The organism is Roseobacter sinensis (genome assembly GCF_025755255.1).
GTDB lineage: Bacteria > Pseudomonadota > Alphaproteobacteria > Rhodobacterales > Rhodobacteraceae > Roseobacter > Roseobacter sinensis.
Window position 1 is genome coordinate 1 of sequence record NZ_JALIEB010000021.1, and the last position, 57,671, is coordinate 57,671.

At 62.9% G+C, this 57,671-nt stretch carries 48 protein-coding genes and 2 pseudogenes; 35 read left to right on the forward strand and 15 right to left on the reverse strand.

Annotation, left to right across the window (positions count from 1 at the left end; all coding sequences use genetic code 11):
- Nucleotides 1-158 (reverse strand): annotated as a pseudogene (locus tag MUB52_RS20565) (S-(hydroxymethyl)glutathione dehydrogenase); the annotation flags it as partial.
- A gap of 222 nt (nucleotides 159-380) precedes the next feature.
- Between MUB52_RS20565 and MUB52_RS20570 the strand changes: the two are divergent.
- Complete coding sequence (locus MUB52_RS20570; protein ID WP_263846029.1) at nucleotides 381-3,779, forward strand: indolepyruvate ferredoxin oxidoreductase family protein; 3,399 nt, start codon at nucleotides 381-383, stop codon at nucleotides 3,777-3,779.
- Here MUB52_RS20570 and MUB52_RS20575 read toward each other — a convergent pair.
- On the reverse strand, nucleotides 3,742-4,761 hold the full coding sequence (locus tag MUB52_RS20575) for a LacI family DNA-binding transcriptional regulator (RefSeq protein WP_263846030.1): 1,020 nt from the start codon (nucleotides 4,759-4,761) through the stop codon (nucleotides 3,742-3,744). The two genes, MUB52_RS20570 and MUB52_RS20575, sit on opposite strands and share 38 nt — an antisense overlap.
- A gap of 260 nt (nucleotides 4,762-5,021) precedes the next feature.
- On the opposite strand from MUB52_RS20575, the gene hisD reads away from it, so the two are divergent.
- From hisD to MUB52_RS20610, 7 genes are read left to right on the forward strand one after another with little or no spacing between them, the layout of a single operon-like run.
- Entirely contained in the window at nucleotides 5,022-6,329 is a 1,308-nt protein-coding gene (gene hisD, locus MUB52_RS20580; protein WP_263846031.1) for a histidinol dehydrogenase, read from the forward strand.
- A 6-nt stretch (nucleotides 6,330-6,335) separates the two neighbouring features.
- Entirely contained in the window at nucleotides 6,336-7,088 is a 753-nt protein-coding gene (locus MUB52_RS20585; RefSeq protein ID WP_263846032.1) for an SDR family NAD(P)-dependent oxidoreductase, read from the forward strand.
- Nucleotides 7,085-8,101: an alcohol dehydrogenase catalytic domain-containing protein gene (locus tag MUB52_RS20590; protein ID WP_263846033.1), complete on the forward strand. Its 1,017-nt coding sequence runs from the start codon at nucleotides 7,085-7,087 to the stop codon at nucleotides 8,099-8,101. Before MUB52_RS20585 ends, MUB52_RS20590 begins: the two co-directional genes overlap by 4 nt.
- A gap of 33 nt (nucleotides 8,102-8,134) precedes the next feature.
- Nucleotides 8,135-8,539, forward strand: a complete 405-nt coding sequence (locus tag MUB52_RS20595) for a universal stress protein (protein WP_263846034.1) — start codon at nucleotides 8,135-8,137, stop codon at nucleotides 8,537-8,539.
- 53 nt (nucleotides 8,540-8,592) lie between these two features.
- On the forward strand, nucleotides 8,593-9,099 hold the full coding sequence (locus MUB52_RS20600; RefSeq protein WP_263846035.1) for a sulfopyruvate decarboxylase subunit alpha: 507 nt from the start codon (nucleotides 8,593-8,595) through the stop codon (nucleotides 9,097-9,099).
- Nucleotides 9,096-9,650, forward strand: coding sequence for a sulfopyruvate decarboxylase subunit beta (comE, locus tag MUB52_RS20605; RefSeq protein WP_263846036.1), 555 nt, complete (start codon nucleotides 9,096-9,098; stop codon nucleotides 9,648-9,650). The genes MUB52_RS20600 and comE overlap by 4 nt, the downstream gene beginning before the upstream one ends.
- Before the next feature lie 5 nt (nucleotides 9,651-9,655).
- Complete coding sequence (locus MUB52_RS20610; RefSeq protein WP_263846037.1) at nucleotides 9,656-10,780, forward strand: alpha-hydroxy acid oxidase; 1,125 nt, start codon at nucleotides 9,656-9,658, stop codon at nucleotides 10,778-10,780.
- A gap of 92 nt (nucleotides 10,781-10,872) precedes the next feature.
- Here MUB52_RS20610 and MUB52_RS20615 read toward each other — a convergent pair whose 3' ends face one another.
- Together MUB52_RS20615 and MUB52_RS20620 are read right to left on the reverse strand one after the other, a co-directional pair.
- On the reverse strand, nucleotides 10,873-11,553 hold the full coding sequence (locus MUB52_RS20615; protein WP_263846038.1) for an SGNH/GDSL hydrolase family protein: 681 nt from the start codon (nucleotides 11,551-11,553) through the stop codon (nucleotides 10,873-10,875).
- Nucleotides 11,554-11,706: 153 nt separating this feature from the next.
- A complete protein-coding gene (locus MUB52_RS20620; protein WP_263846039.1) occupies nucleotides 11,707-12,732 on the reverse strand; it encodes a LacI family DNA-binding transcriptional regulator in 1,026 nt (341 codons plus the stop codon).
- Between the two features lie 248 nt (nucleotides 12,733-12,980).
- Between MUB52_RS20620 and MUB52_RS20625 the strand changes: the two genes are divergently transcribed.
- From MUB52_RS20625 to MUB52_RS20675, 11 genes are all read left to right on the forward strand, one after another.
- Nucleotides 12,981-14,279 (forward strand): extracellular solute-binding protein, encoded by a 1,299-nt coding sequence (locus MUB52_RS20625; RefSeq protein WP_263846040.1) that lies wholly within the window; start codon nucleotides 12,981-12,983, stop codon nucleotides 14,277-14,279.
- Nucleotides 14,280-14,354: 75 nt separating this feature from the next.
- Nucleotides 14,355-15,236 (forward strand): ABC transporter permease subunit, encoded by an 882-nt coding sequence (locus MUB52_RS20630; protein WP_263846041.1) that lies wholly within the window; start codon nucleotides 14,355-14,357, stop codon nucleotides 15,234-15,236.
- A gap of 12 nt (nucleotides 15,237-15,248) precedes the next feature.
- On the forward strand, nucleotides 15,249-16,154 hold the full coding sequence (locus tag MUB52_RS20635) for an ABC transporter permease subunit (RefSeq protein WP_263846042.1): 906 nt from the start codon (nucleotides 15,249-15,251) through the stop codon (nucleotides 16,152-16,154).
- Between the two features lie 12 nt (nucleotides 16,155-16,166).
- Nucleotides 16,167-17,216 (forward strand): sn-glycerol-3-phosphate ABC transporter ATP-binding protein UgpC, encoded by a 1,050-nt coding sequence (gene ugpC, locus MUB52_RS20640; RefSeq protein WP_263846043.1) that lies wholly within the window; start codon nucleotides 16,167-16,169, stop codon nucleotides 17,214-17,216.
- The gene (locus tag MUB52_RS20645; protein WP_263846044.1) at nucleotides 17,213-18,214 is read left to right on the forward strand and encodes an endonuclease/exonuclease/phosphatase family protein; all 1,002 of its coding nucleotides are present in this window, start codon (nucleotides 17,213-17,215) and stop codon (nucleotides 18,212-18,214) included. The genes ugpC and MUB52_RS20645 overlap by 4 nt, the downstream gene beginning before the upstream one ends.
- Nucleotides 18,215-18,321: 107 nt before the next feature.
- Nucleotides 18,322-18,834 (forward strand): SRPBCC family protein, encoded by a 513-nt coding sequence (locus MUB52_RS20650; RefSeq protein ID WP_263846045.1) that lies wholly within the window; start codon nucleotides 18,322-18,324, stop codon nucleotides 18,832-18,834.
- Nucleotides 18,835-18,859: 25 nt separating this feature from the next.
- Nucleotides 18,860-19,213: a YciI family protein gene (locus MUB52_RS20655; RefSeq protein WP_263846046.1), complete on the forward strand. Its 354-nt coding sequence runs from the start codon at nucleotides 18,860-18,862 to the stop codon at nucleotides 19,211-19,213.
- Nucleotides 19,210-20,418, forward strand: a complete 1,209-nt coding sequence (locus MUB52_RS20660; protein WP_263846047.1) for an RNA polymerase sigma factor — start codon at nucleotides 19,210-19,212, stop codon at nucleotides 20,416-20,418. Before MUB52_RS20655 ends, MUB52_RS20660 begins: the two co-directional genes overlap by 4 nt.
- A 206-nt stretch (nucleotides 20,419-20,624) precedes the next feature.
- Complete coding sequence (locus MUB52_RS20665; protein ID WP_263846048.1) at nucleotides 20,625-20,882, forward strand: YjhX family toxin; 258 nt, start codon at nucleotides 20,625-20,627, stop codon at nucleotides 20,880-20,882.
- An 11-nt stretch (nucleotides 20,883-20,893) separates the two neighbouring features.
- Nucleotides 20,894-21,358, forward strand: coding sequence for a GNAT family N-acetyltransferase (locus MUB52_RS20670; RefSeq protein ID WP_263846049.1), 465 nt, complete (start codon nucleotides 20,894-20,896; stop codon nucleotides 21,356-21,358).
- Between the two features lie 312 nt (nucleotides 21,359-21,670).
- The gene (locus MUB52_RS20675) at nucleotides 21,671-25,213 is read left to right on the forward strand and encodes an Ig-like domain-containing protein (RefSeq protein WP_263846050.1); all 3,543 of its coding nucleotides are present in this window, start codon (nucleotides 21,671-21,673) and stop codon (nucleotides 25,211-25,213) included.
- Between the two features lie 33 nt (nucleotides 25,214-25,246).
- Here the strand turns inward: MUB52_RS20675 and MUB52_RS20680 are convergent, their stop codons facing one another.
- The gene (locus MUB52_RS20680; protein WP_263846051.1) at nucleotides 25,247-25,696 is read right to left on the reverse strand and encodes a MarR family winged helix-turn-helix transcriptional regulator; all 450 of its coding nucleotides are present in this window, start codon (nucleotides 25,694-25,696) and stop codon (nucleotides 25,247-25,249) included.
- Nucleotides 25,697-25,763: 67 nt separating this feature from the next.
- On the opposite strand from MUB52_RS20680, the gene hmgA reads away from it, so the two are divergent.
- The 6 genes from hmgA to MUB52_RS20710 are packed head-to-tail and all read left to right on the forward strand — an operon-like array spanning nucleotide 25,764 to nucleotide 31,756.
- Nucleotides 25,764-27,119 (forward strand): homogentisate 1,2-dioxygenase, encoded by a 1,356-nt coding sequence (hmgA, locus tag MUB52_RS20685; RefSeq protein ID WP_263846052.1) that lies wholly within the window; start codon nucleotides 25,764-25,766, stop codon nucleotides 27,117-27,119.
- A gap of 1 nt (nucleotide 27,120) precedes the next feature.
- Nucleotides 27,121-28,374: a fumarylacetoacetase gene (gene fahA / locus MUB52_RS20690; protein ID WP_263846053.1), complete on the forward strand. Its 1,254-nt coding sequence runs from the start codon at nucleotides 27,121-27,123 to the stop codon at nucleotides 28,372-28,374.
- A complete protein-coding gene (locus MUB52_RS20695) occupies nucleotides 28,367-29,317 on the forward strand; it encodes an MBL fold metallo-hydrolase (RefSeq protein WP_263846054.1) in 951 nt (316 codons plus the stop codon). Before fahA ends, MUB52_RS20695 begins: the two co-directional genes overlap by 8 nt.
- On the forward strand, nucleotides 29,314-30,930 hold the full coding sequence (locus tag MUB52_RS20700; RefSeq protein WP_263846055.1) for an FAD-dependent oxidoreductase: 1,617 nt from the start codon (nucleotides 29,314-29,316) through the stop codon (nucleotides 30,928-30,930). Before MUB52_RS20695 ends, MUB52_RS20700 begins: the two co-directional genes overlap by 4 nt.
- Before the next feature lie 3 nt (nucleotides 30,931-30,933).
- Nucleotides 30,934-31,122 carry a DUF2783 domain-containing protein gene (locus tag MUB52_RS20705; RefSeq protein ID WP_263846056.1) on the forward strand — a complete coding sequence of 63 codons (189 nt, stop codon included), beginning with the start codon at nucleotides 30,934-30,936 and terminating at the stop codon, nucleotides 31,120-31,122.
- A gap of 4 nt (nucleotides 31,123-31,126) precedes the next feature.
- Entirely contained in the window at nucleotides 31,127-31,756 is a 630-nt protein-coding gene (locus MUB52_RS20710; RefSeq protein WP_263846057.1) for a LysE family translocator, read from the forward strand.
- Nucleotides 31,757-31,797: 41 nt separating this feature from the next.
- Here the strand turns inward: MUB52_RS20710 and MUB52_RS20715 are convergent, their stop codons facing one another.
- Together MUB52_RS20715 and MUB52_RS20720 are read right to left on the reverse strand one after the other, a co-directional pair.
- Nucleotides 31,798-33,978: a xanthine dehydrogenase family protein molybdopterin-binding subunit gene (locus tag MUB52_RS20715; protein WP_263846058.1), complete on the reverse strand. Its 2,181-nt coding sequence runs from the start codon at nucleotides 33,976-33,978 to the stop codon at nucleotides 31,798-31,800.
- A 1-nt stretch (nucleotide 33,979) separates the two neighbouring features.
- Nucleotides 33,980-34,444: a (2Fe-2S)-binding protein gene (locus MUB52_RS20720; RefSeq protein WP_263846059.1), complete on the reverse strand. Its 465-nt coding sequence runs from the start codon at nucleotides 34,442-34,444 to the stop codon at nucleotides 33,980-33,982.
- A gap of 150 nt (nucleotides 34,445-34,594) precedes the next feature.
- On the opposite strand from MUB52_RS20720, the gene MUB52_RS20725 reads away from it, so the two are divergent.
- Together MUB52_RS20725 and MUB52_RS20730 are read left to right on the forward strand one after the other, a co-directional pair.
- Nucleotides 34,595-35,206, forward strand: a complete 612-nt coding sequence (locus MUB52_RS20725; protein WP_263846060.1) for a TetR/AcrR family transcriptional regulator — start codon at nucleotides 34,595-34,597, stop codon at nucleotides 35,204-35,206.
- A 147-nt stretch (nucleotides 35,207-35,353) separates the two neighbouring features.
- On the forward strand, nucleotides 35,354-36,547 hold the full coding sequence (locus MUB52_RS20730; RefSeq protein WP_263846061.1) for an MFS transporter: 1,194 nt from the start codon (nucleotides 35,354-35,356) through the stop codon (nucleotides 36,545-36,547).
- Between the two features lie 40 nt (nucleotides 36,548-36,587).
- Here MUB52_RS20730 and MUB52_RS20735 read toward each other — a convergent pair whose 3' ends face one another.
- On the reverse strand, nucleotides 36,588-38,048 hold the full coding sequence (locus MUB52_RS20735; RefSeq protein ID WP_263846062.1) for a hypothetical protein: 1,461 nt from the start codon (nucleotides 38,046-38,048) through the stop codon (nucleotides 36,588-36,590).
- A gap of 128 nt (nucleotides 38,049-38,176) precedes the next feature.
- Here MUB52_RS20735 and MUB52_RS20740 point away from each other — a divergent pair, with 128 nt between their 5' ends.
- Together MUB52_RS20740 and MUB52_RS20745 are read left to right on the forward strand one after the other, a co-directional pair.
- Nucleotides 38,177-39,412 (forward strand): glycosyltransferase, encoded by a 1,236-nt coding sequence (locus MUB52_RS20740; protein WP_263846063.1) that lies wholly within the window; start codon nucleotides 38,177-38,179, stop codon nucleotides 39,410-39,412.
- Nucleotides 39,413-39,461: 49 nt separating this feature from the next.
- Complete coding sequence (locus tag MUB52_RS20745; protein ID WP_263846064.1) at nucleotides 39,462-40,898, forward strand: lipopolysaccharide biosynthesis protein; 1,437 nt, start codon at nucleotides 39,462-39,464, stop codon at nucleotides 40,896-40,898.
- A 3-nt stretch (nucleotides 40,899-40,901) separates the two neighbouring features.
- Here MUB52_RS20745 and MUB52_RS20750 read toward each other — a convergent pair whose 3' ends face one another.
- Genes MUB52_RS20750 through MUB52_RS20765 form a run of 4 tightly spaced genes read right to left on the reverse strand, consistent with a single transcriptional unit; the run spans nucleotide 40,902 to nucleotide 45,104 of the window.
- A complete protein-coding gene (locus tag MUB52_RS20750; protein ID WP_263846065.1) occupies nucleotides 40,902-41,843 on the reverse strand; it encodes a sulfotransferase in 942 nt (313 codons plus the stop codon).
- Nucleotides 41,843-42,841 carry a hypothetical protein gene (locus tag MUB52_RS20755; protein WP_263846066.1) on the reverse strand — a complete coding sequence of 333 codons (999 nt, stop codon included), beginning with the start codon at nucleotides 42,839-42,841 and terminating at the stop codon, nucleotides 41,843-41,845. The genes MUB52_RS20750 and MUB52_RS20755 overlap by 1 nt, the downstream gene beginning before the upstream one ends.
- A gap of 17 nt (nucleotides 42,842-42,858) precedes the next feature.
- Nucleotides 42,859-43,878: a Gfo/Idh/MocA family protein gene (locus tag MUB52_RS20760; protein WP_263846067.1), complete on the reverse strand. Its 1,020-nt coding sequence runs from the start codon at nucleotides 43,876-43,878 to the stop codon at nucleotides 42,859-42,861.
- Nucleotides 43,875-45,104, reverse strand: a complete 1,230-nt coding sequence (locus MUB52_RS20765) for a glycosyltransferase family 4 protein (RefSeq protein WP_263846068.1) — start codon at nucleotides 45,102-45,104, stop codon at nucleotides 43,875-43,877. The genes MUB52_RS20760 and MUB52_RS20765 overlap by 4 nt, the downstream gene beginning before the upstream one ends.
- Nucleotides 45,105-45,400: 296 nt before the next feature.
- On the opposite strand from MUB52_RS20765, the gene MUB52_RS20770 reads away from it, so the two are divergent.
- Nucleotides 45,401-46,861 (forward strand): NAD(P)/FAD-dependent oxidoreductase, encoded by a 1,461-nt coding sequence (locus MUB52_RS20770; RefSeq protein ID WP_263846069.1) that lies wholly within the window; start codon nucleotides 45,401-45,403, stop codon nucleotides 46,859-46,861.
- A 9-nt stretch (nucleotides 46,862-46,870) separates the two neighbouring features.
- On the opposite strand, the gene MUB52_RS20775 is transcribed toward MUB52_RS20770, so the two are convergent.
- Nucleotides 46,871-47,857, reverse strand: a complete 987-nt coding sequence (locus tag MUB52_RS20775) for a glycosyltransferase (protein WP_263846070.1) — start codon at nucleotides 47,855-47,857, stop codon at nucleotides 46,871-46,873.
- Nucleotides 47,858-48,074: 217 nt separating this feature from the next.
- On the opposite strand from MUB52_RS20775, the pseudogene MUB52_RS20780 reads away from it, so the two are divergent.
- Nucleotides 48,075-48,481 (forward strand): annotated as a pseudogene (locus tag MUB52_RS20780) (IS3 family transposase); the annotation flags it as partial.
- 141 nt (nucleotides 48,482-48,622) lie between these two features.
- Nucleotides 48,623-48,844: a hypothetical protein gene (locus MUB52_RS20785; RefSeq protein WP_263846082.1), complete on the forward strand. Its 222-nt coding sequence runs from the start codon at nucleotides 48,623-48,625 to the stop codon at nucleotides 48,842-48,844.
- An 810-nt stretch (nucleotides 48,845-49,654) separates the two neighbouring features.
- On the opposite strand, the gene MUB52_RS20790 is transcribed toward MUB52_RS20785, so the two are convergent.
- Nucleotides 49,655-51,052, reverse strand: a complete 1,398-nt coding sequence (locus tag MUB52_RS20790) for a tannase/feruloyl esterase family alpha/beta hydrolase (protein WP_263846071.1) — start codon at nucleotides 51,050-51,052, stop codon at nucleotides 49,655-49,657.
- Between the two features lie 397 nt (nucleotides 51,053-51,449).
- On the opposite strand from MUB52_RS20790, the gene MUB52_RS20795 reads away from it, so the two are divergent.
- From MUB52_RS20795 to MUB52_RS20805, 3 genes are all read left to right on the forward strand, one after another.
- Nucleotides 51,450-52,661 carry an MFS transporter gene (locus MUB52_RS20795; protein WP_263846072.1) on the forward strand — a complete coding sequence of 404 codons (1,212 nt, stop codon included), beginning with the start codon at nucleotides 51,450-51,452 and terminating at the stop codon, nucleotides 52,659-52,661.
- Nucleotides 52,662-52,879: 218 nt separating this feature from the next.
- Nucleotides 52,880-53,326 carry a PAS domain-containing protein gene (locus MUB52_RS20800; RefSeq protein ID WP_263846073.1) on the forward strand — a complete coding sequence of 149 codons (447 nt, stop codon included), beginning with the start codon at nucleotides 52,880-52,882 and terminating at the stop codon, nucleotides 53,324-53,326.
- Between the two features lie 3 nt (nucleotides 53,327-53,329).
- Nucleotides 53,330-54,622: a putative bifunctional diguanylate cyclase/phosphodiesterase gene (locus tag MUB52_RS20805; protein WP_263846074.1), complete on the forward strand. Its 1,293-nt coding sequence runs from the start codon at nucleotides 53,330-53,332 to the stop codon at nucleotides 54,620-54,622.
- A 247-nt stretch (nucleotides 54,623-54,869) separates the two neighbouring features.
- Here the strand turns inward: MUB52_RS20805 and MUB52_RS20810 are convergent, their stop codons facing one another.
- Nucleotides 54,870-57,341, reverse strand: a complete 2,472-nt coding sequence (locus MUB52_RS20810) for a putative bifunctional diguanylate cyclase/phosphodiesterase (RefSeq protein WP_263846075.1) — start codon at nucleotides 57,339-57,341, stop codon at nucleotides 54,870-54,872.
- Nucleotides 57,342-57,671: the final 330 nt, after the last annotated feature.

Genomic DNA, 57,671 nt, shown 5'->3' on the forward strand with positions numbered 1-57,671 from the left:
GGGTCGTCGCCCGAGCGCGTGAACTCATCCGTATGACAGAGCCCGGTGGCCTTGATCTCCACCAGAACCTCGCCCGCGCGCGGCCCCTCAAGGTTCACATCCATCACCTCAAGCGGCTTACCCGCCTCAACCGCAACAGCAGCGCGAGTCCGTAGCATGGGCCTTCTCCTTACCGTGAATTGTCGCGACCAGAGAAAAGTGTGAGCCGCCGTTGTCAAGGGAAGGTTTGCGAGAGCGCCTGATCTGACCGTGATTGGATTTCTCACTCAACGGCATACTTGCGAAAAATTCTGCTTATAAATGCTGCTCTCGGCCACAGTTCGGCAGCGGTTTTCAGCGTCGACGGCTACAATGCCGACGAAGCCAGCCGGAGACATGTCATGAGCCAGCATCCGCGGATCGACAAGAGTTATGCGCTGCAGGACCGGTACACCACGACCGAGGGCCGGGTCTTTCTCACCGGGACGCAGGCGCTGGTGCGCATCATGCTGGATCAGGCCCGGCGCGACCGGATGGCGGGGAGGCGCACGGCGGGGCTGGTCTCGGGCTATCGCGGCTCTCCGCTGGGCGGGGTCGATCAGGAGATGTGGCGCAACGGCGATCTGCTGCGCACCGAAGGCATCCGGTTTCTTCCGGCGGTGAACGAGGATCTGGCGGCGACAGCGATTTTGGGCGCGCAACAGGCGAGCCTTGATCCGGGCTGCGAGGTCGAGGGCGTGTTTTCAATGTGGTACGGCAAGGGGCCTGGTGTCGACCGATCTGGGGATGCGCTGAAGCATGGCAATGCCTACGGATCTTCACCCAAGGGTGGTGTGCTGGTGGTGGCCGGGGACGATCACGGCTGTGTTTCATCGTCCATGCCGCACCAGTCGGACGTGGCCTTCATGGCGTGGTTCATGCCGACGCTGAACCCCGCCAGCGTAGCGGAATACCAGGCGTTCGGCGAATACGGCTTTGCACTCTCGCGCTTCTCGGGCACCTGGGTCGGTTTCAAGGCGATCTCGGAAACGGTGGAGAGCGGACAATCGGTGGAACTCGCCCCGGACCGGGTGTTCCGGCAGCCCGACTTCACGGCGCCGCCCGGCGGGCTGCATGTGCGGCTCGCCGATCTGCCCTCGCCGGGGATCGAAACCCGCATCCGCGCCAAACTCGACGCTGTGCAGGCCTTTGCCGAGGCGAACCCGATCGATCGTGCGCTCTATGGCATCGCCGACGCCCGCTTTGGTTTTGTGACCACCGGCAAAGGGCATCTGGATCTGATGGAGGCGCTGCGATTGCTGGGCGTCGATGAGGCGCGCTGCCGGACCTTGGGAATCGACATCTACAAGGTGGGCATGGTCTGGCCCCTCGCACATCACGCCGCACTCGATTTCGTGACGGGCAAGCGCGAGGTCATGGTGATCGAGGAAAAGCGCGGGATCATCGAGAGCCAGTTCAAGGAGCACTTCTATGACTGGCCCGGCCGCAAGCCGGAGCGCATGGTGGGCAAATACGACGAGGAGATGCGCCCGCTGGTGCCCTGGACGGGCGAGCTGTCTCCCCGGCTGCTGTTGCCATTGATCTCCGGACGCCTGGCCCGGTTTTTCCCGGATGAAGGTTTTGTGGAACTGGCGCATGCGCTGACACAGAAGGCTCCGCCTGTGCTGCGCGTCGAAGGTGCGTCACGGACGCCATACTTCTGCTCGGGTTGCCCACACAACACCTCGACGAAGGTCCCGGAGGGCTCGCAGGCCGCGAGCGGCATCGGCTGCCACGTGATGGCCTCCTGGATGGATCGCGAGACGGTGGGCTATGCGCAGATGGGTGGCGAGGGGGTGCCGTGGATCACCCAGTCGATGTTCAACGGCGGCAAACATATCTTCCAGAACCTCGGCGAAGGCACGTGGTATCACTCGGGGTCCTTGGCGATCCGGCAGGCGGTCGCAGCGGGTGCGAACATCACCTACAAGATCCTCTACAACGACGCGGTTGCGATGACAGGAGGCCAGCCCGTGGACGGGCCGGTTTCGGTCTCGGGCATTGCGCAGAGCTGCCGTGCGGAAGGCGTGGACAGGATCGTCCTGGTGTCGGACGATATTCAAAAGTTTCAAATGAATGATTTCCCGGCCGGAACCACCTTTCATGACCGGTCGGAGATGGATGGGCTGCAACGGGAGCTGCGCGAGATCCCGGGCGTCTCGGTGCTGATTTACGAGCAGATGTGCGCCACCGAAAAACGCCGCAAACGCAAGCGCGGTGCCTTGCCCGCCGCCGAGCGGGTCGTGGTGATCAACGAGTTGGTCTGCGAAGGCTGCGGCGACTGTTCGGTGGAAAGCAACTGCCTGAGCGTGGAGCCGATCGAGACGGAGTTCGGGCGCAAGCGCCGGATCAACCAGTCGAGTTGCAACAGCGATCTCAGCTGCCTCAACGGATTCTGCCCGAGCTTTGTGACGTTGGAGGGCGCGCGGCGACGCAACGCGCGGCCCGGCGGACCGGATCTGGACGCCTTGAGCGCGACCTTGCCCCTGCCCGATCAGCCGCCGCTCGATCAGCCCTATAACCTGCTGGTGACCGGCGTCGGCGGCACCGGCGTCATCACCGTCGGTGCGCTCATCTCCATGGCGGCCCATCTTGAAGGCAAGGGCGCCAGCGTGCTGGACTTTACCGGCTTTGCGCAGAAGTTCGGCACCGTGCTGGGTTATGTGCGTCTGGCGAATGACCCCAAGATGCTGCACCAGCCGCGTATCGACGCAGGTGCCGCGGATGCGGTGATCGGGTGCGATGCGGTGGTGTGTTCGTCTCCGAAGGCTTCTGTGCACTACAGTCCCGGCACCCGTGTCGTTCTGAACCGCGCCGAGATGCCCACGGGCGATCTGGTGCTGAACCGGGATGCGTCGCTCCGGATCGATGCGCGTGAGGCGGCGATCCGCGACGCCGTCGGGGCCGCGCATGTGCAGGCCTTCGACGCGGGCGCACTCGCCGAGCGGCTGATGGGGGATGCGGTCTATGCCAATGTGATCCTGCTGGGGTTCGCCTGGCAGCGCGGCCTGGTGCCTGTGGGGCTGGAGGCGCTGCTGCAGGCGATGACGCTCAACGGTGTGAAACCCGAAGAGAACGCGCGCGCCTTTGCCTGCGGGCGCGTGATGGCCGATGCGCCCGATAAGCTGGCCCTCGACCCGCCCGCACCGGCGGAGACGTTGGCGCAGGTGACGGCACGCCGCCGGCACTTCCTGACGCAGTATCAGGACGCCTCCTACGCCGCACGGTTCGAGGCAACACTCGAGCCCTTGTCTGCCTTGCCCGAAGAGCTTCGGATCGCGGCGGCGAAATCCCTCTTCAAGCTGATGGCCTACAAGGATGAATATGAGGTCGCGCGGCTTCACCGCGACCCCGCGTTCCTGGCAAGGCTGGACGACGCGTTCGAGGGGCCCGTTACGCCGCGCTATCACTTGGCACCGCCGGCGCTGTCGCGGCGCCGGGACGCGCGGGGTCGGCCGATCAAGCGCAGTTTCGGACCCTGGATGGGGCGTGTCTTCGGCCTGCTCAAACATCTCAAGGGTCTGCGTGGCACCTGGGCAGATCCGTTCGGCTACCACCCGGACCGACGGCTGGAGCGCGCCCTGATCGTCTGGTTCGAGGAGGTGCTCGCCGAGGTGCCCTCGCTTTGGGAGGCTGGTGCCGAAACCGCCGTGCGCGAGTTGCTCACGGCCCCGATGGACATTCGCGGCTACGGCCCGGTCAAGGAAGAGGCCGCCCAGACCGTCAGGGCGCGGGTGGCGCGAGTGATGCGCGGGACATGAACTCGGTCGGCAACTCGACCGGGCCACTGCACGCCTGCCCATTCAGCTTGGCGAGCAGCAACCGGGCGGCAGCGCGACCCATCTCGATCTGCGGCACCCTCACCGTGGCCAGTTGCGGCGTCACCACCGAGGCCAGGCCGATGTCATCGAAGCCGACAATCGACACCTGGCCGGGTACATCGATGCCCATCTCGCGCGCGCGTTTCAGCGCACCGGCGGCCAGAACATCGTTGCCGCACATCACAACAGTGGGGCGCTCAGGCGCGGCCATGATCCGGGCAAAGGCATCGCCGCCGAATTCAATCCGATATGTCGCCTCTTCGACCTGAAGCAGCTCGGCGCCCTGCCCAAAGTCCGCGATAGCGGCGGCAACGCCGTCGAAACGGTCGCGCGCCCGGTCGTTGCCGTCGCGCACCCCGCAGATCATCGCGACGCGGCGATGACCAAGCGCCAGCACACGCTGCATCGCATCATAAGCCGCGCCACGATTGTCGAACCCCACGTAGAGGCGCGTATCGTCAGAGCGCAGGCACCACGAGATCACATAAGGGATGCGGCGCTTGGCAAGGAAGTCACGAGTGGCCTCGGGCCGGGCGTCGCCGATCAGCATCAGCCCGTCTGCTCCATGGGCGATCAGCGCCTTGATTTGCCGCAGCTCCTGGTCGGGGTCATAGCCGGTGCTGGCCACGAGCAGATTCACACCGGCCTCTGACAACACCTCCTGGAAGGCCTGCACGCCGCTGGCGAACATCGCGTTGGCCATGCTGGGAATGATCGCGCCCACCGTATTCGTCCGGTTGCTGGCCAGCGCCCGTCCGCCGAAATTCGGCGTGTAACCCAGCGCCTCGATCGCCGCTTCGATCTTGTCGCGTGTCGGCTTCGCCACCTTGTCTGGGTCGTTGAGCGCGCGCGAGATACTGGCCGTCGATACGCCAGCAAGGCGCGCGACATCTTCAAGGGTGGGGGCGGACGACCTGCTCATGTCGCGATCTATAACCGCCTTTGGCGGGCTTGGCCCGGATTTTTTCGCCATTCTCCGGCAAATATCTGAAAGAGAACACAAAACTTTGCGCTTGCGCGACTCGATGTAAGCGCTTACACACTTGTCGCAACAAGAGCCCAACGCGGTCAGCAGCGGGCTCCGTTCCGGGGGTGATCAGCACAGCGCGTCCACGCGATGAGGTGGCAAGTGCGGCCCTTCGGTCTGACAACTGATCCGGACCACCAGATAGGACCCCAGCCATGGCGCGAGAGTATCTCAAGAAAGCTGACAAGACCGCGATGACGGATGCGAGCGATGTGCGCGAAACCGTGCAAAACATCCTCAACGACATCGAGGCCGGGGGGGACGCGGCGGCGATGAAGTATGCCCAGAAGTTCGACAACTATCAGGGCAACGTCATCCTTGGGGAGGAGGAGATCGCCGCCGCGTCCGTGCTGGTGTCGCAGAAGCTGAAGGACGACATTGCGTTCGCGCATGACAATGTGCGCCGCTTTGCCGAAACCCAGAAATCCACCATGACCGACGTGGAACTGGAGGTTGTCCCCGGGCTGATCGCCGGGCAAAAGGCGATCCCCTGCCGCGCGGCGGGCTGCTATGTGCCTGGTGGCCGCTACAGCCACATCGCCAGTGCGATCATGACAGTGACCACCGCGAAAGTCGCGGGCTGCCAGCACATCGTGGCCTGCTCGCCGCCCCGTGCGGGCGAAGGCATCGCCCCGGCGATCATCTATGCGGCGAACCTCTGTGGGGCGGACAAGATCCTGTCGATGGGCGGGGTGCAGGGCGTGGCGGCGATGACCTTCGGACTCTTCGGTCTGCCGAAAGCGGACATCCTCGTCGGACCAGGCAACCAATTCGTGGCGGAGGCCAAGCGGATCCTCTTCGGCCGCGTGGGCATCGACATGATCGCGGGCCCGACCGACAGCCTGATCCTCGCCGACAAGGGCGCGGACCCGTTCATCGTGGCGACCGACCTCGTGGGCCAGGCCGAGCATGGTTACAACTCGCCCGTCTGGCTGGTGACAGACGACCGTCCGCTGGCCGAGAAGGTGATGGAGATCGTGCCGGGGCTGATCGAGGACCTGCCGGAGCTGAACCGCGACAACGCGCGCGCCGCCTGGCGGGACTATGCCGAAGTGATCCTCTGCGCCGACCGAGAGGAGATGGCAGCAACCTCGGATGATTACGCGCCCGAGCACCTGACCGTACAGGCCGAGGACCTGGACTGGTGGCTGGAGCGGCTGCAGTGCTACGGCTCGCTCTTCCTGGGCGAGGAGACGACCGTGGCCTTCGGCGACAAGGCGTCGGGCACCAACCACGTGCTGCCCACGTCGCAATCGGCGAAGTACACCGGCGGCCTGTCCGTGCACAAGTACATGAAGATCGTGACGTGGCAGCGCGCAACGCGCGAAGGCTCCAAGCCGGTGGCCGAGGCCACGGCGCGCATCTCGCGGCTGGAAGGTATGGAAGGACACGCGCGCACGGCAGACGCTCGGCTGCGAAAGTACTTTCCGGAAGAAAACTTCGACCTCTCGGCGATGGACTGATCCAGGATGCCGCCGCTCTTCGACGTCTCCGATAAGACAGCCTGTGTGACCGGGGCCAGCAGTGGCCTTGGACGGCAGGCAGCCCGGCTGCTGGCCGAGGCGGGCGCGCGTGTCGTGGGCCTCGCGCGGCGGGCCGACCAGCTCTCGGCCTGGCAGCAGGAGACCGCGGGTGAGACGGCAACCGTTGCGGCGGATTTGTCAGACCGCACCGCCTTGCGCGGCATCGCGACCGCGGTCACCGCTCCCTTCGGGCCAATCGACATTCTCGTCAACGCGGCGGGCATCAACACCCGTCAGCATGCGGATGAGGTCACCGACGACGGCTGGGACATAACGCTCAACCTGAACCTGGCGGCCCCGTTCTTTCTGGCGCAAAAGCTGGTCCCGGCCATGAAGGACAAGGGCTGGGGCCGGATCATCAACTTCGCCTCGCTGCAATCGCGCAGAGCTTTTGCCAATGGCATCACCTACGGCGCGTCGAAAGGCGCGGTGGAACAGATGACCCGCGCCATGGCCGAGGCCTGGTCGGGCAACGGTATCACCGCAAACGCTCTGGCGCCCGGGTTCTTCCGCACCGAGCTGACCGGCCCGGTCTTTGCCGATGCGGCACGTGCACAACGCAACGCCGATCAGACCTGCATCGGGCGCAACGGCGAGCCTGCCGATCTGGACGGGCCGTTGATGTTCTTCTGCTCGCCCGCGTCCGATTATGTCACCGGGCAAGTGCTGTTCGTGGACGGGGGGTTCACCGCAAAATGAAGGCGCTTGTCTACACCGGGGTCGAGGAGCTGACCTATACGGACCGCCCAAGGCCCGAGGCCGGGGAGGATGAGGCGCTGGTGCGCATCATGGCCTCGGGCATCTGCGGCTCGGACATGCATGCCTATCTTGGCCATGATCCGCGCCGGCCGGCCCCCCTCACGCTGGGGCACGAGGCCGCGGGCGTCGTTGTCGGCGGCCCGCAGGACGGCCGGCGGGTCACGATCAACCCGCTGGTGGCCTGCCAGGCGTGCAACTATTGCAGCAGTGGGCGCGAAAACCTGTGCCAGCGCCGACAGATCATTTCGATGCCGCCACGCGAAGGCGCATTCGCCGATTACGTGGCGATGCCGTCGCGCAACCTGATCACAGTGCCGGAGGCTGTGCCACTCAAACATGCGGCGCTGGCCGAGCCCATCGCCTGTGGCTGGCACGGGGTGCGGCTGGGCCGGTCGGTGCTGGGCGGTGATCTCTCCGGCGCCCGGGCCGTCGTGATCGGGGGTGGTGCCATCGGCGTGGGTGCCGCCCTGTCGCTGGCTGCGCAGGGCGCGCAGGATATCATGCTGGTCGAGCCCAACGAGACACGGCGCGCACGGCTCGCAGATGTGGCGGGCTTCGAGGTCTGCGCCCCGGGCGAGCCGGCCATGCCGGGCCAGGGCTCGGCCGACATCGTAATCGACGGCGTGGGCGATGCGGGCACGCGCGAGACCGCAAGCATGATCGCGCGCCCCGGCGGGGTGATCGTACACATCGGTCTCGGCGAAGCAACCGGCGGGCTCGACATCCGGCGCATGACCTTGCAGGAGATCACGTTCATCGGGACCTACACCTACACGTCCGAGGACTTTGCGCAGACAACCGCTGCAATCTTCGATGGGCGGCTGGGGCGGCTCGACTGGATCGAGGAGCGTCCGCTGGCGGAAGGACACGCAGCGTTTCAGGACATCCGCGCCGGCTGCGTGGCGGCCCCGAAAATCATATTGACCCCGGACCACGGCGGGACCGAGACTTGAGGCCCACTCAACTCATGCGCAAAGGACATCGCCATGCATAAGAAAATCATCGTCTCGCTCGCTCTGGACCACGGGATCAGCCAGGAAGCGCTGGCCATGGCGCGGCATCTGAAAGGGGACGACGGAGAGATCCAGGCGGTTCACGTGCATGAGAGCCCAAACAGCTCGGTCAATGCCTATGTCTCGGAGGATATCATGCGGCAAGCGGTCGATGCCGCCAGGGAGAAGCTGGCGGCCCGCGTCGCGGACACTCCGGACGTAGAGCCGGTGATGCTGCACGGCTCGCCCGGACAGGCGCTGACCGAATATGCGAAGAAAATCGGGGCGGACTGCATCATCGTGGGGTCGCACAAACCCGGGCTCAGCGACTACTTCCTCGGCTCGACCTCCTCCCGTGTGGTCCGCCACGCGCCCTGCTCCGTCTATGTCATACGTTAGAAACTGCTCACACAGCGCTGATGCGAAGGCGCTTCATCACAAGGAGTATTTAGGTGTCCATCAGTAGCAAGATCGTGGATGACGTCGTTGCCGCGGGCATCGCGTTCGTCACGACGGTGCCGTGCAAACAGCTGGCCGGCGTCATCGACGAGGTCGAGGCGCGGCCCGAGATCTACCACATCCCCTCCAACAAGGAGGACGAGGGGATGGGCCTCTGCGCCGGCGCCTTCATGGGTGGCAAGAAGCCGATGATCATCATGCAGAACACCGCCATCGGCGTGACCATCAACACGCTGGCAACGCTGACGCAGTTCTACCGGATGCCGCTGCCGATGCTGATCTCCTACCGTGGTGAACTGCGCGAGCCGGTCGCCTGCCAGGTCGAGATGGCGGTGCACACCAAGGCGCTGCTGAACCAGCTGCTGATCCCGACCTTCCACTTCCACAAGGAAGCCGACGCCGAGGAGCTGCCGGAAATCCTGAGCTACACCTTCATGTGCAACAAACCTGTGGCGATCCTGACGGATGCGTCCTTCTGGGGAGGCTATGGCGACCAATGATCCGTTCCGAGATTCTGAAAGAGATCGCGCCCATCCTGCGCGACCAGCTTGTGGTCTGCAACATCGGCATTCCCAGTCAGGAGCTGCATGCCATCGACGATCAGCCCAGCAACTTCTACATGCTGGGGACCATGGGGTTGGCGAGCTCCATCGGCCTCGGGCTGGCGTTGGCGCAGCCGAAACCGGTGGTGGTGATCGACGGTGACGGCTCGATCCTGACCAACATGGGCACGTTACCGACCATCGCGAACAATGTGGCGAACAACTACATCCTGATGATCATCGACAACGGCTCGTATGGCTCGACCGGGGATCAGCCAACCTACACCGGCAAGAAGACCTCGCTCGCCAAAGTGGCCGAAGCCTGCGGCTGTGAGCGGGTGGTCGAATGCAAGGACGTGGACACCGGGGCTGTGCTGCAGGACGCACTCGACAGCGGTGAGATGACGATCATGGTTGTCAAATGTGACAGCGGCAACGCAAAGATGCCGGTGATCACAATGGATCCGGTGGTGATCCGCGACCGCTTCATGAAAGCGGTGCAGGCCTGAGACCCTTGGGAGGGGCGAAGGCCATCCACTCCTATGCCGACGCGCGACGGGAGGCGCGACGTCGGCTCCCTTGGATGGTGTTCGACTATATCGACGGGGCGGCGGGGGAAGGCGTGGCCGAAGCGCGCAACCTCGCCGCCCTGCGCGAAGTCGAATTGCAGCCTCGGGTCCTCGTCAATGTGGCAGAGCGTGATCTGAGCGTTCCGGTTTTTGATCACGCGGGCCACGCGCCTTTCGGCATCAGCCCGATGGGGATGTGCAATCTGTCCGGGCCCGGCGCCGATCTGATGCTGGCGCGGATCGCGGCGAAGTGTCAGGTACCGCATGGCGTCTCGACCGTCGCCTCAACACCGATGGAGGAGATCATCGAGGCGGCGGAGGGGCACGCCTGGTTCCAACTGTATTTCAGCGGCGACGGCAGCGGCACCGCGAAGCTGGTGGAGCGGGCCAAGGCCGCCGGCTACAAGACGCTGGTGATGACGCTGGACGTGCCCGAAGTGGGACGGCGCCCACGCGAGCTGCGGCGCGGCTTCAAGATGCCCTTCCGCATCGGACCGATGCAGTTCATCGACTTCGCCCTGCACCCGATCTGGTCGATCTCGACCCTGGTCGCCGGCGCGCCGGAGCTTGCCAACTTCAAGACGGAGGGTTTCACCTTCGATCGGGCGGAAAGCCGGGCGGCGGCGGATTGGGACTTCCTGAAACGGTTGCGCGATCAGTGGGATGGAACCCTGGTCGCGAAAGGGGTGGCCCACGTCGGCGATGCCGAGCGCCTGAAGGCCGAAGGTGTGGATGCGATCCAGGTTTCAACCCACGGAGGCCGACAGCTTGACTCCGCGCCGCCGCCGATCCTTGCGCTGCGGGCCATCCGCGACGCCGTGGGCCCGGCATATCCGCTGTTCTACGACACGGGCCTGCGCTCCGGCGAAGACGTAGTCAAGGCCTATGCCATGGGCGCCGATTTCGTCTTCTTTGGCCGCGCGTTGCAGTTCGCGATTGCAGCGGGCGGCGAAGCGGGCCTCGCCCGCTTCTGGGACCTCACGATGGAGGAAGTCGGGCTGACCCTCGCCCAGCTCGGTCAGACGCGCCTGCCCCGGTCCAACGAAGAGCGCATTTCAATCCTGCCGTAATGCTCAATCCTGCCGTAATGCGGTCGGGACCGCTCTTCGCACTTTGCCATCAAGGGGCAGCGAAGCGCGATCCGTCTTAAGGCCGGAAGGCCTTAGCCGTTGATGATGCGCACGATCCGGCGCGCGATGGCGTCGGTGGCTTTCTTCGACGGGTGGATGCGGTCTCCGCCGTGGAAGGACCGATCACCATAGGGCACCAAATCCTGAAGGGAGACGAAGTGCACGCCGGGGTCGGCCTTGGCCATGAGATTGATCCGGGACTCAAGCTCGTTGCCCTCGTCCCGGCAGTGCTCGATGATCGAGCCGACGCCGGGGCTGCGCAGGTAGCCAACGTAGATCACCTGCGCGCCGCCGCGGCGGATGTCGCGGACCATACGGGCGATTTCACCCTGCTGACCATCGGCACTGATCATGCGGTTCATGCGATTGTCGCAGCGGCTGCAACCGCAACCAAGCCACAGGTCGTTGCCGCCACCATTGATGATCACCCATTCCCAGTTGCCCGGGACGTACTGCTTCGAGATGTTCAGCCCCATCGCGCCGGTGATCGGCAGGTGGTAGATGATGCGTGCGCCAACAACAGAGCGGTCGATCACAGGCTCCTGAAGCATCTGCTCGACACCATCAGCGATGCCCTGATCGGTCCCAGCGTGCCAAGCCATCATCGAATCGCCCATGGCCAGAATGCGCGGGGACTGGTCGCGCGGCACGTATTCACCGCAGCCCGCGAGAAACAGGAGAATTGCACTGAGCTTGATAAAGAGAGATTTCATGTTACCACCACCGATGTTTACGACGCCCCCCGATCGAGGCTTAGCCACGGCTAGTGGTACGGGATCGGCGCCGACAACCCGTTAACGACGGCAAGATTTCGGCTCGGAAAACGGCTCGGAATTGGTTCAAATCTTCGAAGACTTATGCGGAGCTCAATGCGTGGCGCGGGCGATCAGCGTCGGTGCAATGATCACACGCTCGCCGGGCCGCTGCGGATGCGACAGACGCATTTCCAGCAGCCGCAGAACCTCCCTAACCGTGCAGTCGATCGGGTTGCGCAAAGTGGTCAAGCGATACTCGGGCCAGCGCGCCATGGATATGTCGTCAAAGCCGACGACGGCGAGATCATCCGGCACAGCCAGGCCGAGATCGTGGCGTGCGCAGGAGAGCGCGCCAAGCGCCATGGCATCATTTGCACAGATCAGCGCATCGAGTGCATGGGATGTCAGAAGGACCCTCGCCGCGCGACGGCCGCCTTCGACCGAATAATCTGCATGGCCGTGGGTCAGCAGGCGATGCCCGGCGCCCTCCAAGCGCGAGACGACACCGGCGAGGCGCTCCCGCTCAGAGGACCAATCGGCCGGCCCGCCAAGATACCCGAAACGGCGGCGTCCCCCGCGCAAGAGCAGATCAACGGCCTTCGCGGACCCGGCGCGATTGTCACAGGCAACACTGTCGGACCGCGGGTTGCTCCCGATGCGACCGGCAAAGATGATCGGGATGTTGAGCTTCTCGCACGTCGTGACGATGTCGGGGCTGATACTGCCACCCCGGATGATCAGCGCATCGAGCGGGTAGCGCAGGACCGAAAGGATCGCTTGATCGGTGACCGCGTGGGGCCCGCCCAGCACCAGAGGCCACTTGTCCGCCGCGTTCAGAGCTGAAACCAGAGCGGCGAGGAACTCACTGTCATAGGGGCTGGCGAGATCGCCTGCGACCACCGCCACGAGGCCGGTGCGCGTGCCCTGCAGGCTGGCCGCAAGCGCATTGGGCCGGTACCCGATGTCGAGAGCAACGTTCAGCACCCGTTCGCGCTTGAGCGGATCGAGATAGCTGTCAGGGTTGAACGCGCGGGACACTGCGGTGCGCGAGACCCCTGCAGCGCGCGCCACATCCGCCGCGGTGACCCTGCGCGGGCGCCGTGCGGTCGGTCGCAGATGATCCTTCTCCTCCGTCATCGGCCATGCCCGGTCGTCGGATGCACGGTCGCTGCAAGGCAGCAGAACCGTCACACGGTTGTCACCAAGTCCCGATAGCTGAACACGTGTGCACATTTGGAATCAACCCCGTTGATGCAAAGGCGCCGGGCGGATATCGTCAGGATACTCCGCCGGATGCTGCACGTGAGATGCTGCGCCGCATTGGCGGGTCGCAGGACACATCAACGCGCGTCTTGCGCAACTGACATGGGCTTTGGGAGAAAGACATGAAAATCATAAAAATCGCTGCAACAGCAGCTTTTGGCCTGACGGCCACGGGGAGCTTTGCCGAAACAGAAATCACGTTCTGGCACGCCATGGGCGGCCAGCTGGGGGAGACCGTCAATCAGGTGGCGAAGGATTTCAACGCCAGCCAGGACGAGTACAAGATCACGCCCGTGTTCAAGGGCTCCTACGAGGAGACGCTGACCTCGGGGATCGCCGCCTTCCGCGCCGGCGAGCAGCCCAACATCATCCAGGTCTTCGACGCCGGTGCCGCAACCGTGATCGGTGCCGCCGGTGCTGTCATTCCGGTCGAAGACCTGCTGGAGGAGAACAAGCTCGACTTCGACATCAACGATTACATTGCCGGCGTGCGCTATTTCTATGCGGATGCGGATGGAAAGATGATCGGGATGCCGTTCAACTCCTCCACGCCGATTCTCTATTACAACCAGGACGCGCTGGACGCGGCCGGTGTGACGGCTCCGAAAACCTGGGAAGAGTTCGCCGAAGTCACCGGCCCTGCGCTGAAAGAGGCCGGATACATTCCGCTCAGCCAGTCGCACCTGCCGTGGATCTTCACCGAGAACTTCTTCTCGCGCCACAACCTCCAGTTTGCGTCGAACGACAATGGTTATACCGGGCTTGACACTCAGATCATGGTCAACCACCCGGCGATCAAGGCGCATTTCCAGGCGCTGACCGAGTGGAAAGAGGCGGGTCTCTTCGAATGGTACGGCACCGGCTGGTCCGACAATCAGGACCCCTTCGAGTCCGGTGAAGTCGCGATGTGGCTGGGCTCGTCCGGTTCCTTCGGCGGCATCCAGGATCGCGTCGAGTTCAACTTCTCGGCCACAATGCTGCCCTATTGGGAAGGCGTGACCACCGAGCCGACGCAGACCTTCATCGGCGGCGCGGCCCTGTTTGCCATGTCCGGTCACGATGAGGCCGAGAATGCCGCAACCGCAGCCTTCTTCGACTTCCTCGCCTCGGCCGACACGCAGGTGATGTGGCACAAGGAAACCGGCTATGTGCCGATCACCACAGCCGCCTATGAGCTGGCCGCCGAGCAAGGCCACTATAAGGAGTTCCCGGCCGCCGAGGTTGGGATCCAGCAGCTCAGCCTGCCGGGCGGTGACTACACCCGTGGCTATCGTATGGGCTTCTACGTGCAGATCCGCGACGTGATGAACCGTGAATACGGTCGCATCCTGACCGGCGAAGCTTCGGTCGACGAGGCCTTCGAGATCATCGAAACCGAAGCCAACGACCTGCTGTCGCGCTTTGCGCAGACGCAGGGCTGAGCCTTCGAGAAAGACGATGGCCAGGCCCGTGCCTGGCCATCGTTCCAATACTGACCGGGGAAGGGGGGCCAACCCGTGAAACGCGCCGCTTTTGGGCAGATCGGCTTTCCGATCCTGTTGCTGATCCCACAACTGGTGATCATCGCGATCTTCTTCTACTGGCCCGCGGGCTACGCGATCCAATCCTCCTTCTATCTGCAGGATCCCTTCGGCTTCGGGTCGACCTACGTCGGGCTCGAAAACTACAGCCGCCTGACGACGTCGCGCACATATCTCTCCAGCTTCTGGTTCACGGTGATCTTCACGACGTTGGTCACCTTCTTTTCGCTGGCCATCGCTCTCTTGCTGGCCGTAAAGGCCGACAAGGTGATCCGGGGGGCCAAGACCTACCGCACGCTCTTGATGTGGGTCTATGCCATCGCGCCACCCGTCGCGGGCCTGATGGGCGTGATGCTCTTCGACCAGTCCCGCGGGAACATCACGCAGGTGCTCGCGAACTTCGGCTATGACTACCGCCTCGGCGTCAACTACTGGGATACTGCCGCAGCCATGATCACGGTCTCGATCTGGAAGCAGATCCCCGTCAACTTCATCTTCTTCCTGTCGGGCCTGCAGGCCATCCCGAAATCCGTGCGCGAGGCGGCGCTGATCGACAATGCCTCGGGCACCAGCCGGTTCTGGGACATCACTTTCCCCCTGCTCGCGCCCACGGGCTTCTTTTTGCTGATCATCAACATCACCTACGCGCTCTTCGACACCTTCGGCATCGTCGACACCATCGTGAAGGGCGAGCCGGGCAACAACCCGATGACGCTGGTCTACCGCGTCTTTGTCGATGGCTTCCGGGGTGGCGATCTGGGCGGCTCGTCCGCGCAATCCGTCGTGCTGATGGTTCTGGTTCTGATCCTCACAGTCGTGCAGTTCCGCTTCCTGGAACGCCGCATTCACTATACGTAAGGAGGCAGGCAGATGGCAGATCTCACCGAAAGCCGCATCGAGGCTCAATCCGCAACCCGCCCCGCCAAACGCATCAAATGGGACCAGATCGGCGACCATGCCATCCTGATCGCAGGCGCCCTTCTGATGCTGGTGCCGGTTTTCATGATCTTCGCCTCCTCCAGTTGGGACGACATCACGCTGCACCGCGAGGGGCTGCAGTTCGGCTTCTCTGACGATATGGCGAACAACTACAACGCGGCGCTTTTCGAGTACGGCGGTTTCACCGACAGCGTGAACGGCGTGACCATGCTGGCCAACTCGCTGATCCTCGGCATCGGCTTTGCGATCGGCAAGATCATCGTGGGCATGATGGCGGCCTATGCCATCGTCTACTTCCGGCTGAAATTCGCCACGCTGGCCTTCTGGATGATCTTCACCACGCTGCTCTTGCCGTTGGAGGTGCGCATCCTGCCCTCCTACGAGGTGATCACCTGGATGAACCTCGGCAACACCTATACCGGCCTCATTGTGCCGCTGATTGCTTCGGCCACGGCAACCTTCTTCTTCCGGCAGTTCTTCATGTCCGTGCCTGAAGAGCTGATCGAAGCGGCGCGGATCGACGGCGCAGGTCCGGTGAAGTTCTTCATCGACATCCTGGTGCCGCTCAGCCAGACCATGATCGCCGCGATGTTCATCATCATGTTCGTCTTCGGCTGGAACCAGTATCTCTGGCCTACGCTGATCACCACGGATGAGAGCCTGTTCACGCTGGTGCGCGGCATCCGGCAGATCATGCAAGCCTATGCCGATGGCTCCAGCACGCCTGAATACGGCGAGGCCGCGGCCCTTGCGATCATTGCCATGACACCGCCCGTTCTGGTGGTGGTCTTCTTCCAAAGCTGGTTCGTCAAGGGCCTCACAGAGTCCGACAAGTAAGGAGCACGCTTGATGGCTAATGTAAAACTGGACGGGGTGCGCAAGGTCTATCCCAATGGTGTCGAGGCGGTAGAGCCCTGCCACGTTGACATCCCCGATGGCGAGCTCGTGGTGCTGGTAGGCCCCTCAGGCTGCGGCAAGTCCACGCTTCTGCGCATGGTCGCAGGGCTGGAGGAGATCACCGATGGCACGCTCTATATCGGTGATGCGGTGATGAACGACGTGGAACCGGCCAATCGCAACATCGCGATGGTGTTCCAGAACTACGCGCTCTATCCGCATATGACCGTGGCCAAGAACATGGGCTATGGGCTGAAGAACCGCGGGCTGCCCAAGGCCGAGATCAACCAGAAGGTGGCCGAAGCGGCGAAGATGCTGAACCTCAGTGAGTACCTCGACCGGCGGCCCAGCCAACTCTCAGGCGGGCAGCGCCAGCGGGTTGCGATGGGCCGCGCCATCGTGCGCTCGCCCGAGCTTTTCCTCTTTGACGAGCCGCTCTCGAACCTCGACGCCAAGCTGCGCAACCAGATGCGCATCGAGATCCGCGCGTTGCAGCAACGCCTCGGCGTGACGGCGATGTATGTGACGCACGATCAGGTCGAGGCGATGACTCTCGCGGACCGGATCATCGTACTGAACGCAGGCCGGATCGAACAGATCGGCACGCCAGGCGAGATCTACAGCCGGCCCGCATCGACCTTCGTGGCCAGCTTCATGGGCGCCCCACCAATGAACATCTTCACGGGCACCAGCGATGGCCAGCAGGCCACGCTCGATGGTGGCGTGTCGCTCAACGGTGCGGGTGCCCCCAGCCAGACCGGCAAGATCCAGATCGGCATCCGCCCCGAGGATGTGGCGCTGGATGCAAATGGCGCCCTGCCCTTCGACGTGGACATCGTGGAGGAACTCGGCGCGCATCGGCTGCTGCACGGGCGACTGAGTGGACAGCCCTTCTCCGTCAGCGTCGGCAAGGACGAAGCGGCCCAGACCGGCCCCGCCAAAGTGGCCCTGAAACCCGGAGCCGTACACTTCTTTGACGCCGAGGCCGGGCGGCGCCTGTGACCCAACTCTTTGACCGGCTGCCGGATGTGACGGACAGCCAGCGCGCGGCGATCTTCGCCAGTGACCGCACGCCTGAGGCCCACGCAGCGCTGATGCGGCAGATACCAGCCATGACCGGGCTGGAAGTGGGCGGCTCCGGCCCTGACGCGCCCCTGTCAGGCGATGTCACTATCGCCGCTTGGAACCTTGAGCGCTGCCTTTACCCTGAGAAGAGCGCCGCGCTGCTGCAAGCGCTGGGTGCTCAGGTGGCCCTGGTCAGCGAAGCGGACAGCGGCATGGCGCGCACCGGCCAGCGCAACACCGTGGCCGCAATGGCCGAGGCGTTGGGGATGCACTACACCTATGGCGTCGAGTTCTACGAGATGGGCCTTGGCGGGCCGACCGAGCGGAATTTCTGCAAGGATGACTTCAACGCGCAGGGTTGGCACGGCAACGGCATTCTGTCTGCGGCGCCGTTCGAGAAGCTCGCGCTGATCCGGCTCGACCGGGACGGCCATTGGTTCACCGGTGCCGCCGGTCAAACAGACCAGCCACGCGTCGGCGGACGGATGGCCGTAGCGGCAGTGCTACCGACCGAGGCAGGGCCGATCTGCGTTGTCTCAACCCATCTTGAGAGCAACGCCCAGGCAGCGCACCGCCACGCGGAGTTTTCACGGCTGCTCGCCGACATTGACACCTTCGCGCCCGGCATCCCCGTCCTCATCGGTGGCGATCTGAACACCGGAAACCACATGCCACCCGATTTCGACTGGCGTCGGGAGACCCTCTTTGCGCTGGCCGAAGAGCAGGGGTATGACTGGTCGCTGACGCCTGAGGGCACGACGACCCGGCCCAGCCACATCACGCCGCACCCGACCCGCAAGATGAAGCTCGACTGGTTCTGCCACCGTGGGCTTGACGGATCGGACGGCCAGATCGTACCGGCCCTGGCGCCCGACGACACACCGCTCTCGGATCATGAGTGCATCCTCGGGCGGATCACAGTGCCGCGCCGCTAAGGCCGTTCAACGAAAATTCGTGGCACATGTCGATTGGCTGGCCCCCCATCCGTCGTGGGGGTGAAGCGGCAAGATATGCCCTTCCGAAAACACGAGGAAACAGAGAGATGACACTCACAACGACAGCCCTTTGGATCGCTGGCGGCCTTATTGCCACAAGCCTGGTCACCTTCGCCCTACCCCGCCATGTGCGCGTGGAGCGCACCGCTTTGCTTGAGGCCACGCCCGAGAGCGTGCTGGCCCTAGCCGGCTCGAATAGCGGCTATCAGCGCTTCAACCCCTACAAGACCCGCGACCCGGAGCTGAAAATCGACCTTTACGGTCCAGAGACGGGCGTGGGCTCGGGCTTTCGCTTCGATGGCAAGGAAGGCAAGGGCCAGCAGACCGTGGCGGATGTGACCAACGACACAGTGACCTATGCCATTGATCTGGGCGCAATGGACCAGCCGACCCAGGCGATCCACGCGGTTCAAGCGGACAAAGGCACGCATGTCACCTGGCGGGTCGAAAGCGATATGGGTTTCAACCCGGTCTTCCGCGTCTTTGGTCTTTTCATGGAGCGGATGATGGGCCCGACCATGGAGCAGGGCCTTGAAAACCTGCGCCGCGCCGCCGCTTAATGTCATCAACCAACAGGAGACACCCATGCGTTACACATTTTTGCTCTACTCCGACCGGGCGGATTCCGCGCAGATGACACCCGAGGACTGGGCGCGCGAGAAGGAAGTCTACGGGGCCTACATCGGCGCCTTGCAAGAGGCCGGCGTCTTCATCGACACTGACTGGCTGCACCCGGCAGAGACCGCCACGACCATCACGCGCAAGCATGGCGAGATGCGGGTGCAGGACGGGCCCTTTGCCGAAACCAAGGAGACCCTGGGCGGATTTTTCGCCATCGACGTGCCGGACCTCGACGCCGCATTGGCCTGGGCCGAGAAGTGCCCCGCGGCCAAGACGGGCCGGGTCGAGATCCGCGCCTCGGCCATGGGCGACGATTGAACCCGCCCGACGTCGCGCGACGCGCCGAGGATGTGGCGCGTGCCGCCTATGGCAAGCTGCTGGCGATGCTCGCCAGCAGCACACGCGACATCATGGCGGCGGAGGACGCCCTGGCAGAGGCTTTCGTCGCCGCCTTGCAGACCTGGCCGAAGCGTGGGGTGCCGGAGCGCCCGGAGGCCTGGTTGCTGAGGGTTGCAAAGAACAAGCGCATCGACGCGGCGCGCAAGGACAAGCGGCTCGTGATCACAGAGGAGCTCCCCGAAATGGCTGCGCCGACGGAGACCGACCCGCAGATCGACCAGCGGCTCAAGCTGCTCTTCGTCTGCGCGCACCCGGCCATCGACGCCGGCGTGCACACGCCGTTGATGCTGCAAACCGTGCTGGGGCTTGAGGCTCAGCAGATCGCCCGCGCCTTCCTGACCTCCCCCGCTGCGATGGCGCAACGGCTGGTCCGGGCCAAGCGCAAGATCAAGGTGGCCGGCATCCCCTTTGTGCTGCCTGAGGCCGAGCATTTTCCCGCCCGCATGGGCGCGGTGCTGGAGGCGATCTATGGCGCCTATGCGGCCGACTGGATGGAGGGCGTGGGCGATCTTTCGTATGAGGCGATCTTTCTGAGCACGGTGCTGGCTGATCTGGCTCCGGACGATGCCGAAGCGCTGGGGCTCAACGCCCTTCTTGGCTTTATCGAGGCGCGCCGCGCCGCGCGCCTCGCAGATGGCGTGTTGGTGCCCGTCCCCGATCAGGACACCGCGCTTTGGGATCAGCGGCTGATCGACCACTCCGCCCGGCTGTTGCGACGCGCCGCCCGCCACGGAACGATGGGCCGCTTTCAACTCGAAGCGGCGATCCAATCGGTCCATGCAGCGCGGTCGGTCACCGGCCAGACCGACTGGCGCGCGCTGTCACAGCTTTACGCAGGCCTCATGAAAACCGCGCCGACAATCGGGGCCGCGGTCAGCCGGGCCGCCGTGGTCGCCGAGGATGCGGGCCCCGCGGCGGGTCTCGCCTTGCTCGACCAGATCGCCTTCGACGGGTTCAGCCGATACCAGCCCGCCCATGCCGTGCGCGCCCAGTGCCTCGCGCGGCTCGGGCGGTCGGCAGAGGCCGCGCAGGCCTATGCAAAGGCCATTGCGCTCTGTACCGACGCGCCTTCGCGAAAATGGCTGGAGCGGAAGGCGACCGCCCTGCGCGCGGCATCGTCCTAGGGGCGACGTGCCGCAAGGCATCTTGCCTAGACGGAGCAGGCACACTAGGTAAAGGCTACGTCCTGTCGTTCGGGGCGACGGAGATTTTATGTCTATCACAGAGACCCGGCGCTAGGGTCCAGCCCGCTGGACCGAGTTGAGCCAAAGGACGTCCGCGCGCGAAGCCGGGCGCCCGTTCTGCTGACATAAACTCACGAGACAGTCCATTGAACATCTCAAAACACGAGCAGCGTGTGCTGCATGCCCTTGCCCAAGGCGGGGCCATTCACTTCGAACGCCTGCCAAGCGGCAAGGTTCATGAGGTCTTCTGCGTCACCCGCGATGGCCATGTCCTGGCCGACTGCACGCTGGCGCTCTTCGATCGTCTGAAGAAGCGCGGCTTTGTCAAGTCGCGACACGGACAACCCTATCGCGCGACGCGGGCCGGTATCACGGCTGTGCGCGCACAACTCGACAACCGATAAGGACAGAACAGATGACCCATATCGACATCCGCACAACCGAGGCCGGAGACATCCCCGGCCTGCAAGGCGTGCTCCAGGCGACCGCGCTCTTCCCGGCAGAACTGCTGCCCGAACTTCTGGCACCCAGCCTCGACGGACAGAGCCCTGCGCTCTGGCTGACGGCCATGCGCGGGGGTACGCCGGCGGGGCTCTGTTATTGCCTGCCCGAGGAGATGACAGAGGGGACCTGGAACATGCGCGCCCTCGCACTGCATCCCGACTGGCACGGGCGCGGCTACGGCGCCGCACTGGTAGCGGCCGCCGAGCAGCAGCTGCGCGCCGCGGGGCATCGCCTGCTGCTCGTCGACACATCGAGCGGCCCAAGCTTTGCTGGGGCCTGCAGGTTCTACGCGCGCGTGGGCTATGAAGAAGAGGCGCGGATCAGAGACTTCTGGGCAGCGGGGGACGACAAGATCGTTTTCCGCAAGTCCCTTTAGACCTTTGCGATAGCGCTGCGCGATTCCTTCAACGTGGGATTGCGCAGCGCTGGACGTGTCGGGTCGACAGGCGCGCCCGCCGTACTTTCTGCGCCGCAGCGAAAGGCGGCGAACCCAAGCCGAAAAAGGGTTAATAATTGATTACTGCACACAAACGTATGCGAAAGTATGCCGATTTCTCCGGACTCGGCGACGGAAATCCGCTGACGTTTAATGCATGCACTAAGAAATACTTGACCGTCTTTCACCACGCCTCCTAGCCGTTGAGGGCGGCGACATTCGCGTCCGCATCCAATACTTATCGAGGCATTCATGGCAAAACTATCCGGCGAACAGAAAACCTGGCACAAGATCACTCTCGATTTTGAAGCCCCCCAAACCTTCACAGAGAGCCCCGAAACCTTCCGCGACTATCGCCTCGATGTTTCGTTTCTGAACACAGATACAGGCCAGCTCGTGACCGTGCCCGGCTATTTCGCGGCCGATGGCGATGCGGCGAACACCAACGCCACCTCCGGAACCATCTGGCGGGTGAACTTCAACCCGCCCTCCGAAGGCAACTGGGAGTATGAAGCCACCTTCCGTACCGGCAAGGACATCGCCGCCAAGACATACGCCGAAGCCCCCAATGCCGGGCAGGCCGTCGGTTTCATCGACGGCGACAGCGGCAGCTTCACGGTCGCGCCGACGGATAAGACGGGCGACGACTTCCGCGCGAAGGGCATGATCCTGCAGGACGAGGGCACGCATTTCCTGCAACATCAGGGTGACCAGGACTATTTTATCCGCGGCGGCCCCGGCGTCCCTGAAAACTTCCTGGCGAACAAGGATTTCGATAATACGGCGAACGGCCGGCATGACTACGCCACTCACCAAGGCGATTTCAACGCAGGCGATCCCACATGGGACGGCGGCAAGGGCAAGGCGATCATTGGCGCTGTCAACTACTTGGCCGAGCAAGGGCAGAACACCATCTACATGCTCACCAACACGTCGGGCGGCGACGGGCAGGATGTCTCGCCCTGGACCTTCGCGGCCCAGAACACGCCAAAGTTCGACAAGGGCATCAGCGCAGGCGAACAGGACAAATTCTCGACCTATGACGTCTCCAAACTGTCGCAGTGGGAGGTGCTGTTCGATCACATGGACGCCAAAGGGATCTACAAGAACGTGCTCCTGCAGGAGACCGAGAACGACCAGCAGCTCGACGGCGGTACCGATGCCGACGGCACCTCGCTCAGCGTCGAGCGGCTGGTCTACATCCGCGAGATGGTTGCACGCTTCGGCCACAACAATGGTATCCAGTGGAACATCGGTGAGGAGAACACCAATACCAACCAGCAGCGGGCCGACCAGGCGGAGTATCTCAAGTCCGTTGACGCCTATGACCATCTGGTGACGATCCACAGCTTCCCCAACCAGATCGACCAAGTCTACAACCCGCTTCTGGATGATGCGGCCTTCGACGGGCCGTCGTTCCAGACCAACCGCAATTCCATCCGCGACCGCATCGAAGAATTCCGTGACAAATCCGATGCCGCAGGCGACCCCTGGGTGCTGACCTGGGATGAGGACGCGAGCAGCAACGGCAAGATCGAAGCCGGAGACAGCAACTTCGACGCCCCCAACCACAAGGGCCAGCGCGATGCTTTCTGGGGCGTGCTGACGGCAGGCGGCTCGGGCGGCAACTGGTATCTGAAGGACGACAACGCCTTCTCGCTCGACCAGAACTATGATGATTTCAAGCAGCACAAGGCACTGTGGACCTGGACCGCGGCGGCCACCGATTTCTTCAACACCTACGTCCCCTTCTGGGACATGAAGCAGGCAGATGGCCTGACCTCGGACAATGACGACTATGTGCTCGCCAAGGACGGGGAGTACTACGTCATCTACCTGCCCTATGGCGAGGCGGGCGACGTGAAGTTGAACCTCGGCAGCCACGGCGGCGAGACCTTCGATGTCTTCTGGTACAACCCGCGCACCGGCGGCGATCTGATCCCCGACGGTCAGGTGTCGGGCGGTAGCGTCCAGCAGATCGGCGGGGCGCCGCAGGACGGCGGCAAGGATTGGGTGCTGCTCGTGCGCAACACCGATGCGCCGGAGTTCCCCACCCTGCCGAGCGGTGCGCAGCCGCAACCCCCCGTCGATCCGCAACCGCCGGTCGATCCGCAACCGCCGGTCGACCCGCAACCACCCATCGATCCGCAGCCCACGGAGGATGCCTACTACAAGATGCAGAACGGCCGCGTGGTCATTCAGGCCGAGGACGGAACATTCGTCTTCCCGGACAATGCGGCCAATGGCACCTGGAAGCTGACCAATCAGTTCAGCGGCACAAAGGGTGATGGCGCCTTGCTGTGGACCGGCAACGACTTCTTCGGCGGCGCCAATGCCGGAACGCCCGAAACGGCCCCGCTAGAGTACAAGTTCGAGGTCACCGAGTCCGGCACCTACTACCTGTCGCTGCGGGCTGCACGGCCCGAAACCGGCGAGCCGGGCGACCGCAACAACGACTTCTTCGTGCAATTCGAAGAGCAGGGGTTCAAGAAGATCTTCTTCAGCGGCGCGCGCGACAGCTTCGCCTGGGCCACGACCTTCGATGTGCATGAGAAGAAGAGCCCTTCGACCTACGAGATCACGCAACAGATGATCGACGCCAATGATGGTGTGTTCAGCCTGACGCTCTCCGCGCGCTCCCGTCAGGCCGCGGTGGACGAGATCCATCTTCAGAAAGGCGGCTTCAGCCGAGACGACAACGCCCCGACCTCCGAGCTGGTGAATGGTGGCAGCGGTCCGGTGAACCCCGGCCCGGTTGATCCGACGCCTGTGGAAAATGCGGCCCCCGTCGCCACGGATGACAGCGCGAGCACCGGGCACAACGAGACCATTCTCGTGGATGTGCTGGACAATGACAGCGATCCCGATGGCACGCAGCTGACGCTGGCGGAGGTGTCCTATACAGGGTCGACCTCGATCGTGTCGATCGAGAACAACAAGATCAAGGTGAACCCGCTCAAGGCCGTCACCGAAGCGCGTGTGGAGACGATCAGCTACATCGTCGAGGATGCGGAGGGCGCAACCGCGACGGCGACGCTCACCGTCGATATCGGCGATGCGGGCAACAGCCCGACCCCGCCGCCCGACCCAACACCGCCGCCCTCGCCCAGCCCGAACACAGCGCCGGTGGCATCCGATGACAGCGCGTCGACAGATCAGAACAAGACGATTGTCGTCGATGTGCTGGGCAATGACAGCGATGCGGATGGGGATGCGCTGACGCTGACGGATGTGAGCTACGACGGGAACACCTCGCTGGTGTCGATCCTCGACGGAAAGATCGAGGTCAACCCGCTCAAGGCGGCAACAGACGATCGGATAGAAACCATCACCTACACGGTGGCGGACGCCGAGGGCGCGACCGATACGGCGACGCTAAGCGTCCAGATCGGCACGCCAAGCGAGGATGTCTCGCCCACACCACCGACCGAGCCGCCCGTCAACGAAGAGCCCCCAGCATCCAAGAGCTATCTGGACTTCTTCATCGCTGACGCGGGCACAAACGCCACACTGCGGGCTCTGAAGGACGGTGACACCATCGACGCGGACAGCCTCGGCGATATGGTCACCTTCTACGCCGAGGCCGATGGGTTCGATTTTGACCGCGTAAAGCTGACTTTCGACGGTGCAACCAGCATCGAACGGTTCGAACCTTACGCGCTGTTCGGCGACATCAAGGGGGACTTCAAGAAAGGTCTGGACCTCGACATCGGCGCCTACACGCTGGAAGCCGAGGGCTTCGACAGCAATGGGCAACTGGTGGAATCGGTCGAGCTCAACTTCGAGCTGGTCTGAGCGGGCGTCGGGCCCTGGGGACCCCCCTTTGCCTCAGGGCCCGCCCGCATCTTCCGACGCTGCCAGCTTGATCAGGCAGCGTTTCAGCACCCGCGCATCCTCCACCGTCAGACGCGTCTGCACCTCCATGTCAAAGGCGCGGGCAGCATCGTAAAGATGCGCGTAGGCGGCGCGGCCCGCCGGTGTCAGGCGAAGCAGCGCGTGCCGGCGGTCCTCGGCGACCTCCCGACGGCGCAGGAAGCGCTTCGCCTCCAGCGCAGCAACGGCGCGGCTCGCTTTGGTCTTGTGCAGCTGCGCCATCTCGCAAATGCGCTTGGCCGTCATCTCCCCGTACTGACCGAGGTGGAAGAGCACGCGCCATTCGGTGCGCAGCATTCCGTATCGCGCGCGATAGGCAGGGCTGAACGCCATGCTCTGCCGGTCCGCCGCCTGATTGAGCAGGTAGGGCAGAAATTCCGACAGGTTGAAATCCGCGTCCGGCATGGCGATCTTTTGACTTGTTAGTTACATTTTCAACTAATATGCCAAGAGCGATTGTGGAGGACAAGCGATGAACGAGCACACCCGCCCCCGCGAGGCGGCGCAGACCGGCGCGGACCTCGGCGCGCCACGCGGCTATATGTCCGGCTGGGCCAATGATTTCGAGACCGAAGCCCTGCCTGGTGCACTGCCACAAGGCATGAATTCGCCGCAGAAGGTGAACTATGGGCTCTATGCCGAACAGCTCTCGGGCAGCGCCTTCACTCAGCCGAAGCCCGAGCGGACCTGGTGCTATCGGATCCGGCCTTCGGTGAAACACACCGGGCGGTTCGAGCGGATCGACCTGCCCTATTGGAAATCCGCACCGCATGTGGTCGAGGATGTGACCTCGCTGGGCCAGTATCGCTGGGACCCGGTCGATGCGACGGGTGAGGGCCTCACCTGGCTTACCGGCATGCGCACGATGACCACCGCAGGCGATGTGAACACGCAGGTGGGCATGGCGAGCCATGTGTATCTGGTCACCGAGAGCATGGTGGACAGCTATTTCTACTCGGCCGATTCCGAGCTGCTGGTGATCCCGCAGCAGGGCAAGCTGCGGTTTGCCACCGAGCTGGGCGTGATCGACATCGAACCGCAGGAGATCGCGATCCTGCCGCGCGGGCTGGTCTATCGCGTCGAGGTGCTCGACGGGCCGGCGCGCGGCTTTGTCTGCGAGAACTATGGGCAGAAGTTCAACCTGCCGGACCGCGGGCCCATCGGCGCCAATTGCCTCGCTAACCCCCGCGACTTCAAGACGCCGATGGCCGCGTTCGAGGATCGAGAGGCGCCCTCGAGCGTGACCATCAAGTGGTGCGGGCAGTTTCATGAGACGAAGATCGGGCATTCACCGCTGGATATCGTCGCCTGGCACGGCAATTACGCGCCCTGCAAATACGATCTGAAGACCTATTGCCCGGTGGGGGCGATCCTTTTCGATCATCCGGACCCGTCGATTTTCACCGTGCTGACCGCGCCGTCGGGGCAGCCGGGCACGGCGAACATCGACTTCGTGCTCTTCCGCGAGCGCTGGCTGGTGGCCGAGGACACCTTCCGCCCGCCCTGGTATCACAAGAACATCATGTCGGAGTTCATGGGCAACATTTACGGCCAATATGACGCCAAGCCGCAAGGCTTCGTTCCGGGCGGGATGAGCCTGCACAATATGATGCTGCCGCATGGGCCCGACCGGGAGGCCTTCGAGAAGGCATCGAACGCGAACCTCGGGCCGGACAAGCTCGACCACACGATGTCCTTCATGATCGAGACGCGGTTTCCGCAGCATCTGACGCGCTTTGCCGCTGATGAGGCGCCGCTGCAGGACGATTACATCGACTGCTGGGCCGATATCGACCGGAAATTCGACGGCACGCCCGGAAAGAAATGACATGCCGCTGATGCGCAGCTGGGTGAGCAGCGCCAACAGCGCCGAGACGCCCTTTCCGCTCAACAACCTGCCCTACGGCGTTTTCTCGGTCGGCGGGGATGAGCCGCGCTGTGGTGTCGCGATTGGCGAGATGATCCTCGACATGGCCGCCGTGGAAGAGGCTGGGCTGATCACGCTCGATGAGGTGCCCTGCTTTGAGCTGCCGTTCTGGAACGAGGTGATGGACCTCGGGCCTGAGGTCTGGGCGCGGCTGCGCGCGCGGCTGACCGACCTTCTGGCCGAAGGCGCGGCGGAGACCGAACAGGTCGCGCCACATCTCGTGCCGCAGACCGAGGCGCAGCTTCACATGCCGTTTCTCGTCTCGGAATTCACCGACTTCTACGCCGGCAAGCATCACGCCACCAACGTGGGCACCATGTTCCGCGGCGCGGAGAACGCCCTGCCGCCGAACTGGCTGCACATTCCCATCGGGTACAATGGGCGCGCGTCCAGCGTCGTGGTCTCGGGCACGGCCATCCGCCGCCCCTGGGGGCAGATCAAGGGAGCTGATCACGCCCTGCCCCGCTTTGCGCCCTCGGAGCGGTTCGACATCGAGCTGGAGCTGGGTGCCATCGTCGGTGTACCCTCGCAAGGGCCGATCAGCGTGGCGCAGGCGGATGCCAACATATTCGGCTATGTGCTGCTGAATGACTGGTCGGCACGCGACATTCAGGCCTGGGAATACCAGCCGCTTGGTCCATTCCAGTCGAAGGCGACGGCCACCAGCATATCGCCGTGGATCGTGGCGGCGGCCGCTCTTGAACCGTTCCGCTGCGCGGCGCCGCACCGCGAGGTGGCTTTGCTGCCTCATCTGCAGGATGATGGCCCGATGCATTACGACATCCCGCTCAGCGTGACCCTAAACAGCGAGACCATCGCGCAGACAAATGCGCGGGAGCTCTACTACTCCGCCGCTCAGCAACTGGCGCATCACACCACCAGCGGCTGCCCCATGCGTGTGGGCGATCTGCTGGGCTCCGGCACGATTTCCGGACCGGAGCGCGGCAATCGCGGGTCCCTGCTGGAGTTGAGCTGGGGTGGGAAAGAGCCCCTGGCGCTGGCGAATGGTGAGACACGCAGTTTCATTGAAGACGGCGACACGCTGGGCCTGCATGGGGCCGCCCAAGGCGACGGCTTTCAGATCGGATTTGGCGACTGCATGGGCACCGTGCTGCCTGCGCTTGAGGACCCGTACAAAGGACAGACACATGGCTAAAGCCTTCGCCTCGCAAGGGGATTTGACTGAAAAGACCATCACCTTCGACGAGATCGGGGAAGGACTTTACGCCTTCACGGCCGAGGGCGATCCGAACTCGGGCGTGATCATCGGCGACGAGAGCGTGATGATCGTCGAGGCGCAGGCGACGCCGCGGCTGGCGCAGAAGGTGATCGAGAAGGTGCGCGCTGTCACCGACAAGCCGATCAGCCATGTCGTACTGACGCATTACCACGCGGTGCGGGTGCTGGGCGCCTCCGCCTACGAGGCGGACCAGATCATCATGAGCGATGCGGCCCGCGCGATGGTCGCCGAACGCGGGCAAGAGGATTGGGACAGCGAGTTTCAGCGCTTCCCACGGCTCTTCGAGGGGCATGAGAGCATTCCCGGCCTCACGTGGCCCACGACCACCTTCTCTGACAGCATGACGGTTTATCTCGGCAAGCGCCGGGTGGACATTCGCCACCTGGGTCGCGCGCATACGGCGGGCGACGCGGTCATCCATGTGCCCGATCAGAACGTGATGTTCACGGGTGACATCGTGGAATATCACTCGGCCTGCTACTGCGGCGACGGACACTTCGGCGATTGGGGCGGCACGCTCGACCGGATCGCGGCCTATGACGTAGACGCGATCGCACCAGGGCGCGGTGGGGCGCTGGTGGGGCGGGCGCAGGTCGATGCAGCCATCGCAAGCACGCGCGATTTCGTGGAGAGCACCTATCGCCCGGCAGCCCTCGTGGCCGCACGCGGCGGCACGCTGAAAGAGGCCTGGGACGCGGTGCGCGCGGCTTGCGACCCGAAATTCAGCGACTATGCGATCTATGAGCACTGCCTGCCCTTCAACGTCGCCCGCGCCTATGACGAGGCGCGCGGCATCGACACGCCGCGCATCTGGACGGCGCAGCGCGATCTGGAGATGTGGGAGGCGCTGCAGGGATGACTGCCCCGCTCACCGACCGCTATGCCGTGACGCACCGGCTCTACCCCTATCGGCGGTCAGCGGATCAGGATGCGGCGGAGCCAGCGCGCCATCCGGTGGTGGTCGTCGGCGGCGGGCCTGTGGGGCTCGTGACCGCGCTCGATCTAGGATTGAAGGGGCACCGGGTTGTGCTGCTCGACGATCACGAGGGGGTCGGCACCGGCTCTCGCGCGATCTGCTTTTCCAAGCGCACGCTGGAGATCTGCCACCGGCTGGGCGCGGGTGAGCAGATGCTGGACAAGGGCGTGGTCTGGAGCCGGGGCCGCGTCTTCCATGACCGCGACGAGATCTATGCTTTCGATCTGCTGCCCGAGGCGGGTCACCGACACCCGGCCTTCATCAACCTCAGCCAGATCGACTTCGAGAGGTTCCTCGCCGAAGCAATCGCGCGCGCCAATGCCGAGGGCGCGCAGATCGAGCTGCGCGGGCGCAACCGGGTTGATGCAGTAGACCCCCGTGCGGATGGAGTCAGCTTCGACGTCATGACCCCGGAAGGGCCTTACCAGATGGAAGCCGACTGGCTGATCGCCTGCGATGGCGCGCGGTCCCCCGTCCGCGACATGCTTGGGCTCGGGTTCGAAGGGCGCGTCTTCGAGGACAATTTCCTCATCGCTGATGTGCGCATGACCGCGGATTTCCCGACCGAGCGCTGGTTCTGGTTCGAGCCCTGGTTCAAATCCGGCGCCTCGGCGCTGCTGCACAAACAGCCTGACGACATCTGGCGGATCGATTTCCAGCTGGGCTGGGATATCGACCGCGAGGAAGAGTTGAAGGAGGACAACGTCCGCGCCCGCGTCGACGCGATGTTGGGGCCGGATGTGGCCTACAAGCTCGACTGGACGTCGATCTACACCTTCCAGTGCCGGCGAATGGACGCGTTTGTGCAGGGCCGTGTTGTCTTTGCCGGCGACAGCGCGCATCAGGTCTCGCCCTTCGGCGCACGCGGGGCGAATTCGGGGGTGCAGGACGCAGAGAACCTCGCCTGGCGGCTCGACCTCATCCTCCGCGGCGTTGCGGGCGAGACGCTGATGCAGGGCTACAACCGCGAGCGCGTCATGGCGGCCGATGAGAACATTCTCAACTCCACCCGTGCCACGGACTTTCTGACACCGAAGAGCGCGGTGAGCCGGACCTTCCGCGACGCCGTGCTGCATCTGGCATCAGACCACGCCTTTGCCCGGCCACTGGTGAACTCCGGACGGCTCAGCGTGCCTTGTGTCTACGGTCGGCTGCCGGGTTTCGGAGCCGATGCGCTGGAGGGCGGCCCGGACCGCAGTCGCCCCGGCGCCCCCTGCCCCGATGCGCCACGGGGCGAGGGGTATCTGCTGGACGGGATCGGCGACGGCTTCCAACTCTTGGGAATCAACGCTTTCGTGCCGGACGCCTTCGATCTCGATGGCATCGCTGTCACGGGCCTGCAGTTGGAGGCCGATGCTGATATCAAGGCGCGCTATCTCGGCGTGGCGGATCACGCAGTGTATCTCATCCGCCCCGACCAGCATGTCGTGGCCCGCTGGCCGGTCTATTCCGCCGAAGCGGTCATCGCGGCAATCCGCGCACATCTCGGGAGGTGATCCATGGCTCTTGTTCTGACGCCGAATATCGACAATCCGGATGGGTTCTACGATGCCCTGGTGCAGGCCCATGAGGGGCTGAACGCCGATGAGAGTGCTGCCTTCAACGCGCGGCTGATCCTGATCCTGGCCAATCAGGTCGGCAACGAGGAGACGTTGCGCGCAGCACTCAAGACAGCGCAGGGCGCCTGAAGCCGTGCCGCTTGAGACATATCTGATCTATCTTGCGGCCGTTCTGGTGTTCTTTGCCACGCCACCCGATACCAGCCAGCTTCTGATTGTCTCGAACAGCATCCGGCACGGGCTGCGCAAAAGCCTGATGACCATTGCGGGCGATCTAACCGCGAACGCGGTTCAGATGACGGCGGCGGCGTTCGGGCTTGCCGCAGTCATTGCAACCTCAGCGACTGCGTTTCTCTGGATCAAGTGGCTGGGGGTGGCGTATCTGGTCTGGATCGGACTGCAACTCATCCGCAGCGGTGGTGCGGCGCGGGGCATGACCGGCAGCGCCTCCGGTCAGCGGTGGCGGCTGTTTCGCCAAGGTTTCATCACCTCAATGGCGAACCCCTTCGCGGTGGTCTTCTTCGGCGCATTCTTTCCGCAGTTCATCGACCCCGGGTCGCCCGTTCTGCCTCAGCTTCTCATCCTCGGGCTGACCTACCTCGTGGTGGACGGAGCCATTCTGGTTCTCTGGGGATGGCTCGGCCTGCGAACTGCACGCATGCTCAGGCGGCCGTCATCCGGTCTTGTCGCCAAGCTTTGCGGTGGTCTGATGATCGCGGCCGCGGCTTTGCTTGCCACGAAGGATCTTCAGCCGCAGAGGTAAGGGCTGCGTCACCGGGGCCCCCGGTGACGCAGGTTGTTTGATCAGGCGAAGGCCACGCCGTTTTCGTCCATCGGCAGGCTGGAGACCCGCAGATCGCCGCTCGCCGCGGCAATCGCATTCGCCAGTGCCGGCGCGGCCGGTGGCGTGCCGGGCTCGCCAACCCCGGTGGGCGCTTCCGCGGAGGGCACGATATGCACGTCGATGGCGGCGATATCGCCGATGCGCAACGGCTCGTAGTCGGGGAAGTTATACTGATCGACCGCGCCGCCGGTGAGCGTGATCCGGTCGCGCATCACGTGACCGATGCCGTAGCCGATCCCGCCCTCCATCTGCGCCTTGATCACATCCGGGTTCACGGGCAATCCGCAATCGACAGCGCATGTGATCTTCTCGATGCGCACGCCCTCCTCTGCACTGCCGGAGACTTCGACGACCTCGGCGACATAGGACCCGAAGGACTTGTGCACCGCGACGCCCTGTGCGTGGCCTGCGGGCGCATTGCCCCAGCCAGCCTTCTCTGCAGCGAGCTCAAGCACGCCCCTCAGCCGATCCTGGTCGGCGCCGCCGGTCAGATAGCTGAGGCGGTACTCAACCGGGTCTTGGCCCGCCCCCTTGGCGGCCATGTCCATCATGACCTCCATCACGTAGGCTGTGTGCGTGTGCCCGACCGAGCGCCACCACAGCGTGCTGGTCGCCTTCTCCGTGTCGGTCAGACCGAAAAAAGCGCCGGGGATCTGATAAGGCGTGTCCGACGCCCCTTCAACCGAGCTGTGATCGACACCGTCCTGGACCATCATTTCCTCGAAGGCGGTGCCCTTCATGATCGACTGACCGGCGATCCGGTGGTCCCAACCGACGATCTTTCCCTCGGCATCGAGGCCGACCTTGACCTTGTGGCCAAACGCCGGGCGATAGTACCCGCTGCGCAGATCATCCTCGCGCGACCAGACGAGCTTGACCGGGCGCGAGCGATCCGTGACCGCGAAGGCCAGTGCCGCTTCCACCTGATAGTCCGCATCCGGCGTCGCCCGGCGCCCGAAGGAGCCGCCTGCGAGCATCGTCTTGATCTCGATCTTCTCCATCGGCAGTTCGAAGATCTGCGACAGCGCCATATGCGGCCCGGTGGGCAGCTGGCAGCCGTCATGGAGCCGGATCCCGCCATCCTCGGTGGCCTCGATGGTGCAGTTGAGCGGCTCCATCGGCGCATGGGCCAAGAGCGGGAAATAGAAAGTCTGTTCCAGCACCTGATCCGCACCGTCGAGCAGCGCTTGCGTGGCCGCCTGATCGGACTTGTTCACGTTGTAGGTCGGTTCGGCATCAAGCGCTGCGCGGATCTCGGCCTCGATCTCATCCGAACTGCGGGTCTCGGCGGCAGAGAGGTCCCACTCGACCTCGACCGCATCACGCGCCTGCATCGCGGCCCAAGTGGTCTCGGCATAGACCGCCACGCCAGCATTGTTGGGCAGAACGGCCGACATGATGTAGCCCTTGACCTCCTGCGCTGCGCTGTCGTCGAAGCCCGTGGCCAGGCCCCCGCGCTGCTCTGGCCGTTTTATCATCGCGACCATCTGGTTGGGCAGATGCAGGTCCATCGCGAACATCGCGCTGCCGTCGCCCTTGATCGCGCTGTCGAGGCGGCGGATGTCGGGGTTGCCGATCAGCTTGAACTCCGACGGATCCTTCAGCCTCGGCGCCTCGGGCGCGGGCAAGGTGGCGGCCTTCGCAACGAACGCGCCCAGAGGTGCGGATTGACCAGCGCCCGAGATGACGCCCTCGTCGATGCTCAGCTCGGCCGCATCCACGCCCCACTCCTGTGCCGCGGCCGCGATCAGCATCTCGCGCGCGGCAGCACCTGCGGTGCGGTATTGCTGGAAGGAGTTGGCCATGGCGGTCGAGCCGCCGGTGCCCTGGAACGGGCCAAAGGCGAGGTTGTTGTAAAGCGCCGCGTTCGATGGCGCGAAATCATAGGCGATCTGGTCCATCCGCAAACCGATCTCTTCGGCGATGAGCGTGCTGAGGCCAGTCGCGGGCCCCTGCCCGAATTCCACGTGCTTCACGATAGCGGTGACGGTCCCGTCGGAGGCAATCTTGACGAAAGGGTTGAACTGGGCGCTGTCGCCCGCGGCGGCAAGCGCGCCATCCGGACGGACACCGATCAGAAGGACAGCACCGGTGGCTGCGGCGCCCTTGAGAAATGTGCGGCGTGTTGTGTCGAGTGTCATATCAGGCCTCCAGAATCTCGGCTGCGCGCTGGATACCGGCGCGGATGCGTTGATACGTGGCGCAGCGACACGCGTTGCCGTACATATACGCGTCGATGTCCTCGACGCTGGGCTTGGGGTTTTCGCTCAGTAGCCCGACGGCGGACATGATCTGACCCGACTGGCAATAGCCGCACTGCACCACGTCGAGCTCGACCCAGGCCTGCTGCACGGCCGCGCCGATGTCGGTCTCCGACATGGCCTCGATCGTGGTGACTTCGGCGTCCGCCACATCTTCAATATAGGTCTGGCAGGAGCGCACCGGCATCCCGTCCAAATGAACCGTGCAGGCCCCGCAGGACGCCACACCGCAGCCGAATTTCGTACCGGTCATCTTGAGCTCGTCTCGGATCACCCACAGCAAGGGTGTTCCAGGTTCGGCATCAACCTCATGGGTCGTGCCGTTCAATTTCAAAGAGAAGGCCATTCAGAGTTCTCCCTATTGGCATGGAAAGGCGAAAGTCGAAGCGGACTGAGACACCCTAAACGAGAATCTCCGATATGTAAACTTACGAGTTTACCGCGCATCTTGACGCAGGTTTGACGATGAAGGTGATTTGCAGCATATGGTGGCGGCATGACTGACTGCAGTGCGCCACCCGCGTCCAAGTACGATTTGATATTTAGAGCCGCCGTGGAGGAATTCCAGGAAAACGGCTTTGCCGATGCGCGCATGGACCGGGTCTCGGCGCGGGCCGAGGTGTCAAAACGGACGGTTTACAAGTACTTCGAGAGCAAGGAGAACCTCTTTCGCTCAATCATCGACGCCTTTGCGGCGCGGTTTTCTGGCGTGCAGGACATCCGCTATGACCCTGCGCGACCGTTGCGGGAGCAACTGGTGGAGCTCGCCTGGGCGGAAGGCCGTCTTCTGATCGCGGCGGATGTGATCGCCATGGCGCGGATGATCATCAGCGAAACCTTGCGCAACCCGGAACTTGCCGAGGAGGCCAACAGCAAGATCGACAAGACCGGCGTCTTCGCCGCCATGCTGCGCGCGGCCAGCGAAGATGGCAAGATGAGCATCTCCGATCCGGAGGATGCGGCCGTGGAATTCATCGGCCTGATCAAGTCCAAGGCGTTCTGGCCGGTGATTTTCGGCGCGCCTGTGGTGACCGCGGCCCAGATGGACAAGATCGTCGAAACCAGTGTCGACATGATGATGAGCCGCTACGGCACAGGCCCAAGCTGAGGCGCGCGGCACACCCTCCCCAAAGACGAAACCGCACTTTCAAAATCGAGATATGGACGGGCCGCGCGGGATGGCTCAAAACGGAGAACGGCGGCCGTAGGGGCGTCACTGTCGAAAGGGGTGCCAAAATTTGACGAACGGCGCCGAATGAGTGCTCTCACCATGGTCCGCTCCCATCTCCTGCCCTTTCTCAGCCTGCTCTTTGTCGGAACGCTCTGCGGGTCGATGATCGTCCCCTACATGGGGTTCTTCATCGTCGACGGCCTGGGCCGCGAGCCCTGGACGATCAGCCTCTACGCGGGCTGCGTCGCCGTTTTGGCGGTCGCGATCAACCGGGTCTTCGCGAAATGGATGGACGACGGCGCCCGCCCCTTCCCGCTGATCGGTATTGCCGCAGCGGGGTGTCTTGTTGCCGCCGCCGCCCTGACCTTCGCGCCCGCCTTCTGGACGGTTATGACCTTCGGCGTGCTCGGTTTCTCGGCCAGTGCAAGCGCCATGGCGACGATGTTCAGCCTGGGCGGCATCATCGCAGGCCAGCTCGATATCGCACGCACCAGCTTCAACGCCTACATGCGCGCGACGACCTCCACCGCCTGGATGGTCGGGCCAGCCGCTTCCTTCCTCGTCGCGGACCGGTTCGGCCACGAGGCTGTCTTTGCCTTTGCGACCGTCATGGCCCTGATCTGGCTAAGCCTTTGGTGGTGGGTTGCACCCCGCGACGCAGCGCTGAACCCCCGGCCCGCGCCACAGCCGGGTGCAGCGCATCAGGTCGGGCGGATCGGTCTCTGGATCGCCGTTGTCTTCGTGTTCTGCCTGTCGGTTGCCCATTTCCTCACTTTCACCGCGCTGCCGCTGTTCTTCGTACAAGAGGTCGGCCTGCCCGGCTACGCGCCCGGGCATGCGTTCAGCATCAAGACCTTCGTGGAGGTGCTGGCGATCCTTCTGACACCGCTGCTCATCGCCCGGATCGGAATCAGGCGGCTGCTTCTGGCCACCGCAGTGTTGGCTGTGCTGGCGATCCAATACCTGGCATCGATCCAAAGCTACGGCCAGATGCTGCTGGGGGCCGCGCTGGAGGGGTTCTATTATGGTCTCTTCTCGACCCTCGGCATCAGCTTTGTCCAATCCTTCGCGGAGGATCGCCCCGCTTATGCGACTGCGATGTATTGGAACACGCTGATGGTCACCGGGCTCTTGGGCGGACCGGCAGCGGGGCTCATCGCGCAGCTTTATGATTTTCGCACGGCGATCCTCGTGGCCTCGGGTGTGGCGCTGCTCTCGGTGATCATCCTGGGTCTCGGCGCGCGGCACCCGCAGGTTCGAGCCAGCTCAGCCTCGTGATGCCAGTGGTGTGGCGGACGACGGTCGCACCGCGTTCCGATCAGCCCGGCACCTCTTGCCGCGGCGGCGTGGTGCTCTGCACTGCGGATCGCGCGCGCCAGTGACTGACGAAGAGAACCGACAGGACCGGCAGCACCCAGATGACCCGCGACTGATACCGCTCCACCGGGGCGGAGAGCCCGCCGAAGATGCCGGCGTTGAGCAGCACGCCCACGAGAACGCCGGTAACCAGCATGGCGTGTTGCCCGGTGAGACGTCCAGATGCGGCCAGCAAAACCAGCGGCACGCAGAGCAGCCAGGTCGCCCAGAAGACAATGTCGTCGAAGGCGGCGAGGGCTGGGCGCACCGGATGATCGGGCGCTGGCCGGATCGGGCGATGCCGCGCATCCAGATCTGCAGCAACGGCGATATTGCCGGTGCCGATCAGGACTGTCTGCTTCGCCGCGTTCTTCAGCAAGGATCGGCTCTGCGCTATGGGATAGGCCCGAAACGCCTGCGCCAGAACCGCGAACTCCTCCTCGCGGACCCGATCCATCTGCTCGGCGGAGAGCGACTCGATCCCCTCGTCGTCCCAGAGAAACTCACCGACGTGTTGCGGGATGTCGCGCCCGAAGAGCTCGCACAGCGCAAGCTCGGCCTCCGGACAGGCCTCCTGAAGATACCAATAGGCCGGGCCGTCCTCCAATGAGCGAGCAAGCAGAATCGGCAGGCGCTGCGGCGTCGCGCTGGCCTTGCCCAACACCGCGGAACTGGCTGCCATGTTCAGAAGCGGGGCGAAGAACAATGGCACCAAAGCCGCGGCGATGAACCCCACGGACAGCCTGCGCTGACAGAGACGCCAGAACAGGACGAGCCCTGCGATCCCCGCCATCAGCGGGGGATAGCCATAGTGGAAGGTCACTGCCAGCGCAGCGAGCAGCGTGAAGGCCACCCTTTGGCGGGGCGTCAGCTCGTCGTATCTTGCAAGCAGAAGTCCGCCGTAGAGCACGATGACACCTGCAAAGACATCCGGCATCAGATAGACGGAAAACCACGGCAGCGTCGTCAGCGATGCGACGAGCACAAATCCGATGATAAGCGTATATGGGCGCTGCACCATGACATGATCGACAAGAGCGAACACGAAGAGCAATGCGATGAATGCCTGAAAAACAGGCAGTGCCCAGTATCCCGCGGTGGCAAACGCCGCGTAGGCCAGTGCGGAGTAGGTAAATGAGCGGCCCGTGGTTGATTTTCCGTCCGCATCGGTCGTGAGCGTTGTGCCCTGCGCTGGCGTGGCAGCGGCCGTTGGGCCGGTGGATGTCGCCCCATCCCAGGCCGGCAGAAGGTCGAGCAGTGTTTTCCAGATTGCACCCCCGCCGCGAAAATATGAAGCTGTGTCTGCAAAGACGAAATGGCTGGAGAATGCCCAGATGGGCCAGCACAGCACCAGCGACAGAACAAGGCACAAAAAGACGCCTTTCGGCGTCAGCAGAGGAGTTCGTGAGCGAATGTCGTGCATGGCGCCAGCTGTCCGAACCTGTATCGCGCCGAGCCTAGTGTCCGGCTGCGGTGAAATCCAGCGTCCACTCCGGCTGCCTGCGCCAAGATCCGCGCAGTCGCCCTGCGCGTAGCCCAGGAGATCCCCGCATGTTCGACGACAGCAAGAAAAGAAAGCGCATATTGTTTCTGGCCCGTGCGATGCCCTGGCCGTTGCACGGCGGAGCGCGGCTCCGGGACTTCAACATGCTGCAGGCGCTCAGTGCCGACTTCGAGGTTGATCTTCTCACCGTCGGCCGCAATCAGCCGCAGGTCAGCGCGCTCTGCGCCGAGGTTCATCTTCCGACACCCTACTACGGCGACGAAAACATCTGGCTGGCGCTGTGCCGCTGGGGTGCCGCAGGGATCGAGACCCTGCGCGGCCCGGAACCGCTCTGGCTCACCTCCAAGACGAACGGAACGTTGCGCCGCGCCATCCGAGACCTCGCCTCGGATCAGAGCTATGATGCGATCCTCGCCTCTGAGCTCAGCTCGGCCAGCGCCCTGATCGGGCAGACCTCGACCCCGTTTGTCTACGATGCCCACAATTGTGAATGGCGGCTCCTGAACAGCACGCGAGAGAAGCAGACCGGCTTGCGGCGCCTGGTGCTCAACCGCGAAGTGCCGCGCCTGCGCGCCGTCGAGCGGCTGGCGGTGACAAAGTCCGACATGGTCTTCGTGACCGCGCAGACCGATCTGGACGAGTTGCGTGACCTGGCGGGCGCCGAGATGGCGGCGGTGCGGGTCGTCCCCAGCACAATCGACCTCGACCGGTACCGAGGCGTTCGCGAGGGCACGCCGGAGCCCGGCACCGTACTTGTCCCCGGCAAATATGACTGGCAGCCCAACCTCATCGGGCTGGAGTGGTTCGCCGACGAGGTGATGCCCGTCTTGCGCGACAAGATGGCGGGCCAACCGCTCAATGTGATCGTCGCCGGCCGCATGACCGATGCGACACGGGCCAAGCTCGAGGCGATCGACAACGTCACCGCCGCACAGAATCCGGATGACATGCTCGACTACTTCAGGCGCGCCTCGGCCATTGCGGTGCCGGTTCTGGTCAGCAGCGGCACGCGTCTGCGGATTGCCGAAGGGCTGGCCTCGATGCGGCCGATTGTCAGCACCACGGAAGGCGCGGCGGGGCTCGACCCGGGGGCGGCGACACCCTGGCTCGTTGCCAATGGCACCGAAGGCTTCGCCGACGCGCTGTCCAGGATTCTGCAGGACGGTGCCCTTGCCGACGCCGTAGCGCGGGATGGATGGGACTTTGTTCAGGCGCTCGACTGGCGGAGCTTGCGACAGCCACTGGCCGAGGCCTTCGGGCAGATCATCGGATCGCGCCGTTGAAGAGAATGCAGCGGAACAACTCATGCGATGTCGGGGCTGACGTACGCTGATGTCAGCGGCAAGGTCTTCTTACGTCACCGGTGCGGTTGCAGTCGCTGTGTCCACATTCCTCTCGGCGGCAGGCGGCTTTGTGTCGCTTTACTTTCTCGCGCGGCTTTTGTCGAAAGATGAACTCGGCGGCTATGCCTTCACTTTCAACATCCTGACGCTTCTGGCCCTGGTCGCCGCCTGGGGGTTCGAACGGAACATCATGCTGAGGGTGGCCCGGTTTTCTTCGGCCCCTGCCGATCTGCGCGGTCGCGGCCTGGCCCTGCGCGCCACCATCATCTCGGTGCTGCTCGCGCTCGCTCTGGCAGTCGGCTTGCTGGTCGCAGCCCCCCAGCTTGGCATGATCGGGGCAACGGAGGAGGCGCGCGCATGGATCCCGCTGCTTGCGGTCGCTCTGGTCCCGATGGCGGCGGCAGCCCCGCTGCAAGCCTGGTTCCGGGCAAACGGCAGGGTCGCAACCGCGAGCATGAGCTATGGCCTCGTGAACGCTTCGCGCGCGGTCCTGCTCGCCTTGGTGTTCCTGCTCGGCGGCGCGGCTCCGGCCGTCGCGATTGCCGTGGTGATCTCGACACTGGTTCCGATTTTGCTGATCGGATGGGCGGGGCGCCACGCCCGCACGCGCCCGCCGGTCTACCTGCGCCCCAGTGACATCTGGACGGGCGCCGTCGTTGTGGTGCAGAAGATCTCCAACTATGGCCTCCGGATCATCGACGTCATCCTCGTCGGCCTGCTGATCACCGCTGCGGAAACCGCCGAGTATGCCGTGGCCGCGCGGCTCGCGGTCTTCTGCGGCATGGGCAGCGAAGCCCTGCAGCCCACATTCGTGCCCCGCGGACGCCGGCACTTCGCCACGGGCAACCACGCCGCGGCGTTTCGCGAGTATCATCTGGCCCGCGCCTCGGGTTTCGTGATCTCGCTTGGCGTGGCAACACTGCTCGCCGTGGTCGGGCCGCTGTTGCTCGGAATCTTTGGCGCCTTTCAGCCTGCCTACGGGCCGATGCTGGTGCTATCGGCAGGCTATGTGGTCACCGCGGGTGCAGGGTTGCACTTTCCGTACCTTCTGACCCGGGGGGAGCTCTTCGGCACAACGATCCTGCGGCTCTGCGCGCTGCTGTTGCTGATCGGCAGCGCCTTCGTGCTGGTCCCGCCCCTTGGAGTGCTGGGCGGCGCCTTGGCCCTCGGCCTCGCGGTGCTCGCGCTGAACGTCGCCGCGCTGATCTACCTGCACCATCTCACCGGCTTTTGGGGCATGACCCGGCCCTCGGTCGCCCTGGTTGGCGCCGCCACCCTTCTGCTGCTGGCCGGCGGGCTGGATCTCATCGCGCCCGCCCCGCTTGTCGTGGCCCTGCTTGGCGTCGGGGTGGCAGCTTTTGTGATCGATCACCATACGAAGGCCGCCGGGCTGGCCGTGCTGCGGCGGGTGCGCGCGCCCTCCTAAAGATCAGACCTCGTCGCCCGCGTAGCGCTGCAAGAACGGTGTTGCCTCGATCAACCGGCGCACCCGCGCGATCTCCTCGGCGTCCCAGCCCAGTTCTGCGCGGGTCTTGCGGGGCGCGGCGAAGCAGAGAGCGGCGCAGGCATCGAGATAGGCGGGATCCGCGTCGAGCCCGAGCCAGCGCACAAGCGCGCCCAGTTCCCGCTGTGGCGCGGCAATGTGGTCCTCATGCGCGAGGCTGAAGACACGCTCCGCGCCGTGCGTGCCGATCATCTCAAGGTGGATGCGGGTGCGCTCCTCCAGCATTGCGACGGCCCGCGCGATGCTGACCGCACCATCGACGTGGCGCTGTGACCGGCGGACGATGGTCGAGACCACATCGAAGGGGTTGCGGTAGACGTGCACGAACCGCACAGGGGCCTGCATGGTCTGCTCGATCCGGGGCGCGAGATGCGGTCTGCGCCCGAAGCGCATCGTGTCCGCGCTGCCATCCTTGTCACCCAGCACCTTCAGATGGCGCAGCCGCCCCTGCCATTGGCCGGCGACATCATAGGTATATCCGCCCTTTCGCGCCGTGCCGAACCTGCGGCTGAAATTATGCGGTATGCGCTTGCTGTCCGCCACCAGAAGGGCTGCGACACGGGCGCGGGAGAACCCCCAGATCAGGTGATCCACGATGCCATATTCGCTGCCGATCACCGCATCGGGGTGCGCGTCGATCAAGGCTCCGATCAGGCTGTGGCCGCTACGTGGCGTGGACAGGAAGCTGCACCACGTCTGCAGCTGGCTCAGATCAACCTGATTGTCCGCAACCAGCGCACTGCTCTGTCGAAAGTCCCGCACGAGCCGGCGCGCGATGATGCCGCGATAGTGCACCGCCGTCTTCGCTTCGCGCAGCCGGTCATGGACTGCAGGGGCCACGCCCTGTCGGGTCGGCGGCGAATCCATCAGCGGCTGGCAGGATAGAGCCGCAGCTTGTCATCCACGGTCAGATGCATCGCGCGGTCCATCTCGAAACCTGCAAGGCGATCCCTGGCGCCGCCGGGACCCGCCGCGTACCCCATCATCTGCCCCGCCGCATCGAAGACCAGGCCCGCAAAGAGCGCCACACCATGGGTCCGTTCGGTGACATCGGGCAATTGGCGGAAAATGTCGTGCCGCATGCGGACATATCGCAGCAGGGGGATCGCCGGCCCGAGCCCCAGATACATGGCCCGGCGCAGCGGGCTCCACCCTTCGCTCTTGGCCCGGTTGGCACCGTAAAGGCGCCCGACGTCCGAGCGCAGCCGCGTCGTCGAATCGAGGCTTGACGGGTTGATATGCCGGATCCGGCAGGCGGGCTGGAAATAGAGCTGCGCGCCGCTCTCTTTCAGCAGCCGGACAACATCGCCCTCGCGGTTGCTGCCGTCAATGACCTCGTCCGGCGTCAACCGTTGCAGCGCAGACAGCCGGAAGGCACCGTTATGGTGACTGATCCAGTCCGTCGGGCCCTCGGGGTTTGCTGCAGCCCATTGAGCGTAGGACAGCATGAAGTTCGCCCAGCTCAACCGGGTCGACGGGTTTGCGTTGAGCATGCCCGACCCGACACCGTCGACCCCCGTCTCCTCGAAGGTGCGGATCATCGTCTCGGCCCATTCCGGTTCGGTGAACGCATGGTCCTCGATCGTCGCGACATAGGGCGCGCGGGCCTCAAGCGCCATCCGCGCGCAGCACCTGTCGACAGTGTCGATCGGCTCGGTATCGAACACGCGGTAGGATCCGACCGCGTCCAGAAGGTGCTGCACGGGTGCCACGTCCGTTCCCGGCTGTACCCAGAACAACAGCTCGATCTGCTCTGCGATGGTTTGGGCCGCGATAGCGGCAAGTGTCATATGCGCCGCCTCAGCCTTGTATCCGGTGGTGACGACCATGGTAATGGCGGGTGTCTTCGTCTTGGCTTTGGACATCTGGGCGGTCCCCCGTGTTATATCGCTGGCTGAGAAGTGGCATGGGCGGCCGAGAGTGCGAGCGCCAGAGCCCGTCGTCCGACCTCCAGTGGCACCTCGTTCTGCGCCGGGCCATCGGCTGAGCGCGCCGCACGTACGAAGCTCCGCAGTGCAGCCTCGAAAGATGGGTCCGGTTTATAGCGGATATCGGCGGCATCGCGAAGCATCTGCAGCCGCTGCGAGAGGCGGTCGCCGAGGCTCAACGCATGTGCGGGTCGCGAGAGCAGGGGCGCGCCGTTGCTGTATAGATCGATTTCGAGATGTCCCGCATCGCACAGCAACTCGACCTTATGGGTGTTCTGCCCGGTCAGCTGCCCCACGGTGATCGTGACCGGCTGTCCGCTCTCCAACTGGGCGCTGACGGTGGCCAGGCTGCCCTCGTCCTGCTGCGTGATCTGGGCGCGCACCGACGCAGGGGCGAAATCGGCCCCGGCGAGATAGCGCACGATGTCAAAGTGATGGATGGCCAGATCGGTGATGGCATCGCCGCCTGCCCCGGCTGCGCTCTTCCATCCGGGAAGCACACGCTTTTCAGATGTAAAGAGCGTCCGCACGGCGACGAGACCACCCAACGTGCCTTCGGCCAAAGCCTTGCGCGCGGCGCGGTACTTCGGATGCAGCCGGAAGTTGTGCCCCACCATCGCGACCTTATCGGTGCCCTGCGCCGCCGCGATCATCCGGTCGGCATCCTCAAGGCTGAGTGCAATCGGCTTCTCCACATAGACGTGCAGGCCCGCCTCGAGCCCCGCAATCGCGGCGTCGGCATGATGTGCAGGGGGCGTGCAGATCACCAGCGCGTCGACCTCACCCAATGTGATGGCGCGGTCGACCGACATGTAGGACACGGCACCGGGGTGCAGCCGGGCCATCGCCTTCCGCGCATCCGGGTCCGGATCAATCAGCGCCGTGACCCGCGCGCCCGATATCCTCGAAAGAATGGGGCCGTGATGAAAGCCTGCAACACGGCCGCAGCCGACGAGCCCGATACGCAATGTCACTTGATGTATCCTTTGTTGTGATGATCTGCGCGCGCCTCGACCCGAGCCGCGCAGATCGTTTTCGCCTTCTCGTAAAGCGCCAGCAGCCGATCCGTGTGGCGCGCCCGGCTGTACTCCGTTTCGGCCCGGTGCCGACCCGCCTGACCCATTTTGATGCAGAGCGCCTTGTCGGACAGCATCCGCTGCAGGTTCGCCTGCCAGTCAGCCACATCTCCGGGGCTGGCGACAAGACCGGTGGTGCCATGCAATATCACATCCGAGATCGCACCGGCGTCCGATCCCAGCACGGCGGTGCCCCGCATCATCGCCTCGAGCGTGACGTTGCCGAAAGGCTCATGCCAGACGGAGGGCACCGCCTGAACCCAGGCTCCGGCGAGCGCCCTGTCCATGTCATCGGGCGCGAGATGCCCCAGAAAGCGCACCGCTTTGCCCTGGTCAGCCGCGCGAGCGCGCAGGGCCACCTCCTCCGGTCCTGTGCCGGCGATCAGCAGCTCGGCCTGCGGAGATTGCTGGCGCACCCGGGCAAAGGCATCGATCAGAACGTCCACACCCTTTTCACGCGACAATCGCCCGCAGTAAGCGACCGTTGGGTGATCAGCGAGCGCGGCAACCGCCGCCCGGTCGTCCACCGGGTTGGGCAGCACCTCCACATCGGTCCAGCCGGATTCAACGAAACGGGACGCAGCGCGGCGGCTCAGAACCGTGGTCACATCAAGCACCGCGCGCCAGCGGTTCAACAGCCAGGACTGCACTTGCGCCATCCGGTAGGTCCGCGGCGACACACAGCCGGTGGCACGGCAGATGGGGCCGGCCAGATGGGTGCAGTTCGTCCTGTCAGGCAGAAGCTTCAGGCCATTGGGGCAGATTTCCTTGTAGGTCGGAGCCTGATGCAGGACCGGGATATCCCGCAACAGAGGCAAAATCAGGGGTGAAAGCTGCCACAGAAACGATCTGATGTGCACAACGTCGGGGTAGTCTTCACGCAACTCCTGTCGCAGGGCGCGCCAAGCGGTCGGATTGACGCTTTGCAGAACGACCTGTGCCATATCGCTGCGCCCGTGACAGCTGCGATCCGCGACCAACGGGAAGCCCGGCATCATCTTTGCGTCAGAGGAAAAAAGCCGCGTAACATGGCCTCGGCTCTCCAAACTGTCCCGAATGGCGAGCATCTGAAGCTCGGCTCCGCCGTACGCGCGTCCATGGTCGTTGATCAAAAGAACTCGCATGTCTTCCAAGGCACCGTACAAACAGGGAAATCGTTGACGTTCCGTCGCCTTCTTTAACTAGCGTGAAGGCTGACGAAACGCGATGATTTGTCGGCAAGAAGTTCTTTTGACGACCAAAGATTCAACAGAAAAAGGCTCAGCGCGCGGAAAACGACCAGTTTTTGGCAGATTGCCGCCAAATCACCGTTTTCAGCGCGACAACTGCAGTGTTAAGAATGATTAACGCTAGGTTAACGTGCCCGGTCCGTGGTATCCGTCCGCGGAGTGTGTTTGCAATTTTAGATGGTGGGATCGCTGTGTCTGAACGTGTTGTTGTTATTGGAGGCGGGCCTGCTGGACTGACGGCGGCCTATGAATTGTCGAAAGTCGCGCCCGACCACACGCCCGTGGTCTTCGAAGCGAGCGACCTGGTCGGAGGAATCGCGCGCACCGAATGCCATAACGGCTATCGATTCGACATCGGTGGGCATCGCTTTTTCACCAAGGTGCGCGAAGTCGAAGAGATGTGGCACGAGGTGCTGGAGGACAACTTCATCACCGTGCCGCGCAAGAGCCGGATTTTCTATCGTGGGCAGTTTTTCGACTATCCTCTGCGCCTGTTCGACACGCTTGCGAAGATCGGCATCTACGAAGCGTTCCGCATATCCGCCAGCTATCTGAAATGGCAGGTGCGCCCCTATCCGAAGGAGGACAACTTCGAGGAGTGGGTGATCAACCGATTCGGCGGACGCCTCTACATGCATTTCTTCCGCAGCTATACCGAGAAGGTCTGGGGCATCAATCCGAAGAACATCCGAGCCGATTGGGCCGCGCAGCGAATCAAGAACCTGACGCTCACCAAAGCGGTCTGGAATGCCATATCCGGTGCGAACGATACAGCCTCGCTGATTGAGGAGTTCCAGTACCCGCGCCTTGGGCCCGGCATGATGTGGGAGAAGACCGCATCGCTTATCGAAGAGCGCGGCGGCGAGGTCCATATGCGCGCGGCCGTGACCAAGCTGCACCGGGTGGACAACCGCATCACCGCGGTCGATGTCGAGCGCTGGGACGAAAGCGGCCAGCCCTTGGGCACCGAGACGGTCGAGGGGGATGAATTCATCAACTCGATGGATCTGCAAAGCCTCGTGCTCGCCATGGATCCACCTGCACCGCCCCATGTCGTCGAAGCGGCCAAAAACCTGAACTACCGCGACTTCCTGATTGTCACGCTGGTGCTCGATCACGCGGACCCCTTCCCGGACAACTGGATTTACGTCCACAGCCCCGATGTAAAGGTCGGGCGGATCCAGAACTTCCGCGCCTGGTCGGCCGAGATGCTGCCCGATGCCAATACAGCCTCGATCGGCATGGAGTATTTCTGCCAGGAGGATGACGGTCTGTGGTCGATGAGCGACGAGGACCTGATCAAGCTGGCCGGGGCCGAGCTGGAACAGATCAACCTGGCCGGCAAAGAGCATGTGGTTGGCGGGTTCGTGATCCGGCAGCGGAAGGCCTATCCAATCTACGACCCGCAGAGCAAGGACGCCCTTGACGTGGTGGCCGATTGGATCCGGGGGCTCGAAAACTTCCAGACCGTAGGGCGCAACGGCCTGCACCGCTACAACAACCAGGACCACTCCATGCTGACGGCAATGTATGCGGCCCGCAATATCGCTGGAAGTCAGGAAGACATCTGGTCGGTGAATGTCGATCGCTCTTACCACGAAGAGATGGAAGTGGATGAGGCCGAAGATCAGAAGCGCTACGCGGCGGAGTAGCGCAGCCGGTCAGACCAGCCTCAGCTTGACGAGCGCATACCCCGCGCCGGCACAGAAATAGTGCAGCCACAAAACGCCGAGCGCCGCAACCGCCCCGCGCGGCCCGTCAAGCCGCGTGACCAGCGCCAGAAAGGACCGGTTGGTCATCGCCAGCGCCCCGATCGACCCGCAGGCAGCCAGGGGGCCGGCGGCGCCGACAACCGGAAGCGCTGCAAGGCAAAGCAGGCAGAAGCCGACCAGACCGACCGAGAGCTTGGCGCCCGACGAGACATTCAGGCTCTCCGGCGCCTGCCGCCCGGCCGCACTGGACATCAGTCGCGTCCAAGGCACGGCCCGATGCCACAAATCCGTGCGTATCATGCCCCGGACCGACCAGTACTTCTGGTGCGTGCCCTGGATGCTCGGGTCGAGTTCGATCTGGTATCCGGCCTGGTGCAGGCGCATGCCCAACTCGATGTCTTCCATCATGGCAACGCTGGCATCGAAGCCACCGATACTCTCGAACACCTCCCGCCGAATGGCGCCGAGACCGGTCCAGAACGTGGAGGCAGGACCGGCGTTTTCGTGATGCACGTGGTGATGCAGCAGGTTGCGCAGCCGGCTCACCGTCTCGGGCCGGGTCGGTGTATCGTCATAGGATCCGAACACGGCCGCCGGCGCATCCGGGCGCGAAAACCAGGCTAGAACCCGCTCACGCACATCTGGCCGGACAATTACATCCGCATCCACGAACAGGATGATATCGGCGTCTGCAATTGCAGCGGCGCGGTTCCGCGCACCCGCAGCCCCCAAATTCCGCTCGAGGATCATCGGCTCAAGGCCGTGCTGCCTGACGATCTCAACCGTGTTGTCTCGCGATCCATCGTCGGCGACGACAATATCAGGCGCAGCGAAGCCCGCTGCGAAGAGCCCGCAGAGGCAGCTTTCCATGTAGGAGTCCGCGTTGTGCGCGGGCACAACGGCACAGATCGAAAGCGGTGGGCTATCGGCAGTCATGAACCTCTGTCACTTGTCATCTCGCCGGCCTCTGGCGCCGGTTTGGCGACACTTTAGAGTGTCACTCAAGCGCCCGCCATCGTGGATGGTGACTGGCATGCACGAAAGGCCGCTCAGAGACGCGGAATACAGCACATAGGCCTGCGTCCGCGCACCATGTTGATTCTCCCTCCAGTGAAGTGGTCCTCCGCCATGTGTAGGAAAACGGAGGAAAGAGATGGTCAACAAGCGAACGAAGTCGGAGCAAGTGAGCACGAAGGTCCGGCAGGTCGAGGTTCTGATTGGGCAAGGTATGCCGCGTCTGGATCGGATCCGGAAGACCGGCGTGATGGAACAGACGTTTTATCGCTGGAAGAAGAGATGCGGCCCAGCCGGCAAGGATCAATTGAAAGAACTGAAACGCCTTCGGAAAGAGAACGAGCGGTCAAGCAAAGCCGTTTGCGACCGGAGGCTGGGCAAGTTGATCCTTGCCGAAACTGCGAAGGGAAATGTCTGAGGCCCGCCCGCCGCCCCGCCTGCATCGATCGTGTGTGCGTTGAACGGAATGTATCAGAGCGCCGCGCCTGCCGTGTTCTGAGGCAACAGCGATCCACACAACGCAAGGTGCCAGACGGGCGCCCTGACCTGGCGCCGGTCGGTGTTGGAGCGACTATGCCGAGGTCTCGAACTTGCACCGGAGGTCCTCGATCGCAGTCCCTTCAAGGTTTCTATTGGGCAAGCACAAAGCGCTGGAATTCTACGTGTCTTATCGCTGGTCCGCCGGTTGTGCTATTTGAAAAACCTTCCTCTGCATTCGACGCCGTCACGCAAAGGCAGACCGCGCACCTCATTGCCGACGTGCAAGCCGAGGCGGGTTTCGCCGCGCTGGTCATAAAGCGCGAACTTGGTTACGCCGCTACCGAGGCCGATGACATCGCGGTTCTGCGGACAAGTCAGATCGAAGAGATGGAGCCCGCAAAGGACTTTGCCTTTGCCTCCGCAAACTGACTATGGCCGCACCCTGCGAGACGCCACCCTGGCGCTTGGGGACTGGAGCGTGTCGCTTGGTGCAGATCGCCCTCAGCTTTCGTCTGCGGGCGGCTTTGGTTGTGTTCGGCACACCCGTCGCAGCTCTTACGCTGCCTTGGCAGGCGCCCGGTGATCCTGCCCTCGCCCTAGCGCTGGCCCGGTTTCCAGCGCAGGTGATCAAACGGGTCCGCCCAGAAGCCAAGTTCTGCCCTGCATCCCTCAATTGGTTCGGCCCTATTTGCCGGGGCGGCTTCGGGCAATCCTCCCTACCGGGTCGCGACGTCCAGCCAGACCGTGTGGCGGTCATGTCCTATACCTTACCGCTTGCGTTGCTCGGGTCGGCTATCGCTCTCGCGCATATCGCAATGACACTCTGCTTCCGATACGCCGAAGCCTCGCGGTTGGTCGCATTCGAGTACATTGCGCTTCTTCGGCCAGTCCTCGCGGAGTTGTTGATTTTTGGACTACCCATATCGACCAACTTACCGCTCGTGCTGGGCGGGGCCGTGATTGCTGCCGCAGAACGCCAATCACCCAAACATGTGGAGCGACGTGAGCCCCCCGGGACGGCTTGAGCGGGTTCGTGTCAACGAGCCGCACATCCTCTCAGAAAGCTCACTTCCCGGCACAGCCTCAAGAATCAAGGCCCCCGCCTGCAGGGCCTACGATGCATAAGGTAGGTCGACGCAACACATGCCCGGAGGAGCGCCAAAAAAAGTGTTCTGCGCGCTGCGATGGCTCCGCAAAACAGCCTCGCAATCGGTCGGCAACCCTGCGAGACTGTCGTGCCTACTGCGCCATAATCGACTGAGGCACGAGCCCGTCGTTTAGCCACGCTTCGAGGGGTGTGAGAGGATCCAGCGAGGCCGCATTAATACCCCCCAGTCCAGGCAGGATTCCACAGTGATCCAAACCGGGGACCATGAAAAGCGCCACGTTTTCCTTCAGCACGTCTTCCCCACCCGCAGCTTCAGAGGCCTGTTCGTACCACTCCACTGTCTTATATGGCGTCACGATCGCATCGGCCCAGCCATGAAAAACGATCATCTTTCCGCCGGCTTGGCGAAACGCCGAGATATCCGGATTGTCACCGTTATAGGCTTCAGATGAGGCCCGCATACGCGACGGGTCGGTTTCGAAATCAAAGTCCATGGGTGTCCAGTTCGGGCCGGGGTCTTCGTCGAACGCCATGTACCTTCCGAAACCGCTCGCAAACGCCGGCACAAGCTTTCCGTTCCCTTCTGCATTCCCGGTCAGCCACAACCACCAGAAGGTCTCAGATCCTTCAGGGACACCTCCGGGGTAAAGCTGCTCACCAGCCGCATTCCGCGGCCCTGTGCGCCATTTACCAAGCGTGTCGAGTTGCTGGTTTGTCAGTCCAAGACCCTCATAGCTGATGCGACATTGACGCGGATCAGCAATCGCGCCGTCTTCAACGCCGTCAACAGCATCGCATTGATCCATCACTGCTTGTCCAATGACGCTCGCTTCATCAGGCCCCAGAATCTGCGAGCCATCTGCCGCTGTGTTCGCTTGAACGTTCCACGACATCTTGGTGGCCACAAGACCGGGATAATCCATGGCTGGCGCGCCTGAGATTATGCCGTCAAACATCTCCGGATAGCGAAGTGAGGCGACATGGGCCATGCGCCCTCCGGTTGAGCATCCCTGGAAAATCGCCTGTTCCGAGGCGCGGCCGTAAAAGGCTTCTATCAGCGTATTGGCCACACGGTTTGTCTCACCGATAGAGCGCCACCCCCAGTCCCGTTCGGCATGCGGATTGTTGTAAGCCCATCCGGCATCCACCACGGACAACGCGTGGTGACCGCTGTCGGATGTCGCGGTCGCGTAGCCGCGCTCAAGCCCCGGCCTCATTGCATTGATCCAGCTTGAGCCTGCATCGGCGCGTCCGAGAATGCCGCAAAACCCACCGCAGCCAGCTTGGTAGTAGTTGCCATTCCAGTCCTCGACTGGCAGGCGAACTTCGATAGAAATGGCGGGCAGAGCTGTCGCCCGGACTTCGCAATAAGCCGGAAGGGTCTCAGAGGCCGAAATGACACGCGCAGATGTAACGTGCGCAGCAGACATAACGACATTGCGCAGTTCTGAACAGTCATCAGAGCTTTGCTGTGCGGCGACAGGCAGTCCAGCACACGCAAAGACAATGCCAGGCAGTAGTCTGATCATATCACAACTCCTCCGAAGTCTTGGCTTACGCGGCCAGTATCGATCCTGAGGTTGGACGACACAAGAATTTCCGAGAAGTGATTGTTCACACAACTCATCACCACCAAACGGATTTGGACTTCTTTTCAGAAGGTGCGGCCGGTTTATCCGCGCCTTGCAAGTTCACGAACTGCGACTTCCCTTTCCTTATGCGAATGGCAGCGATACGGACTGCAACGGCTGCATCTCAATACGTGATCGGCTGACCGCTTTGGGCTGGTCCTTGAGGGGTGGATCTCGAAGCTAGGCTATGGACGATAGGCCCCCTAAAGTATTGGGGATAAAAGCTTTCCGGATTTATGCATCGCCGCGAGTGCCGGCATTTGTATGTTTCTCGGTTTGCGTGCACCTTCGCGCTATGATCCCAGCGGCCCTGAAGTCCGAAGACCTGCAAAAGCTCCTGTTGGCACAACTTCCCGCGGACTTCGCGGATTGGTTGGACTTTGTCGCCATCGGCACACTACTGGCATTTGTCTGGGACGCCCCAAACTATGCCTATGCATTTCTCGCCGTGGGTATGGGAGCACCGTATCTGATCATCGGGCCGTTTGCAGGGGCTCTTGTTGATCGGTTGTCGGTTCGCAGCGTTTTGATTTGGAGCAATGTGGGACGTGCACTTGCTACCGGTGCTCTGCTCTTCGCCGCGGACTGGGTGGTGCTTGTTTTCCTCGTCGCGGTCAGAAGTTCGGTGGACAGCTTCTTTGGTCCAGCCAAGCAGGCGGCGATCCAAGCACTGACCACTTCGGAAAACCGCACGTCTGCAAACGGTTTGAGCCATGGCATCAATCAGGCTTCGAAGATCGTTGCACCGAGCGCCGGGGGCACGTTCTTGATCTGGTTTGCCCCGTCGATCATTTTTGTCATCAATGCAGCGATTTCCCTTTCCGCGGCACTGCTGTGTGCCCGGTTGAAGGAGGTCGAGAGGTCTGAGAGGTCAACGAAAGTTGGTGAGAATGGTCTGTGGAGTGACGTCCAAGACGGGCTGACGTACGTCCGATCGCAAGCGACCGTGAGAACAGTCCTGCTGATGATGGCAGCTATGTACTTTGCGATGTTCATCTACGACACTTTCATCGCGCCACTCACGCAAAGTCTTGGGTTTGAGCAACAGCATTTGGGCTACGCGCTCGCTGCTGTCGGCGCCGGGGGTGTCATCGGATCGATTGTCTTTTCGATCTTGCCTGAGTTGAGACAGCCGCAAAGGTGGATCGCTATCGGCACCTTCTCCGGTGGCGCAATGCTGCTCGTCTTGGGCATCTCCGATCTTTTGGCAGCTTCCCGGGGCATCCAATTCTTCATTCTGATCTTTCTAACTTTGGGGCTGACAACCGCTATGACGATGGTCCCGATCCGTATCGTCCTCCAGAACACCGTGCCGCCAGACAGAATGGGTTCCGTAACTGCGTTGAGCGAGGCCGCAAACACCATGGCACTGCTGACCGCACCATTTGCGGGCGCCGTGCTGGTCACATTGTTCTCCGTCCGTGCACCTTTTACAGTTGGCGGCTGCATTCTTGTGATCGCGGGACTTCTGATTTCGCGCCTCAATTTGGGTCGACCCAAAAGCTGACCTCCAAGGCCACATGGGGACGACTGCGCCGTCCGGCGACTTGTGAGGCGCGCTTCGCAACTTCGCTGCGAGTAAAACGAGGGATGCGTGTGCCATAAGGTCAAACAGAGCAAGATGCGGATGATCAGCCGCTGCTTTTGACCATAGCGCCCGCTGATCTGGTCAGAATTTGTCAAGGGTGATTGGCTATAGTGACCTCTGGTGCGGAGAGCTCAGGCATGGACAATCGACTGCTTCACGATTTCGCGGAGATCGCGTCCGATTGGTTTTGGGAAACCGATGCGGAGCATCGGTTTACCTTCTTTTCCGATCGCCTCAGTGAGGTTGTCGGTGTCCCTGCGGAAACCTTTCTGGGCATCAGTCGCGCTGAGGTCCCGAAAGGCTCCTTTGAAGAGGACCTGTGGAAGGCGCATATTGCGGATCTTCAAGCGCGTCGGCCTTTCCGCGATTTTTTATACCAGGCAAAACGACCGGCGGACGGGTCAACCTTCTGGGTGCGCACATCAGGTCAGCCGGTCTTTTCCGAAGATGGCACTTTTTTGGGATACCGTGGCACCGGTTCCGATGTCACCGCTGAAGTCTTGGCCCGCCAACAACTGGAGCAATCGAACGCAGAGCTGAAGGAACGCAACTCCGATCTTCTCAATGCCAAACGCACCATTTAGCGGATGGCATATGAAGACACGCTGACAGGATTGAAAAACCGCCGGTTTATCGAGGATGAACTCGGACGGCGGGCTGGCGAAACGGGACGTTCGACGCACGTCCTTCACATGGATCTGGACCGCTTCAAGCAAATAAACGACACGCTTGGACATGCGGCCGGAGACGCGGTTCTTCGCGTGGTTGCCAAACGGCTGCGATCCTGCTTCCCACCCCCGGCGATCATCGGGAGGATGGGGGGTGACGAATTCATCGTTCTCGTCGACACCCCCGATCCGGGTGGCCTGTTAGACCAAGCGAACCGAGCGATACGAGACATTCGTCAAAAGATCTCACTGGGAGAGGCATCTGTCGATCCGGGCGCCAGCTTCGGCATTGCTCTCGGAGGGACGTCGGAGGACAGCGTGCAGCACTTGCTGTCGAAGGCGGATCTGGCGCTTTACGAAGCAAAGGCGCTGGGTCGAAATCGCGCAGAACTTTTCACACCGGAGCTCCACAACAGGGTGACCGAAGAGAAGGCACTTGCCAGAGACCTGCAGTTGGGCGTTCAGAACAATGAGATCGAAACGTGGTTTCAGCCACAAATCGACGCGGTGTCAGGTCGTCTTGCGGGTGCTGAGGCTTTGATGCGCTGGCATTGCCGGCAGCGCGGCGTTTTGGCACCGGACAGATTCATGCCAACAGCGGACGCCCTGGGACTCATGCCGCAGATCGACAGCATTGTTCTCCGAAAGGCATTGAAGTTCGCCCAACAGATGGCCGAGGATGGTCACGTCCTGCCCCGCCTTTCCATCAATGTCTGTTCGGATCGCCTGACCGACAGCTCCATTGTAGATGACGTTCGTACGCTTTGGTTGGATAGGCGAACCCAATTGTCCTTCGAGTTGGTCGAGACGGTGACGTTCGACGGGAAGATGAGCGAAATCATCAAACACAACCTCGATCGCTTGCGCGAGATCGGTGTCTCACTGGAGATTGATGACTTCGGTACCGGTCACGCGTCGATTACAGCGTTGCTCCAAGTCGAACCCGACTTCTTGAAGATTGATCGCTCTCTCGTGGCAAGTGTCTTGAGCGATTTGAAGTGCCGCCGCCTTGTGAGCCATGTCATCCATATGGCAGAAGCCATGAACATAGCTGGCATCGCGGAAGGGGTCGAAACCCAAAATCAGGCTCTTTGCCTTGCCGATCTCGGGTGCCATCAACTCCAGGGCTTCTATATTGCCGCTCCGATGCCTGCGTCTCGCTTCGAAAGCTTTCTCAGAACCTCTCCGACCCGGTTAACTTCGACCGGATAAGAGGCTCTCTTTCCACAAGACCATGAATGGCAGTTTTGGGTCGCGTCGATGCGGCTTGTTCTTCGAGGACGAGACACTGCGCTGCGACCGAGGGAGGGGAAATGCTCGCGGGCTGAGCCCGGCTTGCGCGTCGCGCGGTCGCAGCACGGATGTTGCCCCAGCACCTCTGCCGACAATCCCCCGGCAACTGAAGGAGCCGCTGACCCCAGCACAATTCCGAACCCCAGTTCAGTGACCTTTGCGGGCATCAACCGGTTTTGCCCGCCCTACTCGTTGCGGCGCAACCGGCCACATAGGTGTTCACCTCTGCAAGCGGCATCGGACGTCCGTAGTAGTAGCCCTGGCCCTCGTCACATCCACTTTCGATCAGCCGATCGACCTGAGTGTCGGTTTCGACACCTTCTGCGATGACCTGCAAGTTCAGGTTATGACCGAGCTGGATGACGGTACTGACGATTGGGCTTTCGGTATCCTTGGCCAGATCGCTAATGAAACTTCTGTCAATCTTCAACCGGTTCAGCGGAAGCGCCTTGAGGTAGCTGAGAGAAGAATAGCCCGTGCCAAAGTCGTCCAGGGCGATGGAGACGCCCATGGTCGATAGCTCTGTCAGCGTGGTCGCCACCCGGCTCTTTTCAGAGATCAGAACCCCCTCCGTGACCTCGATCTCCAGAAGCTGCGCTGGCAGACCGGTCTCCGCGAGGACATTTGCGATAGATCGTGAGACATCCGTACGGGCGAATTGCACGGGTGAGATGTTGACGGAAACGACTGGCGCCTCCGAGCCCAGCATCTTGAACCAACCGTGTGCATCAGTGCAGGCGTTTCGCAAGATCTGTTCACCTAGATCCACGATCAGCCCGGTCTGTTCAGCGATGGGAATGAAGACGTCAGGACCAACTGTTCCTAGGTCTTCGTCATTCCAGCGGGCAAGGGCTTCGAACCCGATCAGACAGCCGTCGGAGAGCCGATGTTGAGGTTGATAATGAAGCTGGATCTTTTGGTCGCGGACCGCGGCCTTCAACCGCTCAATGACTGCAATGCGTCGATTGAGCTGATCAAGCATGGCTTGATCGAACGCGTGTGCGCGATCCCGCCCGCCGTCCTTTGCGTCATAGAGCGCCAGATCGCAAAGCGAGAGAAGGTCCTGCCCCTTGTCCGTGTCGGATGGAAATCGCGCCATCCCGACAGACGCTGAAATCTGCAACTCAAAATCTGCGAGCTGGAACGGTTCCGACAAACGGTCACAGATCTCGTGCCCGAACATCAGCCGGCTCTTCGAGCAGGTCGTCTGAGTATCGGGAACGACAACCAGGAATTCGTCCCCCGCGAGGCGGGCAGCCCAAGCGCCATCGGTGGCAAGCGCCTGCAGGCGGTCTGAGGCTGCTCGCAAGAGCGCATCTCCGATGTCGTGACCGTAGCTGTCATTTATCTGTTTGAAACCATCGAGATCGATCAGAAACGCCGTAACCCTGTCTTTCTGATGATCAAGGTCGCCCAGCCGTTTTTGGATGGAATTGCGGTTCAGCAAACCGGTCAGATTATCAAAGGCGGCAAGATACTGCACCTGCCGTTCAGCCTCGACCGCTTGCGTCGTGTCAGCCACAATCCCGCGAAAGCCCTGAAAAACTTCGTTGTCGAACTGGGGTCTGCCTTTGACGACAACCCAGCGCAGGCCATCGAGTTCGCGATCAGGAAAAGCGAGAACGATGTCATAGAACTCCTCCCGATTGCGGACAGCTTCTGTCATGCGATCAAAGTCGGCTCTGCTTTCGGGGCTTATCTTCTCACCAACGCGGTACAACAGCGGTTGATCATCCTGAGTTGCGTCGGTCCCGCCCAAAAGCTGGACGATCAGGTCTGGAGCCGCGGTCAAACGCCCCGCTGCATCCGCCTGCCAGATCCACTCCGTCGCCTGCGCTTCGTAGTCCTTGAGCAGAAGCTCGACCACTTCGCTCTTCTCGCTGAGTTTTTCCACATTCTCAAAGGATTGGAGAATTGCGCGTCCTCGATCGAGAACTGACTTTGAGAGGGCCACGAAGGCAAAGATAGACAGAAATGGCACCAGAATATCCGACGGCGTACCGACGGTCAGACCGGTCACAAGCGCAACGGCACCGCTGCCCAGGCACGTCATGGCGAGATAGATCATGCCCGGTCCCGGAGATCGGGAATAGCCGAACGTGCCCAGAGCGACAGCGCCGGTCACAATGATGGCCACAAGGGCTTTCGCATCGCCCGTCGCGTGCGGGTAGACGCACGCCATACCCATCCACCAAAAAGAGCCGTCGATGAACGCCCGCTGCTTCATGCGCGTAAGGTCGGCCACCTCGCCCGTGCACCGATAGAGTGGTCTCGTCCAGAAGAAGAGCGCCCACGACCCAAAGACCATCACCAAGGTCCAGCCGATCAGAAGTGGCAATGAGCCCGAAGGCAGCGCCTGAAAGGCGAGTATTGGTGCAAACAAGGTATTGCCCAACAGCAGGAGTTGGGTTTGATCGAGGGTGGCGATGATCTGGTCGCGCCGATATCGCTTGGCTGCGTCCGGGGCAAACCGGTTCGAGCGCAAGTCCGCGAAGCCCGATGCTCCGCTCAACACCAGTATTTGACCCCAAATCCGCTTCAACATCGTTAAAAAACACGCCAATCCCAAGGTGATAGGACCATGACTTAAATGCGATCGGTAAAGGTCGGATTTACCGGCCTTTGATTTGCATCGCATTCGCGGCACTTTTTGGACATCAGGATCCTCAACCCTGGACTGTCAGGGGGCGCGAAGGTCTGATGTCAACAGCATGAGGTAAATGCTCGGCCATCTGAAGCCGAGAGCAGACAGTGGGCTGTGGGCCGATATCGCGATTGGATTTGCAGGGCAGCCAAGGCGATGGGCGGTTGCGCTATCTGGATCACAGGCCATGCCGCATGCGTGCAGCTTTTGCGTGGTTCCGGTCGCAAGTGTCGCTTGCAGGTGCAACGAATGGGTGGCTCTAGATCCTATCGCCTGTGTCGCCCAAAGACCGTCTTGGTCAAATCCAACTAGGACGCCGCGATG

Excerpts from the sequence above, each read along its gene's own strand:
- MUB52_RS20715 (WP_263846058.1), bottom strand. The coding sequence starts at position 33,978 with ATGACACTCGACACAACACGCCGCACATTTCTCAAGGGCGCCGCAGCC.
- MUB52_RS20755 (WP_263846066.1), bottom strand. The coding sequence starts at position 42,841 with ATGTCCAAAGCCAAGACGAAGACACCCGCCATTACCATGGTCGTCACC.
- MUB52_RS20570 (WP_263846029.1), top strand. The coding sequence starts at position 381 with ATGAGCCAGCATCCGCGGATCGACAAGAGTTATGCGCTGCAGGACCGG.
- MUB52_RS20730 (WP_263846061.1), top strand. The coding sequence starts at position 35,354 with ATGAGTGCTCTCACCATGGTCCGCTCCCATCTCCTGCCCTTTCTCAGC.
- MUB52_RS20720 (WP_263846059.1), bottom strand. The coding sequence starts at position 34,444 with ATGGCCTTCTCTTTGAAATTGAACGGCACGACCCATGAGGTTGATGCC.
- MUB52_RS20620 (WP_263846039.1), bottom strand. The coding sequence starts at position 12,732 with ATGACGGAGGAGAAGGATCATCTGCGACCGACCGCACGGCGCCCGCGC.
- MUB52_RS20635 (WP_263846042.1), top strand. The coding sequence starts at position 15,249 with ATGGCAGATCTCACCGAAAGCCGCATCGAGGCTCAATCCGCAACCCGC.
- MUB52_RS20695 (WP_263846054.1), top strand. The coding sequence starts at position 28,367 with ATGGCTAAAGCCTTCGCCTCGCAAGGGGATTTGACTGAAAAGACCATC.
- hmgA (WP_263846052.1), top strand. The coding sequence starts at position 25,764 with ATGAACGAGCACACCCGCCCCCGCGAGGCGGCGCAGACCGGCGCGGAC.
- ugpC (WP_263846043.1), top strand. The coding sequence starts at position 16,167 with ATGGCTAATGTAAAACTGGACGGGGTGCGCAAGGTCTATCCCAATGGT.
- MUB52_RS20725 (WP_263846060.1), top strand. The coding sequence starts at position 34,595 with ATGACTGACTGCAGTGCGCCACCCGCGTCCAAGTACGATTTGATATTT.
- MUB52_RS20650 (WP_263846045.1), top strand. The coding sequence starts at position 18,322 with ATGACACTCACAACGACAGCCCTTTGGATCGCTGGCGGCCTTATTGCC.
- MUB52_RS20670 (WP_263846049.1), top strand. The coding sequence starts at position 20,894 with ATGACCCATATCGACATCCGCACAACCGAGGCCGGAGACATCCCCGGC.
- MUB52_RS20805 (WP_263846074.1), top strand. The coding sequence starts at position 53,330 with ATGGCATATGAAGACACGCTGACAGGATTGAAAAACCGCCGGTTTATC.
- MUB52_RS20575 (WP_263846030.1), bottom strand. The coding sequence starts at position 4,761 with ATGAGCAGGTCGTCCGCCCCCACCCTTGAAGATGTCGCGCGCCTTGCT.
- MUB52_RS20735 (WP_263846062.1), bottom strand. The coding sequence starts at position 38,048 with ATGCACGACATTCGCTCACGAACTCCTCTGCTGACGCCGAAAGGCGTC.
- MUB52_RS20625 (WP_263846040.1), top strand. The coding sequence starts at position 12,981 with ATGAAAATCATAAAAATCGCTGCAACAGCAGCTTTTGGCCTGACGGCC.
- MUB52_RS20590 (WP_263846033.1), top strand. The coding sequence starts at position 7,085 with ATGAAGGCGCTTGTCTACACCGGGGTCGAGGAGCTGACCTATACGGAC.
- MUB52_RS20705 (WP_263846056.1), top strand. The coding sequence starts at position 30,934 with ATGGCTCTTGTTCTGACGCCGAATATCGACAATCCGGATGGGTTCTAC.
- MUB52_RS20800 (WP_263846073.1), top strand. The coding sequence starts at position 52,880 with ATGGACAATCGACTGCTTCACGATTTCGCGGAGATCGCGTCCGATTGG.
- MUB52_RS20700 (WP_263846055.1), top strand. The coding sequence starts at position 29,314 with ATGACTGCCCCGCTCACCGACCGCTATGCCGTGACGCACCGGCTCTAC.
- MUB52_RS20740 (WP_263846063.1), top strand. The coding sequence starts at position 38,177 with ATGTTCGACGACAGCAAGAAAAGAAAGCGCATATTGTTTCTGGCCCGT.
- hisD (WP_263846031.1), top strand. The coding sequence starts at position 5,022 with ATGGCGCGAGAGTATCTCAAGAAAGCTGACAAGACCGCGATGACGGAT.
- fahA (WP_263846053.1), top strand. The coding sequence starts at position 27,121 with ATGCCGCTGATGCGCAGCTGGGTGAGCAGCGCCAACAGCGCCGAGACG.
- MUB52_RS20795 (WP_263846072.1), top strand. The coding sequence starts at position 51,450 with ATGATCCCAGCGGCCCTGAAGTCCGAAGACCTGCAAAAGCTCCTGTTG.
- MUB52_RS20595 (WP_263846034.1), top strand. The coding sequence starts at position 8,135 with ATGCATAAGAAAATCATCGTCTCGCTCGCTCTGGACCACGGGATCAGC.
- MUB52_RS20680 (WP_263846051.1), bottom strand. The coding sequence starts at position 25,696 with ATGCCGGACGCGGATTTCAACCTGTCGGAATTTCTGCCCTACCTGCTC.
- MUB52_RS20790 (WP_263846071.1), bottom strand. The coding sequence starts at position 51,052 with ATGATCAGACTACTGCCTGGCATTGTCTTTGCGTGTGCTGGACTGCCT.
- MUB52_RS20675 (WP_263846050.1), top strand. The coding sequence starts at position 21,671 with ATGGCAAAACTATCCGGCGAACAGAAAACCTGGCACAAGATCACTCTC.
- MUB52_RS20765 (WP_263846068.1), bottom strand. The coding sequence starts at position 45,104 with ATGCGAGTTCTTTTGATCAACGACCATGGACGCGCGTACGGCGGAGCC.
- MUB52_RS20745 (WP_263846064.1), top strand. The coding sequence starts at position 39,462 with ATGTCAGCGGCAAGGTCTTCTTACGTCACCGGTGCGGTTGCAGTCGCT.
- MUB52_RS20775 (WP_263846070.1), bottom strand. The coding sequence starts at position 47,857 with ATGACTGCCGATAGCCCACCGCTTTCGATCTGTGCCGTTGTGCCCGCG.
- MUB52_RS20615 (WP_263846038.1), bottom strand. The coding sequence starts at position 11,553 with ATGAAATCTCTCTTTATCAAGCTCAGTGCAATTCTCCTGTTTCTCGCG.
- MUB52_RS20585 (WP_263846032.1), top strand. The coding sequence starts at position 6,336 with ATGCCGCCGCTCTTCGACGTCTCCGATAAGACAGCCTGTGTGACCGGG.
- MUB52_RS20810 (WP_263846075.1), bottom strand. The coding sequence starts at position 57,341 with ATGCGATGCAAATCAAAGGCCGGTAAATCCGACCTTTACCGATCGCAT.
- MUB52_RS20750 (WP_263846065.1), bottom strand. The coding sequence starts at position 41,843 with ATGGATTCGCCGCCGACCCGACAGGGCGTGGCCCCTGCAGTCCATGAC.
- comE (WP_263846036.1), top strand. The coding sequence starts at position 9,096 with ATGATCCGTTCCGAGATTCTGAAAGAGATCGCGCCCATCCTGCGCGAC.
- MUB52_RS20655 (WP_263846046.1), top strand. The coding sequence starts at position 18,860 with ATGCGTTACACATTTTTGCTCTACTCCGACCGGGCGGATTCCGCGCAG.